The following is a 41,694-nucleotide window of genomic DNA, read 5'->3' as shown; positions in this document are numbered from 1 at the left end:
ACAGGCAGCGTCCGGCGGGCAGCGGTTAAGGCTGATTCGCTTTCTGCTGCTTGGCATTACGCGAGTCGGGAGACTCGCCCCACTCGTCGGCCTGCCGTTGCGCGCTGCGCGCTAAACGGCGGCCAGCTGCCGCTAGCGGCTCACTACCTTACAGCCCCTTCTTGCGCTGAATGGCGGCCTTCACAAAGCGCACGAACAGCGGGTGCGGCGTCTCCACGGTGCTCTTGAGCTCGGGGTGAAACTGCCCGGCCACAAACCACGGGTGCACCTCACGGGGCAGCTCGATTACCTCCACCAGGCCGGTGTCGGGGTTGATGCCCGAGGCCGACATACCGGCCGCCTCGAAGCGCGCCAGGTACTCATTATTAAACTCATAGCGGTGCCGGTGGCGCTCGCTGATTGTGTTGCGGCCGTAGGCTTTGGCGGCGCGCGAGCCGCGCTTGAGCTCGCAGGTGTAGGCCCCGAGGCGCATGGTGCCGCCTTTTTGGGTGATGTCTTTTTGGTCGGCCATCAGGGCGATAACCGGGTCGGGCGTGAGTGGGCTCATCTCGGTCGAGCTGGCCTCGGGCAGGCCGAGTACGTGGCGGGCGTACTCCACCACGGCTACCTGCATGCCCAGGCAAATGCCGAAAAACGGGATGTTGTTTTCGCGCACGTAGCGCACCGCCGCCACCTTGCCCTCGAAGCCGCGCTCGCCAAAACCGGGCGCTACCAGCACGCCATCCACGCCTTCGAGCTGCTGCACGGCGTTTTCGGGCGTCAGGTGCTCGCTCTGGATGGTGCGGACTTTTACCTTGCACTCATTGGTTGCGCCGGCGTGTACAAAGGCCTCAATGATAGACTTGTAGGCGTCGGGAAGCTCCACGTACTTGCCCACCAGCGCAATGGTCACGTCCTCAGTCGGGTTCTTGAGGCGGCCCAAAAACTCCTTCCACTCCTCCAAATCAGGCGTGTGCCCGCCCTGCAAGCGCAGCTTGCTGATAACGCGGGCGTCGAGCTCCTCTTTCAGCATCAGCAGCGGCACCGAGTAGATGCTGTCGGCATCCAGGCTTTCGATTACCGAGTTGATTTTGACGTTGCAAAACAGCGCGATTTTGCGGCGCATGTCGGCCGGAATCGGGTGCTCGGAGCGGCACACCAGGATGTCGGGCTGCAAGCCCGCCTCGCGCAAGTCGCGCACCGAGTGCTGGGTAGGTTTGGTTTTGAGCTCGCCGGCCGCCGCCAGGTAGGGCAGCAGCGTGAGGTGAATCACGAGCGAATCGTGGGGCGGCAGCTCCCAGCGCAGCTGGCGCACGGCCTCCACGAAGGGCAGGCTCTCAATGTCGCCGATGCAGCCCCCGATTTCGGTGATGACTACGTCGAACTGCCCGTCCTGGCCCAGCAGCAGCATCCGGCGCTTTATCTCGTCGGTGATGTGGGGCACTACCTGCACGGTTTTGCCGAGGAACGCGCCTTCGCGCTCGCGCCGAATCACGGTGTCGTAGATGCGGCCGGTGGTCACGTTGTTGGCCTGCGAGGTGGGCGCGTTCAGGAAGCGCTCGTAGTGGCCCAGGTCGAGGTCGGTTTCGGCGCCGTCGTCGGTTACGTAACATTCGCCGTGCTCGTAGGGGTTGAGCGTGCCGGGGTCGATGTTGATGTAGGGGTCGAACTTCTGAATCGTAACCCGGAAGCCTCTGGCCTGCAAGAGCTTGGCCAGCGAGGCGGAAATGATTCCTTTACCGAGTGAAGAAGTAACGCCGCCGGTGACGAAGATATACTTCGCGGCCGACGCTGTGGGGGTAGGGGTGGAGCGTTCAGGCATGACGGGGGACAAAGTTACGGCGTGGCGCGGCCCGCGCGAACACCGGCCCGCCCGGCCCACCCGGCTATTTTCGCCCAAAAGCCGCCCGCCGCCTCTCTTTGTATAAGAAATAATGAAGGAAATATAATGAATAATCTTTGTCTGAAGTATTTTATTGGTTATAAGGGTGTTAAATGGGCAATCGGGGCGCTGCTACTGCTGCTGAGTGGCTTCGCAGCCCTGGCCCAGCCAACCCTGCACAAAGACCTGAAAAAAGATTTTGGTGCCGTGGGCGACGGCCGCACCAACGACCAGGCCGCGTTCCAGAAAGCCGCCGATTTTTTCAACCAGCGGGCCAAAACCCCGGCCGGCACCGGCCGCGCCGTGCTGCACCTGCCGGCTGGCACCTACCTGGTGGGTGAGCCGGGGTTTGGAATTAGGGATGACCTGTTTCAACTTAACGACTGCCGCAACTTACTTATCCTCGGCGACGATAGCGCTACCACCGAAATTCGTTACGCCGACAGCCTGCGCTATGGTGCCTTCGACCCCGACACCAGACTGCCTTACGAAGCACCAACAGCCTGGTTTACAGACCGGGCGTACGATGTTGGGCTTAGTACTTGTATTTCGTTGCAACGCTGTGAAAACGTAGAGATTGCTAGCCTCACGTTAAATGGCAACAGCCCGCGCCTGCTAGTGGGCGGCCACTGGGGCGACACGGGTATTCAACTAGCAGCCGATGGTGTATTTGTGAGTGGCTCGCGCTTCATACGGCTGCGTAAGCTGGCCGTGCATCATTTCGGCCGCGACGGTATTCAAGTACTTAACCATTTGGCTAAGAGCGTAGCCGACCCCGTCCAGGAAGGCATCGTGCTCGAAAACTCGCGCTTCGACTACAACGGCCGGCAGGGTTTGTCCATCACGGGCGTGAATGGGCTGCGGGCCACGAATTGCAGCTTCAGCCACACCGGGCGGGTCGTTATTCCATCTCTGAATAAGCCGCTGTACTCCAACCCCGGCGCGGGCATCGACATCGAGCCCGAAGGCGGCTACGCCGCCAACGTGCGCCTCGAAAGCTGCCGCCTGGTCGATAACGCTGGCCAGGCGCTCGTATCGGACCGCTACGGCAGTGGCCTGCCTACCACCAAGAACATCGTGCTGCGCGACTGCCTGCTGTGGGGCGTCAGCAACTGGTCGGCCTGGGTGCGGCAAACCGATTTTCTGTTTGAAAACTGCCGGATTTACGGAGCATTCGTAACCGGCTGCGCCCTGGCCAAGTACGCTACCCGCTTCGTAGGCTGCATCTTTGAGGACCGGCCCTATCGTGGCGAGCCCGCCTACGGGCAACATTTGGTGTACTCCAACCAGGAGGCGCGGGCCATGAGCTTCACCAACTGCCGCTTCGTAGGCACCCGCAATTATTTGCTGTTGGCCGTGCCCGCCGCGCCCGATTCGGCTAGCCGCTTTCGCTTGCATGACTGCGCTTTTGAAATGGACAATGCCGAACTGCCGCTGGGCGGCACCGACCAACTTACGGGTGTGGTATTCAGCGGTAATACGGTGTTTACCAACGGCCCACACCGGACCGACTCGCTAGCGCGCGAAATCGTGCTGGGCCGCGCCGGCGTGCCGGGCTCGGCCGAAGTGGCGGCGCGGGGCAGCTTGCAACTGCGGGCTCCCGGCTGCCGCTACCGGCTACCCGCCGGGTTGCGGCTGGGCCAGGCGAGCAGCGTGATAGTCGGGGCGAGTAGTGCGCTGGTTTTGAGTGAGCAAACCGGCCAGCAGCCGGCCCTGTACATCGGCCCCAAAGCGCGCCTGACGGTGCGCCAGGGCGGCGCGCTGGAGCTACCGCCCGGCACCCGCCTCACGGTGGCCGGCGAGTTGGTGCTGGAGGCCGGGGCGCGGGTAGACCCCGCCGCCCTGGCCCGCGTGCAAACGGTAGGGCGCGGCCGGCTGCGCGTAGCCGCGCCCTCGAAAGTCAAAAATTAAGACCTGGAAATCAAAATAATACCAATAATAAGCAGCGCGCAGCCGGCCAGGCGGCCGGGGGTGAGGGCGTGGACCTCCGCACCAAACCAGCCGTACTTGTCAATCAGCACCGACATGAGTAGGTTGGCCGAGATGGTGAGGCCGGCGAAGGCACCCGCGCCTACCTTGTTCACGAAAATCAACCCGGCTACTACGGCTACGGCCCCTACCAGCCCGCCCAGCGGGGCCCACCAGGGCATGGACATTACGCCCTGCGTAGTGGGTAGCGGCTTGGGCATGCATAGGAACATGCAGAACAGCAGCGCGATAATGGGCAGAAACGACACCAGACTAGCCAGCCAGGGATTAGTGAGCGACTTTTGCAAAGCCCCATTCATGGGCGGGCCCCAGGCTTGGAGCGCGCCGGCTACGAGGAGCAGCGGGTAGATGTAAGCGGCGTTGAGTTGCATGGGAAAAGGGAGGAGAGGTGGAAAAAATGTCGTTGGTCATGCAGCGCGCAGCGAAGCATCTCGCGTGGCGCAGTATTCTCAAACGTCAGTGATTGCTGCGCCACGCAAGATGCTTCGCTGCGCGCTGCATGACTGAATTAATGACTTAGTAAAAAAAGCGACCCGATGGCCAGTAGCAGCGGCACGGTCATCACCAGCGCGCCGAGCTTGAGAAACTGCCAGGCACTGACCGTAATATTCTCGCGCCGCAGCGCCACCAGCCACAAAATGGTGGCCAGCGAGCCCGTCACCGAGAGGTTGGGGCCGAGGTCGATACCGATAAGCATGGCGCTTTTGATGTGCTCCGACACCTGGGCCGTTTGCAGCACATTGCCGGTGATGAGGCCGGCCGGCAGGTTGTTCATGACGTTGCACAGCAACGCCACGCCCACGCCGCTAGCCCAGGTAGTGCCGGCTTCCGACTGCCCCGCCCCGCGCGTGAGTAGCGCGCTCAGCCACTGCGTAACGCCCGTTTTATTCAGCCCCTCAACCAGCACAAACAGGCCGGCCACCAGCGGCAGCACCGCCCACGACACGCTGCGAATGACTGCCAGCGGGCTTTTGCGCACGATGAGCAGCACGATAGCCGTGGTGAGCACGCCCGTCACGGCCGTGGGCAGGCCCAGCGGCCGGTCGAGGGCCGAGGCCGCCAGCAGCGCTACCGCCGTGCCCGCGATGCCGCCCAACGCTACCTTGCCGCCGCGCTCCAGGGTCGGGATTTCGATGTCTTTTTCAATGCTTTGGCTTAATTCTTCGCGCTGCGTGTGGCGCAAAATGAAGTAAGTAGCCCCGATGGCCACGGCCGCCGGCAGCAGGTAGCGCGGCAGCCACTCGAGCAGCGGCGGCATGTGCGCGCCGTAAATGACGAGGTTGGCCGGGTTGGAAATGGGCAGCACAAACGAGGCCGCGTTGGCAATGAAGGCGCAGATAAAGAGGTAGGGCAGCGGGTTTTTGACCTTCGCCGCCTTTACGGCTGCCGCCACGGCCGGCGTGAGCACCACGGCCGTGGCGTCGTTGGAAAGGAAGGTCGTCACGACTACCCCCACCAGGTAGATAAGTAAAAACAGCCGCTGCGCCGACCCTTTGGCCAGCCGCGTGGCGTGGGCCGCCAGCCAGTCGAAGAGCTTTTCCTCGCGCGCCACCTCGGCCAGCAGCATCATGCCGGTGAGGAACAGATACACGTCGAGGCCCTTGGCCACGCCGGCCAGGCCCTCGGCCGGCGTCAGCAGCCGTAGCAGCAGCAGTAGCCCGGCCCCGCTCACGGCCCACACGTACTCGGGCACTTTGAAGGGGCGCAGGATGACCAGGGCAATGGAAATGGTGGAGATAAGCCAGATTAAGAGGAGGCTAGTTGGCATTTAGAATGAGTATAGTGTTCTAGGTTAACTCTATCATGCTAAGCGCAGCGAAGGGTCTCTACCGCTTCATTCGTGCTACTCAACGAAGCGATAGAGATGCTTCGCTGCGCTCAGCATGACCGCTCTTTCGTAACTGATAACAACGTCCTACGAGCTAGGCTTCAGCGGCCGGGCGTTGCGATTAGGCCCGAGCTGCGTGCCCAGAATACCGTTTTCCTCCCACGCACCGATGCTGGCCGCATCGCTACCCGCGCCCGGCCGGGGCGGCGGCTGGTAGGGTGCCAGGGCCAGTAGCAGCCGGTGGCGGCCGGGGCGGCCAGTGGCATCGCGGGCCTCTACGGTGAGGGGCAGGCGCTGGCCGGCCCCAGCCGGGCAAGTGGCCGTGGCCTGCCATACGCCGTGGGCGTCGCGCTGCATGGGCAGGCGCGGGCCGTCGTCGCCGAGCCAGCAGACTACCTCGGCCACATCATTGGCCCCGAACACTACTGCCCTCACGGTGAACTGCTCGGCCACGGCCTGGCCGGCGTGGCGCAGCAGGCGGTAGTCGGCCGGGGCGGTGATGAGCACGAAGGGAAAACTGCCATCGAGCGGCTTGAAGCGCCAGCTCACTACGCCTTGGTCGAGGCTGATGAGCGAGTAGCCCACCGGGCCTTCCTCAAGCTGGCCCGTCGAGCGGGTGGCGGCGTAGATGGTGGTGCCGTCGTTGGCCAGCTCATTATAATGAGTGTGGCCCATGTCCACGAGCGCCACGCGGTGCCGGGCTAGCAGGGCCGTGAGCTCGGCGCGCTCGGCGGCGTCGCGCAGGTCGGCGGGGTAGGTGTGCATAAAAAGCGCTATCTCGGTGCCTGCCGGCACCTGACTCAGCTGTGCCCGCAGCCAGCCCAGCTGCGCGCTGCCCAGCCGGAAATCGGGCCCGCCCGCGCCGGGGCCGCACACGTCCAGAAATAGACACTGCACGCCTTGTACCACTACGGCCTTGGGCAGGGGCGCGGTGGCGGGCAGCGCGTAAAAATTGGCCAGGCTGCGCGGCTCCATGTCGTGGTCGCCGGTGATGACGTGCACCGGCGCGCTCAGCAGCCGCAGCGCCGCCGCCACCAGGCGGTACTGGGCGGGCAGGCCGTTGTCGGCCACGTCGCCGGGTAAGTACGCAAAATCAAGCAGGCCAGCGCCTTCTACTTCCAATTGCGCCAGCATCGCGAGCAGGTCGCGGTAGTGGCTGGCCCTGGCATCGGTGATGTGCAGGTCGCCGAGGTGGGCGTATACCAGCGGCTTGCCGGGAGCCGGCGAAATAGAGTCAGCCATTGGGGTGAAAAGGAAGCGGTAGTGGCAGAAAACCGCGCCAGGAGCCGGTAGAAAGCCCCGCAACGGTGAGCCGCAATACGACCAGCAAGCCGATAAGTTGGGCGAATAGGGTTATTAAAGGCGCTCGTTAATAGTAATTTATCTAATCTTCATGTTGGGAGGAGGATTAGGGTTGTCAGGTTCACCGTAGAACTTAAAAGAAGGGGCATGCTGAACGCAGTGAAGCATCTCTATCGCTTCATCCGCAACCGTGCAACGAAGCGATAGAGATGCTTCACTGCGTTCAGCATGACCCGTTTTTTCTGCCTGTCATCACCTCCGATTACCGCACCAGCTCCACCCAGCCTTTCACCACGGTGGGGCAGTCGGGCACGCGCAGCAGGTAGTAGTAAGTGCCGGCGGGCAGCGCGCCGCCGTCCCAGTCGTGGGCGTAGCGGTTGGCGGCGTAGACTAGGTTGCCCCAGCGGCTGTAAATCTCCAGCCGGGCCACATCGGCGGGCACGCCGAGCAGACGGAAAGTGTCGTTTTGGCCGTCGTGATTAGGGGTGAAAACGTTAGGAATGAGCAGCTCGCCTACCGTCACGACGGTGCTGGCCGCCACGGGGCAGCCCGCCGCGTTGAAGCCGCTGAGGCGCACCGTGTAGGTGCCAGGCCGGGTGTAGCGGTGGCGCGGCGTGGCGTCGGCCGGGGTGCCATCGCCAAAATCCCAGCGGTAGTCGTGCCCCTCGGCCGAGGCCTCAAAAACCACTTCCTGCCCCGCGAGCGGCGGGCAGCCCCCGGCGCGGATGCTGAGGGCGGTGCGGTCGAGCACCGTCACGCTCACGGCCAGGTAGCGCACCGTGCCGCCGGCGCTAGTGGCCGCCACCGTGTAGTCGGTAGAGCGGGTGGGGCGCGCCCACACCGTGCCGGCGCTGGCGCTGCTGAGGCCGGTGGCGGGCGTCCAGCGGTAGGTTTCGGGGCCGCTGGGGCCGGCCGGCAGCACTACCTGCACCGAGTCGCCCCGGCAAATGACGTAGCGGAGGCTGGCCGCCAGCACGTTGCCCGCAGAGTCGGCAAACACGTTGCAGCGCTGGTAAGTAGTGGCTGGCGTCAGAAAGGCATTGAGGTACTGGCGCTGGCCGTTGAGGTCGTTTTCGGTGGTGCCGCTGTACTGGTGCCCACCCAGGTACGACACCAGCCCGCCGCGCCCGGCGTAGAGGTCGGCCACGCTGGCTTCGATAATTTCGTCGGTAGTGCCGGATAATTGGTCTTGCACGTGCCCGCCGTGCTGGAAAACGCTGCCGCTGGCCCGCCGCCAGTTCGTGACGCTGCCGCCCAGCACCGAGGCCCGAAACTCACCCTCGTACTGCGAGAGCGGCTGGTCGGGGGCCGGGTAGCGGCGGGCGCCGTTGTCGCGCACGTCGGCATCGACCACGCCGGTAGTAGTTTGAAACCGGCCGCCGGTGTAGTTCTCATACGTAACCACGGCCTCGCACTCGGCCAGAAAATTGCCGCCCCGCGCCACAAAGCGCGCGATGGCCTCCACCACGCCGCCCGCCGTGTTGGTCGAGTGTGGCTCCGAGGCGAAGGTGTAGCAATCGGTCTGGCTGTCGAGGTTCACGGCCACCTGCGTCACGTAGTTGTCAGAGGTGCGCAGCGCGCTCCCATTGTCGTTGCCCACTATGCCCGCCCGCCGCAGGTAGCCCTGGTGGATGGCCGCGTTGCCCCCGTCGTTGAGGATAGCTGCCACCGGCCGCTGGTTTAGCACGTAGCGCGCGTCCACGGTGGTAGCGGATTGCAGCTCATAGAGTTGCACCGTGGTGCCCTGGGTGGCGTTGTAGGCGGCGGCCAGCGCCCGCACGCCGGCCGTGTCGCGGGGCAGCACCAGCAGCGGCCCCGCCCGAAAGGCCCGCACGGCCGCCCCGGCCGCGCCGCGGGGCACCACCCGCGCCGCCAGTGCCAAAAAATCGACGTCATCCTTGCCCTTGCCGCTGCGGATAATCCAGCGCAGCGGCACCTTCTTATTGAGCAACTGCACGGCCAGCCCATAGGCTTTCAGGTTGAAAGTGCCGCCCGCGCTTTGGTTGGCGTTGTCCATGGCCAGCACCAGCGTGCCCGCCGGCGCGGTGAGCGGCACGGCGGTAGCGGGCGGCAGGTCGGGGTTGGCGGTCTGGGCGGCACCGGGCCGGGCGCTCAAAACCGCGGTCGCGAAAGCCAGAAAATACCGGGTAGCAAGGTGCATACGCAAGGTGGCAAAGCTGCCGCTTGGTGAGGCCGGCAAATTCCCCCGGTAGCGTTAAGCTCGCCTGAAGTCGGTATTAATTTTTCTTCAGGTAGAGGTAAGTATTTTATAGCTAGTAAATTATTGAGTCATGCTGAACGCAGTGAAGCATCTCGCGTGGCGCAGTAATCAATAACGATTGAATTTACTGCGCCATGCGAGATGCTTCACTGCATTCAGCATGACGAGGCGTGCTTACTTATGCAGCTTGCGTGCCCGCAGATACGCCAGCAGCTCGGCCGGCCGGTCGGTTTGGATGATGGTGGCGCCGTGGGCCAGCAGCCAGCCCCAGCCGTCGGCGGGTTGGTTTTCCTCTACGCTGCGCTCGTCGTCGTGGCCGGCATTCTGGCTGGCCCACAAGCCGTTGAACCACAGCTTGGAGCCCGTTTTGGGAATGGTCTGGTAAATGGAGTGCGTGAGGGCGGTGTCGGTGGCGAAGTTCAGCTCGTAGGCCACGGGCTTGAGTTGCTCTTCATACTCGCGGATGGAGGCATTGGCCCCCGGCTTGCCCAGGCCGATGATGGGCATGTAGAGCAGCTGCCCACCCAGCAGCTTGCCATTGGCGGCCTTGGCGGTGGCGTAGGTTTCATACGACTTGATGAGGGCGTGGTCGACAGTGCCGGTTTTCACCAGCACGTCGTAGGCGTCCTGGTAGTAGTCGTAGCCCTTGTCAATGTTCACCATCACCTTGCCTTTGGCGGCCAGCATGCACTGCTCGAAGGTGGGGATGCGCAGGCGCGTGGGGCCGCCGTGCTCGTTTTTGAGGGTCAGCTTTTGCAGCTCGGCCCAGGTGTAATCAGCGGGCTTGCCGTGGCCGGTGGTGGTGCGGTCCAGCGTTTCGTCGTGCATGAGTAGGAGCACGCCGTCCTTCGATTTCTTGAGGTCGATTTCGACCATATCCACGCCCATTTTAATGGCCGACTCGATGGCGGGAATGGAATTTTCAGGCTCGTGCCGCCAGTCGGCGCGGTGCGCCACTACGATGACTTGCTTGGTATTCGGGTCTTTGAAGGTGCGGATGATGGCCTGCACGGGCTGCTGGGCCAGGGCCGGGGCGGCGAAAAGCAGGGCGGTGGCGAGGGAGAGGAAGGATTTCATAAGGAAGTTAAAAAAGTGTAGATGTGCTCGTCAGACTGTGTGCGCCTCACCCCCTGGCCCCCTCTCCGAAAAGGAGAGGGGGAGCCAATTGTCAATTGCTCATTGTGCGTCCGGCTCCCCCTCTTTTTTGGAGAGGGGGCCGGGGGGTGAGGTTCCCGCGTGAGGGCTAGTACCCCGGGTTCTGCTTTATCGCCGGGTCGGTATTCACCTGCGCCTGCGGCACCGGCATCAGCAAGTGGTGGCTGTCAATGGTAATCAGAATGCCATTGGCTGAGAAATAGCTGTTCATCACCGAGATAGCCGTGCTCGTGCGTAGCAGGTCAAACCAGCGCTGGCCTTCGCCCACCAGCTCCAGGCGGCGCTCCAAGGCGATGGCGGCGCGCAGGGCGGCCTGGGTGGTGGCGGTGGTATTGGCCAGGCCGGCGCGGGTGCGGATGAGGTTAAGATTGGTAGCCGCGTCGGTAGTGTTGGCCAGCTCGTTTTGCACCTCGGCCAGCATCAGCAGCACGTCGGCGTAGCGCAGTACCACCTGGTTGCTGCCGCCGTCGGTGATGACGGTGGTGGGCAGCACAAGCTTCTTGAGGAAGGGCGTGCCCGAACTGGTAACGCCCACGTACACGTCTTTGCGGCGGTCGGTGCTGCCATAGAGGGCATAGAGGCTTTTGGTGGGCAGGTTGTGGCCCTTGGCCCCCGACACCGTGCCCGAGGGGCTAAACTGCTGATAGGCAATACTCCCCTCTGTGTTGCCATTCACGCCGGAGGCAAACTGCACCGCGAAAATGATTTCCGAGTTGTTCTTGTTGGTCAAACTGAAAATGTCGGCCGGGTTGCCTTGCAGCGCGTGGCGGCCGCTGCTCACCACGGTTTGCAGTAGCGGCAGGGCGGCGCTGTAGTTCTGCTGGGTGAGGTACACCTTGGCCAGCAGCGCCTGGGCGGCGGTTTGGCGCACGCGGCCGGCCTGGCTCACGGTGCCGGGTAGCACCTTGATGGCGTCGGTTAGGTCATTGATAATCTGCGTGTATACCTGCGCTGCCGCCGTGCGGCCCTGGCCGAAGTAGGCGTTAGGGTCAGTAGTTTCCTGGGTCACCAGCGGCACGTCGCCGTAGAGGCGCACGAGGTTGAAATAGAGCAGCGCCCGGATGAATTTCATCTCGCCCACGCGGGCGTCGCGGGTTGTAGTCGAGGCGTAGCTGACGTTGCCGATGTGGCTCAGCACCACATTGGCCCGCTGAATGCCCTGGTATGAAGCCTGCCACACGCTGGTAACCACGGCGTTGGACGGGATGGTGGTAAACTGGTCGAGCTGCCCATAGATGCCGTCATCATTGGCCGGCACCTCGTCGTAGGTGTTGTCCGACGGGATTTCGGTGATGGCCGGCAAATACAGGCCGTACAAGCCCTGGGCTTGCAGCGTGCCGTACACGGCGTTCACGTACTCCTCCACCTCCGTCTCGTTGCGCAGGAAAGCGCCGAGCGTTTTCGAGGTTTGCGGGTCCTGGTACAGGTTGTCGTTGCAGGCGCTGGTGCCGAGTAGCAAGCCCAGCGCGGCGCAAAAAAGCAGGGATTTTTTCATGGCTGGGAAAACTTAGAACGTGAGGTTGAAGCCAGCCAGGAATGACTTGGCGATGGGGTAGTTGGCTTGCGAAAAGCCGTTTTGCAGCACGTTGTCGATGCTGGTGGCATCGGGGTTGCGGCCCAGGAATTGAGTAATGGTGAATAGGTTATTGGCCGAGACGTACACCCGCGCCCCGCTCAGGTGCGCCTTGCCGGCCCACGCGGCCGGCAGGTTGTAAGCCAGTTGCAGGGTGCGCAGGCGCAGGTAGTCGGCGTTTTTGTAGAAAATGCTCGACGAGCGCACCTGGCGGCGGGCGCTGGAGAAATTACCCAGGTTGGGCTGGGCCAGCGTACCGTTGGGGTTATCGACGGGGTGGTAGCGATTCTCGAAATAATACTGATTCGGCAGCCCAAAGCCTTCGCCCGATTCTTCCTGGTTGGCCAGCTCCTGGTCGAAGATTTTGCGGCCCTTGATGCCTAGCAAACTAAAGCTCAACTCAAAGTTCTGAAAATTGAAATTGCTCGAAAAACCGTAGGTAAACTTCGGATTGTAAGTACCAAAGCCCTTTCGGTCGTTGAGGTCGATGACGCCGTCGCCGTTGAGGTCTTCCACCTTGTAGTCGCCCACCAGCGTGCCCGACAGGTGGGGCGTGTTGTCGATATCGGCCTGCGATTTGTACACGCCCGTTACATTGTAGCCGTATAATTCGGCGATGGGGCCGCCCACCTGCGTGCGCCAGGTGCCCGCCGAGCCGGTGAGTATCTGCGTCTGGCCGGGAGCCAGGGCCAGCACCTCATTCTGGTTGGTAGCGAGGTTGCCCGAGAAGCCCCATTTCACCGGCCCCAGGTTGATGTCATTGCCGCCCAACTCAAGCTCAAAGCCGCTGTTGCGAATCTTGCCGATGTTCTGAATCGAGGACGTGAAACCCGATTGCTCCGGCACTGGTACGTTGAGCAGCAGGTCTTTAGTAGTCGAGCGGTAGTAGTCGGCGGCTACGGTCAGCTTCTGGCCCAGGCCCAGGTTCAGACCCACGTTGGCCGAGGTTTTGGTTTCCCAGCTCAGGTTGGGGTTAGCCACGGTGGTGGCCGCAAAGCCGGGGGCCAGCGTGCCGCCGTACACGTAGTTGTTGGCGTTCACGAGCGCCTGCGAGCTGTAGTTGCCAATCTGGTTGTTGCCCGAGAGGCCGTAGCTGGCCCGGATTTTGGCAAACGTCAGCGCCTTGGTTTGCGGGAAAAACTTCTCGTTGCTCAGTATCCAGCCGCCCGTGACGGACGGGAAATTGCCCCACTTGCGGTCCGGCCCAAAGCGCGACGAGCCGTCGCGGCGGGCCGTTACCGTAAACAAGTACTTGTTGGCGAACGAGTACTGCACGCGGCCCAGGTACGACACCAAACTCCAGGTGTAGCGCGTGGGCACCGCCACAAAGGCGCTGGCCCCGCCGATGTTGGGCAGGTTATCGTCGGCAATGTTGGAGCCCGTGATGAAGGTGCTCGCGCCGCTTTCCTGCTGGTAGGTGTAGCCGGCCAGCACGTCGAGCGAGTGCTCGCCCCACTGCGCGGCGTAGGTGGCGGTGTTCTCGCTCAGGTAGTTGGCGATGAAATCACGGTTTTCGGTAGCCACGGCGGGCTTGGGCGCGGCCGTGCGGTAGGCCCCGATGGCGCCGGGGTTGTAGAAGTCGAAGTAATTGCTGTTGACGTCGCCGCCCAACAACGTCTTGAGCGTGAGGCCGGGCAGCGGCTGGTAGCTGAGGTAGGCGTTGCCGAAGGTGCGGAAAAACGAGCGGTTGCTGGTGATGCGCGTGGCCAGGGCCACCGCGTTTTCACCCAGCGCCCCGTCCTCCGGCGTGTTGGCCGCGATTTGCTGGCTGATGGCTAGCGACCCATCGGCGTTGCGCGGGCTGAAGAACGGGTACATGATGTACAGGTTCGAAATTGGGTCGGTCGAGAAGTCGGCGTTGTTGTTGAAGTACTGCTGCCGGTTGAACGACGGGTTGAGGCTGGCCCCGAGGGTAAATTTATCCGAAGGCCGCACGTCGAGCTTGAGCGTGCCGCTGTAGCGCTTCAGCCCGTTGTTGAGCACGATGCCCTGCTGGTCGAAGTAGTTGGCCGACAAGTAGTAGTTGGTCTTGGCCGAGCCGCCCGAAAATGCCACGTTGTAGCTGCTGATGAGCCCTTTGCGAAACAGCTCCTTCTGCCAGTCGGTATCCGTGAGGCCGGGCGTGCCGTCGAGGTAGGGCTGCAAATAGTTGAGGCGCAGCTGGCGCAGGCTGGCCCCTTTGGCCAGGCGCGTGGCGCGGTCGTCGTTGATGCTGCGGGTGCTGGGGTTGGCCGACACGTAGCCGTAGTCGCGGGCCTCGGTGAAGAACTGCGCGGCCTGGGCGGCGTTCACGTACTTCACCCGGTCGGCGCGCTCCTGCCAGCCCGTGTACACGTCGAGGGCCACGGTCATCTTGTCGGCGCGGCCCTTTTTGGTGGTGATGAGCACCACGCCATTGGCCGCCCGCGAGCCGTAGATGGCCGCCGATGAGGGGTCTTTCAGAATATCCAGCTTCTCAATGTCCTGCGGGTTTATCGAGTTCAGCGACGAGCCCTCGCTCAGCGGGAAGCCATCGACCACAATGAGCGGGTTGCGCCCCGCCGTGAGCGTGCCGATGCCCCGAATCACGATTTGCGGGTCGGTGCCGGGCTGGCCCGAGGCGTCGTTCACCACCACGCCGGCCGCCTTGCCAGCCAGTTGCTGCCCAAAACTGCTGCCGGCGTAGCGGTTCAGCGCCGCGCCCTTTACCTCCGAAATCACGCCCGTCACCTTGGCCTTCGACTGCGAGCCGTAGCCAATCACCACCACGTCGGTGAGGGCTTTATTTTCGGCTTTCAGCCGCACCATCAGGCTGTTGTTGTCGCCGGCATTTACCAGGAAGTCGTTGATTTTCTGACTTTCGTAGCCCACGTAGCTCACCGTGAGCACGTAGCGCACGCCGGCCCGCAGGTTGTCGAAGGTGAAGACGCCGCTGGCATCGGTGGCCGCGCCGCGCAGGTTGCCAGTGCTGCCGGCCTCATTCAGTAGCACCGTCACGCCGATGAGCGGCTCGCCCTTATCGTCGAGCACGGTGCCCTTCACGCGGGCTGTGGCCTGGGTGGCCGGGCGGGTGCCGGGCTGAGCAGCGGCCGGGCTAGCCAGCAGCAGGCCGCAGGCCACGAGGCCCACCGGCCAGTTCTGCATAAATCGTAGTCGGTTTCTCATAAAGCAACTGATAAAGTGGGGAATGAAAAAGGCAAGGCGGGGCCGCTCGCCCAGAAAAGGGCGTTTAAAAGCAGCTTAAACCGTGATTGGGAGTAGGGGAGACCTAGGGCGACTTGCGAATAGTGACCTGGCTAGGAGTTTGAATAAAAGTCAGATTGTTGGCCGCGCACACGGCGCGCAGTACCACGGGTAGGGCATCGGTAGCGGCAAACTCACCCGTGAACGAGAGCCCGCGCACGGCCGCCGTATCGTAGGCCACGCGCACGTGGTAGCGCGCCCCTACCTGGGCAAACACGGTGGCGAGGTCGTCTTTTTCAAACGTGAGTCCGGTCGGGATTTCGACCGCCAGCGGCCGGGCCGGCCGGGGTGCGGGCCCAAACGTGTGCAGCCGCACCTGCCGGGTGCGGGCGTTCACGGTCAGTTCCTGGCCGGGCGTCAGGAACTGCTCGCGCATGGTGAGGTGGCTGGCCGCCGTGGCCCGCACTACTACCTTACCTTCCAGCAGCCGCACGGCTACCAGCTGGCTATCAGCAGCCTGCACCCGGAACTTAGTACCCAGCGCCGTAGTCGTAATCCCATTAGTCAGTACCGTAAAGGGATGCGCCGCATCCTTAGCTACCGCAAACAGCGCCGTGCCGCGTAGGCTGACCTCGCGCCGTGCCTGGGCGAAGGGCGGGTAGTAGGCCACCGCGCTGCCCGGCTGCAAGGTCACCACCGAGCCATCGGGTAGCGGCAGGCGCAGCAGGGTGCGGCCGGTGTTGGCGCGGCGTATCAGCGCCGGGGCGGGAGTAGCCGGGCGGGTGGCCTGGGCCAGCGGCGCGGGGCTGGCAGGCCGGTAGGCGAGGCGCAATACCGTCAGGCCCACGGCCAGCAGCACGGCCGCCGCTACGGCCCAGCGCGCCCAGTTGCGGCGGGCGCGGGGCGCAGCGGTTTCTTCGGCAGCCAGGTGCCAGCGCAGGCGCGCCCACACCCGCGCCGATTGCTCTTCGCTGAGCAGGCCGGCCGCGTCTGCTGGGTACGTGGCAAACTCACGTTCCAGGCGCTCGTGCCAGGCATCTTCGTCGGGGCCGAAAAGCGCGGCGAGCTGCTGCTTGTCGGCCGCCGTGGCGGTGCCGGCCCAAAACTTCTGAATAAGGTGCTGCGCGTCCGGTGTCATCACCCCTAAATACTCGGGGCCCTACGAAAAGGGGATGCCGGTCGGCGTTGCTAAATCGTTAGGGTAAAGTTTTTTGGGTAATGGTTTGGTAACGCGCCCGGCGAGCCAGGCAAACCGCTACCCTAGCTCCAACAGTACCAGCAGCCCCGCCACAGCCAGCGCCTGCGTGTGCGTGTGCGTGCCGCCCAGCTGTATGTACTCCCGAATAAACCGCGTCGATTGCTTCAAATAATCCCGCACCGAAGCCACCGAAATACCGGTGGCCGCCGCCACTTCCTCGGCCGACTTGCCCTCGAAGCGGCACAGCCGAAACACCGCCTGCTTGCGGGCAGGCAGGTGGGCCACGGCTTCTTCGACCAGGGCCAGCTGGGTGGTGTACAGCTCCTCGTCGCCTAGCTCGTCGGCCACGGCCAGTTCGGCCAGGTCGGTTTCGGGCTGCAGGATGGCGGCTTCGCGTAGCTTCTTTTTGAGGAAAGACGCGGCCTTGTTGTAGCTCACCACAAACAGCCAGCCGCCCGCGCCCTTGGCGGGGTCGATAGCCGTGCGGTTTTCCCAAAGGGCGATGAATACCTCTTGCAGCAAGTCCTCGGCCGCGTCGAGGTCGGGCACCATCTTGCGGATGTTGGCGTACACTGGCTGCTTGTAGCGGTGGTACAGCGCCTCGAAAGCCGCCCGCTCGCCCTGGCTGAGGGCGGTTAGCTGCGCGGCTTCAAAATCGGGGACGGCCATAATCTGCTACGGGGTAACCTGCTAAGGTAGACGGTGCTAAGCCGGTAATGCATTCACCGAAAACAGGTTGCTACCGGCCCCCAAAGGTACGAAACCCGCCTGGGATGGGCGGGTTTCGAAATTGTGAAGCGGTGGGTGGGTTGCTGCTCAATAGATATGTTCGTCATGCTGAGCGGAGTCGAAGCATGACGAACGTTATCTATACCAGCAGACTCAGAAAATCCTGCTGGCCATTCAAATACTCAAAGCCGAAGCCCTCGGCCGCCATGCGGGCCATGATGCCGGCCTCGTCGCCGTGCTGCCGCACCTCCACGCCGATGAAAACGGGGCCTTTCTCCTTGTTATTCTTCTTGATATACTGAAACTGAATGATGTCCTCGCCCTCGGCCAGTACGTTATTCACGAAGCGCCGTAGCGCGCCCGGCGCCTGGTTGAAGCGCACCATGAAGTAGTGCTTGAGGCCTTGGTGGCGCTGGGCGCGCTCCTTGATGTCCTCCATGCGGGTGATGTCGTTGTTGGAGCCGCTCACGATGCACACCACGGTTTTGCCCTTTATCTGGTCGGCGTAGGCGTGCAGGGCCGAGATGGCGAGCGTGCCGGCGGGCTCTAGTACCATACCCTCCTCGTTATACATTTTCAGCAAGTCTTCGCACACTTGGCCTTCGGGCACGAGGTGCACCTCATCAAGCAGCGCTTGGCAAATCTCAAACGTGAGCTCGCCGGGGCACTTCACGGCCGCGCCATCCACGAAGGTGTCGAGGCTGGGCAGGGCTTGCCGCTGCCCGGCGCGTAGGGCGTCGTGCATGCTGGGCGCACCTAGGGGCTGCACCCCGATAAGCTTGGTGTGCGGGCTCAACTGCCGAAACACGCTGGCCAGCCCCGAGGCCAGCCCGCCGCCGCCGATGGGCATGAAGCAAAAGTCAATTTGCGTGTCGTGGGTCGCTTTCAGAATTTCCAGCCCTACCGTGGCTTGCCCTTCCACAATGGCGAGGTCGTCAAACGGGTGCACGAAGGTGCTGCCGCGCTCGTCGCAAAACGCCTGCGCCGCGTGGTAGCAGTCATCAAACGTGCGGCCCGTGAGGTGCACCGTCACCATGTCCTTGCCGAAGAGCCGCACCTTGTCCACCTTCTGCGCGGGCGTTTGGGCGGGCATGAAAATGTCGCATTTCAGGCCCAGCAGCTGGCAGGCGTAGGCCACGCCCTGGGCGTGGTTGCCGGCGCTGGCGCACACTATTTGGCGGGCCGGTACGGTGGTCGGCAGCGTGGCAATCTTGTTATAAGCCCCCCGAATCTTGTACGAGCGCACCACCTGCAAGTCCTCGCGCTTGAGTAGCACGGTGGCGTCGTAGCTGCGCGACAGCCCTAGGTTGTGAATCAGGGGCGTTTTGGTAATGACGCCCTTGAGGCGGCGCGCCGCCTGCTCGACGTTTTCTAGGGTGACGGCAAATTCGGTGCTTAGTACCTCGTGCATAGTGCTTCGAAATGGGTGCTTAGAAGTTGGTGCCTGATACCTAGGAAAGACAGCCGCACGGGCAGTTCCTAAGCACCAGGCACCAAGCCCTAAGCAATACTAAAAATTATGCTTCTACATTCTCGCTGCTGCGCGAGCGCAGCTCGCGTACGGTGGCACCCGTGGCCCACAGCTCCGACTCGCGCACTTCCTGCAACTCGGCTTCCAGCTCTTTGCGGTAGTTCGGCGTCGAGCCGCGCTCGATGGTGCGGCGGGCTTCTTCACCACTGGCTACGCTGTCGTAGAGGTCGTTGAGTACGGGCAGAGTAGCGTCGCGGAATTTACCTTTCCAGTCTAGGGCACCGCGCTGGGCCGTTACCGAGCAGTTGGCAAACATCCAGTCCATGCCATTCTCACCTACCAGCGGTACGAGGCTCTGGGTCAGCTCTTCTACGGTTTCATTGAATGCTTCTGATGGCGAGTGACCACGCTGGCGCAGCACTTGGTACTGAGCCTCGATGATGCCAGCTAGGGCACCCATCAGCACGCCACGCTCGCCGGTGAGGTCGGAGTAAACTTCTTTCTTGAAATCAGTCTCGAACAGGTAGCCCGAACCTACGCCAATACCCATGGCGATGGCTTTTTCCCAAGCCTTGCCGCTGGCATCCTGGTACACTGCAAACGACGAGTTCAAGCCGCCACCGGCCACGAACAAGCGGCGCAGGCTGGTGCCGCTGCCCTTGGGCGCTACCAGAATTACGTCGATGTCTTGCGAGGGTACGATGCCCGTCTGGTCGTTGAAGGTGATGCCGAAGCCGTGCGAGAAGTACAGCGTCTTGCCGGGGGTGAGGTACTGCTTCAGCGTGGGCCACAGCGCAATCTGGCCGGCGTCGCTCAGCAGGTTGCAGATGATGGTGCCCTTGTCGGCCGCCTCCTCGATGCCGAATAGCGACTCGCCCGGCACCCAGCCATCCTTGAGGGCGCGCTCCCACGAAGGCGTGCCCTCGCGCTGACCTACGATTACGCGGAAGCCATTGTCGCGCATGTTCAGCGCTTGGCCGGGGCCCTGCACGCCGTAGCCGATAACGGCGATGGTCTCGTTGGCTAGAAATTCAAGGGCCTTTTGCAGCGGAAATTCGTCGCGAGTGATAACGGTTTCGGGTACGCCGCCAAAGTTGATGGTTGCCATAGTGGGGGTGAATGTTGCGCGGGCGTTGTAGTCCGCGAATGGTTGGAAAAAAGGTGTTTTTTGAAAACGCGGACTGCGAAGCCCGCGCAACTGGTTTACATCGTGAAGACCTGTTCGCGGTCGTTCAAAAACTCATTTTCGGCCACTTCCTCGCTGGGTTCGCGGCGCTCAAACTCTTGCAGCTTGCGGTGGAAGCCTTCGCTGGCCTTAATGATGGCAATGCGCGCCGAGCGCACAAACTCAATCAGGCCGTAAGGCTGCAAAGCCTTGATGAGATTGTCGGTTTCCTCGCGGTGGCCGGTGGTTTCAAACACCGTATAGTCCTTGCGAATCACCACGGCCCTAGCCCCGTTTTCGCGCAGCAGGCGCTCCACGAGTACCTTCTCGGCAATCACGTCGGTGGGCACTTTGTAGAGGGCCATCTCCTGCCAAATCACGTCGGCGTTGGTGTTGTAGTACACTTTCAGCACTTCCACCTGCTTCTCGATTTGCTTGGCTAGCTTCTCCACTACTTCCTCCGTTTCCACAATCACGATGTTGAAGCGGTGAATACCTTCAATCTCGGAAGGCGACACGTTGAGGCTCTCGATGTTGATTTTGCGGCGCGAAAAGATGATGGCAATGCGGTTGAGCAAGCCCACCTGGTTTTCGGTGTACGCGGTGATGTTGTATTCTTGGCGAGCGGCGGGGTCTTGGCTCATAATCAGTAAGTTTTAAGCGTATGAAGCGTATGTCATGCTGAGCGGAGCGCAGCGAAGTCGAAGCATCTCTACCGCTTCGTTGTTGACGTCAGGAGTTAGTTCACCGGTAGAGGTGCTTCGACTCCGCTGCGCTGCGCTCAGCATGGCTACCTTATATTAATTAGCTACTACCGCAGCCGTATCTCGGCCACGCTGCACCCCTGCGGCACCATCGGGAAGATGTTATTCTCCTTAGTCACCATCACTTCCAGCAGGAAGGAGCCAGGGTGCGCCAGCATCTTCTCCAAAGTCGGGCGCAGGTCGGCGCGGGCATCCACGCGCTGACCCGCGATGCGGTAGCCCGCGGCCACAGCCACATAGTCAGGGCTTTGGATGTCCACGAACGAGTAGCGACGCTGGTGAAACAGCTCCTGCCACTGCCGTACCATACCCAAAAACTCGTTGTTCAGGATGATGATTTTCACATCCACGCCCGTCTGCATGATGGTGCCCAACTCCTGAATGGTCATCTGCACGCCGCCGTCGCCAATCACGGCCACTACCGGCCGGTGCGGCGCGCCAAACTTGGCCCCGATAGCCGCCGGCAAAGCAAAGCCCATGGTACCTAGGCCGCCGCTCGTGACGTGGCTGCGCGACTGATTTTGCAGCGCGTAGCGGCAGGCTATCATCTGGTGCTGCCCCACATCAGACACGATAACTGCTTCGCCACCCGTGATTTCGTTGAGCTGCTGCATCACTTCGCCCATCGTCAGCTCTTCCGAGGTCGGGAATAATTCTTCCCGAATCACGGCGTCTACTTCCTGCGCGTTGTAGTCGTTGAAGCGGGCCAGCCACTCGGGGTGCTCGCGGCGCTCAATTAGCGCCGTGAGTAGGGGTAGGGTTTCCTTACAGTCGCCCCACACCGGCACGGTGGTTTTTACGTTCTTATCAATCTCGGTGGGGTCGATGTCGAGGTGCACCACCTGCGCCTGCTTGGCGTACTTGTCGAGGCGGCCGGTCACGCGGTCGTCGAAGCGCATCCCGATGGCAATCAGCACGTCGCACTCGTTGGTGAGCACGTTGGGGCCGTAGTTGCCGTGCATGCCCAGCATGCCCACATTCAGCGGGTGGCCAGTGGCCAGCGCGCCCACCCCTAGGATGGTCCAGGCCGCCGGGATGCCGCTTTTCTCCACAAATTCCTTGAACTCCTGCTCGGCCTTGCCCAGCACCACGCCCTGCCCCCAGAGGATGAACGGCCGCTTGGCACTGTTAATCAAGGCCGCCGCCTGCTCGATGTACTCCTTGCGCACCACTGGCGCGGGCCGATAGCTGCGGATGTGCGTGCAGCGCTCGTAGGCTGGCGCGTCGAAGGTCTGCATCTGCGCGTTCTTGGTGATATCCACCAATACTGGCCCGGGCCGGCCGCTGCGCGCGATGTAGAACGCCTTCGCCAGCGCCTCGGGAATCTCCTCCGCTCTCGTTACCTGGTAGTTCCACTTCGTGACGGGCGTCGTGATGTTGATGATATCCGTCTCCTGAAAGGCATCGGTGCCCAGCAAGTGCGCAAATACCTGCCCCGTAATGCACACCAGCGGCGTGCTGTCAATCATGGCATCGGCCAGCCCGGTTACGAGGTTGGTCGCACCCGGCCCGCTCGTGGCCAGCGCCACACCCACCCGGCCCGAGCTGCGCGCATAGCCCTGCGCGGCATGAATGCCGCCCTGCTCGTGGCGCACCAGCACGTGGTTGAGCTCCGGCTGAAAGTCGTAGAGCGCGTCGTAAATCGGGATGATGGCCCCGCCGGGGTAGCCAAAAATAGTGTCTACGCCCTCGGCCACCAGCGCTTGCAGCGTGGCTACTGCGCCGGTGATGGGCGTAGTCTCGGGGGCAGCGGCCGGGCTAGCGGCGGGCTGGGCTAAGGTCTGCGTTGACATAATTTTCTTCTACTAAATCGGTGATGCAGCCGTGGCTGGCGTCGCTCACGGTGCGGATGTATTTGAGAAGTACGCCCTGCTTGGCGGGCAACGGCGGGCGCTGCCAGGCAGCACGGCGGGCGGCGAGCTCGTCGTCCGAGAGCTGCACGTTGATGGTGTTCGCGGTGGCGTCGAGGATAATCCAGTCACCATCTTCTACCAGCGCCAGGCCGCCCCCGTCAAAGGCCTCGGGGCAAACGTGGCCAATCACGAAGCCGTGGGTACCGCCTGAGAAGCGTCCGTCGGTTATCAGGGCCACTTTGTCACCTAGGCCGGCGCCCATGATGGCCGAGGTCGGCTTCAGCATTTCGGGCATACCTGGCCCACCTTTCGGCCCCACGTAGCGAATCACCACTACCTGCCCGGGCTTGATTTTGTGCTCAGTAATGCCTTGGTTTAGTTCTTCTTCCGAGTTGAAGACAATGGCCGGGCCTTCAAACCGCAGGCCTTCCTTGCCGCTGATTTTGGCCACGCTGCCCTTGGTGGCGAGGTTGCCATACAGCATCTGGATGTGCCCGTCGGCCTTGATGGGCTGGTCGAGGGGGCGCAGCAGGTCTTGCTCGGCACCTAGGGGCTTCACGTCGGCCAGATTTTCGGCCAGCGTGCGGCCGGTCACGGTCATCAGGTCGCCATTCAGCAGGCCATAGTCGAGCAGGGTGCGCTGCACGGCGGGCACACCCCCAATTTTTGACAAGTCCTCCATCAGATACTTGCCGCTGGGCTTGAGGTCGGCGAGCACCGGCACGCGGTTGCTCACGGCCTGGAAGTCCTCCATCGTCAGGTGCACGCCGGCCGCGTGGGCAATGGCGATGAGGTGCAGCACGGCATTAGTCGAGCCGCCGAGCACCGTTATCACCACCATCGCGTTCTCAAATGCCTCGCGGGTTAGGATGTCGCGAGGCTTCAAGTCTAGCTCCAACAGGCGGCGCAGGTAGGCGCCCGTGTCGAGGCATTCCTGCACCTTGGCGCTGCTCTCGGCGGGCAGCGACGACGAGGCGGGCACCGTCATCCCTAGGGTCTCGATGGCGGCGGCCATGGTGTTAGCCGTGTACATGCCGCCGCAGGCGCCGGGGCCGGGGCACGCATTGTGGATGATGCCCTGGTAGTCTTCCTCCGAAATCTGCCCGTTTACCTTCTTGCCGTAGGCCTCAAAGCACGATACAATGTTGAGCTGCTGGCCCTTAAACTCGCCGCCCCGGATAGTGCCGCCGTACACCATTAGCGAAGGCCGATTCAGCCGCGCCATGGCGATGAGGGCGCCCGGCATGTTCTTATCGCAGCCCACCACCGTGGCAATGGCGTCGTAGTAGTGCGCACCGGCCATGGCCTCAATCGAGTCGGCGATAATCTCCCGCGACACCAGCGAAAAGCGCATCCCGGCGTTGCCGTTCGTGATGCCGTCGCTCACGCCGATGGTATTGAAGCGCAGCCCCACCAGCCCCTGGGCGGCCACGCCGCGCTTCACCTCGTCGGCCAGGCCATCGAGGTGCATGTTGCAGGTGTTGCCCTCGAAGCCCGTGGAGCAGATGCCCACAAACGGCTTACGCAAATCCGCATCCGACAGGCCCGCGCCGATGAGCATGGCCTGCGAGGCGGGCAAGCTGTCGTCTTGGGTATAGATGCGGCTGAATTTATTGAGTGACATGGTATTAGTGCTTGGTGCGTGGTGCCCGTTACCGAGGCGTTGGCGGTGGTTTGGCCCTAAAAAAACCTTCCTGGCTGCGGGCTAGGAAGGTTTTCTTTGGCGTAAGAAGTCCTGGCTAGCCCGCGAGGGTAGAAATAATGACCACGGAAATGACGGGTAGCAGGCGCGGGTGCATGAGGCAGATTAGTGAAAAAGCGGGCATAAAAAAAGCCATCCTGGGATGAGGATGGCTGGCAGCAGTCAGGTGGTTACCCTAGCAGCATAGCATCCTCGTTCCCCGTGAAATAATCACGGCGACGACGCTAATAATATGGAACAGCTGGGCTTGCATGATGCAAACGTACAGCTAGTTGCGGGCTTTTTCACTAAAGTGAGCGTTTTTTATTGAAAAATGTTGCGCGGACTTTGTAGTCCGCGACGGTTAAGGGCGCTCGCCACGCGGACTACAAAGTCCGCGCAACAGCTAGATAATCGTGCTTACGCCCACCGCGATGTTGTGAGCGTTCCATTGCTGCTCGTTCGAGTCGGCAATCCAGAAGGCCACGTAGCTGCCCACTTGCTCGGTGGTATAGGGCGCAGTGGGGTTGAGCTCGGGCGTCAGAATCTGGTTGGTAAGCGCCTCATCCACAGCTTCGCGCACTAGCTCGGCTTCTTCGGGCAGGCCCACGTGGTCGAGCAGCATGGCGGCTGAAAGGATGGCCGCCAGCGGGTTGGCAATGCCCTTGCCTTTAGCCTGGGGGTAGGAGCCGTGTATGGGCTCAAACACCGCCACTTCGGCGCCTACTGAGGCCGAAGGGAGCAGGCCCATTGAGCCGGCAATAACCGAGGCTTCGTCCGAAATGATGTCGCCGAACATATTCTCGGTCAACATCACGTCAAACTGCTTGGGGTTGATGATAATTTGCATCGCAGCGTTGTCTACAAATAAGTAGTCAACGGCCACTTCGGGGTAGCTAGGCGCAATTTCTTGCACCACCTCGCGCCACAAGCGCGACGTTTCCAGCACGTTGGCCTTGTCTACCAGCGTCAGGTGCTTGCGGCGGCTATTGGCTGACTGAAACGCGAGGTGCGCGATGCGCTCAATCTCGGCGCGCGAATACGTGCAGTTATCGTAAGCCGAGCCGTCTTCGGCGCGGCCCTTCCCGCCGAAGTAGATGCCGCCCGTCAACTCCCGGAAAATCACGAGGTCGGTGCCTTCGATGCGGTCAGCTTTCAGCGGCGAGTGCTTCAGTAGCGCCTTATAGGCCGTCACGGGGCGGATATTGGCAAACAAGCCCAGCTCTTTGCGCATCTTCAGCAGGCCCTGCTCGGGGCGCACCTTAGCGGTGGGGTCGTTGTCGTACTTGGGGTCGCCGATGGCGCCGAACAGCACCGCGTCGGAGGCGCGGCAGGCGGCCAAGGTTTCGTCGGGCAGCGGGTTGCCGGTAGCGTCGATGGCGCAAGCGCCCACTAGGTGCGAGGTAAACTCAAAGCGGTGGCCGAAGCGCTCGGCTACGGCGTCGAGCACTTTCACGGCCTGCCGACAGACTTCCGGCCCGATGCCATCACCAGGCAGTAAAGCTATTTTCTTGGTTACCATGTCCATGCGCGTTGTTGTTCGTAGGCCTCGATGGCCGATTTTTGATTTACTAAAAAGTCGATGTCGTCGTAGCCATTAATCAGACATTCCTTTTTGTAGGGGTCGATGGCGAAGCTGAACGTTTCGCCCCAGGCTGGCACAGCCAGCGTCTGGGCGGGCAGGTCCACGACGAGCTCTAGGGTAGGGTCGGCCTCAATGGCAGCTAGCAAGCGCGCCAGTACTTCGTCGCTCACTTGCAGCGGCAGTAGACCCGTATTCAGCGCATTACCCCGAAAAATATCGGCGAAGTAGCTCGAAATAACAGTGCGAAAACCAGCGTCGTACAGCGCCCAAGCGGCGTGCTCGCGGCTAGAGCCGCAGCCGAAGTTTTTGCCGGCTACCAGAATCTGGCCGCTGTAGCGCGGGTCGTTCAGCACAAAGTCAGCCTTGGGCGAGCCGTCGGGGTTGTAGCGCCAGTCGCGAAACAGATTTTCGCCAAAGCCCTCGCGGGTAGTTGCCTTCAGAAACCGGGCCGGAATAATCTGGTCGGTATCAATGTTTTCCAGCGGCAGCGGCCGGCCGGTAGTGTGCAGGGTTTGAAATTTTTCCATGCTTGGTGCCTAGTGCTTGGTGCCTAGTGCTTGGTGCTTGGTGCTTGGCAAATTCTAACCACCAAGCACTGTGCACTAAGTACTAATCAGTTCAAATACTGCGTAATGTCAACGATGCGGCCCTGCACGGCCGTAATGGCGGCTACCAGCGGCGAGGCCAGCAGCGTGCGCGAGCCTGGGCCTTGGCGACCCTCGAAATTGCGGTTAGAGGTAGCCACGCAGTACTTGCCGGCCGGGATTTTGTCCTCGTTCATGGCCAGGCAAGCGCTGCAACCAGGCTCGCGTAGCTCAAAGCCCGCTTCGGCCAGAATCTTGTCGATGCCCTCCGCAATGGCTTGCTGTTCTACCTGCTTAGAGCCCGGCACGATGATGGCCTCCACGTGCCCAGCCTTGTGCTTGCCTTGCACGTAGGCAGCTACCGTGCGCAAATCTTCAATGCGCGAGTTGGTGCAGCTGCCGATGAATACGTAGTCGATTTGCTTACCTAGGAGCGACTCGCCGCGCTCGAAGCCCATGTACTTCAATGACTTGTCGAAGCTTTCGGCTTCGGCCTCAGGCACCTGGCTGGGCACGTGGCCGGTGAGCGGAATGCCCATGCCGGGGTTAGTGCCGTAGGTAATCATGGGCGTGATGTCGGCTGCGTCGTACACAAACTCGGCGTCGAATACCGCGTCCTCGTCCGAATACAGCGTTTCCCAGTAGCCCACGGCATCATTCCAGGCTTGGCCCTTCGGTGCAAAAGGCCGACCCTCGACGTAGGCAAACGTGGTAGCATCGGGGGCGATGAGGCCGCCGCGGGCGCCCATCTCGATGCTCATGTTGCAGACCGTCATGCGGCCTTCCATGCTGAGGCCGCGCACCGCACTGCCCGCGTATTCCACGAAATAGCCAGTAGCGCCGCCCGTACCGAGCTGCGCGATGATATAGAGAATCAAGTCCTTGGCCGTAACGCCGGGCCGTAACTCCCCTTCTACCGCTACGCGCATCCGCTTGGGGCGCGTGAGCAGCAGGCACTGCGAGGCCATCACCTGGGCTACTTGGCTGGTGCCGATGCCGAAGGCCACCGCGCCAAACGCGCCGTGGGTGCTGGTGTGGCTGTCGCCGCACACCATCGTGAGGCCCGGCTGGGTTAAACCCAGCTCCGGCCCGATAACGTGCACAATACCCTGACGCTGATGACCTAGGCCGTATAATTCAATGCCATATTTCTGGCAGTTATCGGTCAGCTTATCTACCTGCGAACGCGAAAGCGGCTCCGCGATGGGGAGGTGCTGGTTGAGAGTCGGCACGTTGTGGTCGGCCGTGGCAATAATCTGGTTGGGGCGAAATAGCTCTAGGCCGCGCGCGGCGATTTCATCAAACGCCTGGGGGCTAGTTACTTCGTGAATCAGGTGGCGGTCGATGTACACCACGTCTTGCCCGCTCGCGATGGAGCGAACGACGTGGGCATCCCATATTTTATCAACTAATGTGCGCGGCATGGGTTTAGGTATAATCGTTTTTTACGTTTGTCATGCTGAGCGGAGCGCAGCGGAGTCGAAGCATCTCTGTCGCTTCATCCAAACCGTTCGACGGGGCGGTAGAGATGCTTCGACAAGCTCAGCATGACAAACGTCTTTTAGCAGATAAGTAATAAAAAAAGCCAAGGAAACGAAGCAACAGGGGGAAGTTTTGGTCGTGTCAACGAGTGTGAAAGAATGGCGTTATTGGGTTGTTAACCCGACCCCCTGACTTCCCTGCTCCCACCCACTGGCAGCACCTGCCACCCCGTTTCCTTAGCCCGCTTAGCCGATGGCTACTAGTTTTTCTTGTTCGATAAGGATGTGTAAGTCAGTGTCAACCACTTCGCGCTGGCGGTCAGCGAGCTGCAAGAAGCTGGCGTAGGCCGCGTTCAGGGCCGGGCGCTCTAGGTTGTAGCCGAGCTTTTGGAGGCGGTAGGCCAGCGCAGCGCGGCCCGAGCGGGCCGTGAGTACGATAGTCGAATCGATGGCGCCAACCTCTTTGGGGTCGATAATTTCGTAGGTTTCGCGGCACTTAATGACGCCATCCTGGTGGATGCCGCTGCTGTGCGCGAAGGCGTTGGCGCCCACAATAGCCTTGTTGGCTTGCACGGGCATGCTCATGAGGTGCGACACGAGGGCCGAGGTTTCGGTGAGCAGGCGGGTATTTACGTCGGTGTAGAGGTTCAGCGTGGGGTGCTGGCGCATAATCATCACTACCTCTTCGAGCGAGGTGTTGCCAGCGCGCTCGCCCACGCCGTTGATGGTGCACTCTATTTGCCGGGCCCCGTTGCTCACACCCGCGATGGAATTGGCCGTGGCCAGCCCTAGGTCGTTGTGGCAGTGGGTGGAAAGAATGGCCCGGTCAATACCCTTTACATTCTCGTACAGGTACTTAATCTTGGCACCGTACTCGTGAGGCAGGCAGTAGCCGGTGGTGTCGGGGATGTTGAGCACAGTGGCCCCGGCGGCAATCACGGCCTCGCACACACGAGCCAAAAACTCGTTGTCGGTGCGGCCGGCATCTTCGGCATAAAACTCGACGTCTTCGACGAAGCTCTTGGCGAGTTTCACGGCGGCCACGGCGCGCGCTACTACGTCTTCGCGGGTGGTGCGCAGCTTCTGCTGCACGTGCAGGTCGCTAGTGCCGATGCCGGTGTGGATGCGCGGGCGGCGAGCCGAGCGCAGGGCATCGGCGGCCACGCGAATGTCGTTCTCCACGGCGCGGGTAAGGCCGCACACCGTAGCTTCGGTAGTTTGGGCCGCGATGGCCGCCACGGCGGCGAAGTCGCCAGGGCTCGACACTGGGAAGCCGGCCTCGATGACATCGACCCCCAGCGCTTCGAGCTGCCGGGCAATAACCAGCTTCTCCTGTTGGTTTAGCTTGCAGCCCGGCACCTGTTCGCCGTCGCGGAGGGTAGTGTCGAAAATCTGAATTTTTTGCGTCGCCATAGGAGTAAAAACCCGCCGGGGCGGGTGCAGCTTTGTTATTGCGCTGCAAGTACCAGGATTTTTCGACGGGCAAAAAACATTTTTTAGTGATTTCTATTATTTCCAAGCGGATAGCTTATTTTGATAATAGTATAATAATCAGTAGTTTATACGGTTGTATTTTACAATGCCAAACAGAGCCAGCGACCCGGTTTTTCAGCTGATAAAATCCCTGACGCAGTCCGAAAAGCGCCATTTTCGCCTGTTCACCAACCGCCAGGGCTCGACCGAGGGCCTGAAATTCTTGCAGCTTTTCGACGCCTTCGACGCCCAGGAAACCCTCGACGAGGAGCGCGTACTCGCCCAGGTGCCCACGCTCAAGCGCGCCCAGCTCGCCAACCTCAAGGCCAACCTCTACCGGCAGCTGCTGGCTAGCCTGCGCCTCTACCACGCCGGCCAAAATCTTGATATTCAGCTGCACGAGCAGCTCGACTACGCCCGCGTGCTCTACAACAAGGGCTTCTACCAGCAGGCCCTGCGCATGCTGGCCAAGGTGAAGCTGGCCGCTCAGCAGGCCGAGCTGCCGCACGTGGCGCTGCTGGCCATTGATTTTGAAAAGCTTATCGAGTCGCAGTACATCACGCGCAGCTTGCAGGGCCGGGCCGAGTCGCTGGCGGCCGAGGCCACGGCTACGGCCGCCCACCTGGGCCAGCAGCACGCCTTGTCTAATGCTTCGCTACGGCTCTACGGGCTGTACCTGCAAGCCGGGCACGCCCGAAATCAGGCTGACCACGAGCGATTTACGGCGTACTTCCGGGCGCACGTGCCGGCGACGCTGGGGCGGGCCAGCGGCTTTTGGGAGAAGCTCTATTTCTACCAGGCGCAGGTGTGGTACCACACCATCAACCAGGATTTTCGGGCCTGCTACCGCTACGCGCAGAAGTGGGTCGACTTGTTTGAGTTGCAGCCGGCGCTTCAGGAAAGCCAGACGATGCTCTACATCAAGGGCTTGCACAATCTGCTGGCGGCGCTGTTCAACATGCAGTACTACAGCAAGTTCATGGAGGTGCTGCGCAAGCTGGAAGACTTTTCGGCCAGCCAGACGCGCCGCGCCACGCCTAACACCGAGGCCCTGCTGTTTCAGTACATCTGGACCAACCGCATCAACGCCTGCTTTCTGGAGGCGCGCTTTACCGAGGGCGTGGAGATGGTGCCCGAGCTGCTGGAGCAGCTCGGCGAATACAAGTCGCAGCTCGACCTGCACCGCACGCTGGTCTTCTACTATAAAATTGCCTGCCTCTACTTTGGCAGCGGCCAGTATAAGCAGGCCATCAAGTACTTAAACCGCATCATAGACCAAAAGGAGCAGGGCTTGCGCGAGGACTTGCAGTGTTTCGCGCGCATCCTCAACCTGGTGGCGCACTACGAGGCCGGCCAGGATGCCGAGCTAGAGCATCAGGTGCGCTCGGTGTACCAGTTTTTGGGCAAGATGAACGACCAGCAGCCGATGCAGGTGGCGGTGTTTCGCTTCCTGCGGCGGGTGGGCAGCGTGGCCCCCGGCCAGCTGCGCGACGAGTTTAGCAAGCTGAAAGCCCGGCTCGAAGAGATTGCCGCGCAGCCCTACGAGCGGCGGCCATTTCTGTATTTCGACATCATTTCGTGGCTCGAAAGCAAGCTTTCGGGCCGCTCGGTGCAGGACGTGATGCAGCAGAAATTCTTGACGATGAAGTAGGCTTGATGAGCGGCGTGGGCAGCAACCCCCCTTTTTAGCAGTTGCAAAACCCTTAAGAAACAGCTGGCCCCGCCTGGTAGTGCGGCCGAAGGGCGAACTAACAGGCGGGGCTACCGGGGGCTAAGCTTGTTTTTGCAGAAACCGGACGAGCCGGCAGAAGAGTGAAGCTTGTTTTGCAGCGGCTGGGCAGGCCAGTATAGAGGGGTAGGAAATACCAGGGGCGGAAAGGCTAAGTTTGGGGGTAGCTCAGAAAGTGGACAACAGCGGCACCCGGCACGACCAGGCATTTGCTCTGCAAAGGTGGAGCGGGGCAATAGGCTGGTTTTAGCGTAGAAATACCCGTTTTTCTGACCCCCGTAGAAATACGGGGGTACCCCCTTTCTTCTGTCGTTTAGCCGTCGAGCAGGCCGTGGCGCACGGCGTACACGCCGAGGCTGGCTACGTTGGGCGAGCCCGTTTTTTCGAGCAGGCGCTGGCGGTGCCCGTCCACGGTGCGGCTGCTCAGAAAGAGGTCTTCGGCGATTTCGGCCGTAGTGCGGCCCTCGCAGATGAGGCGCAGCACGTCGAGCTCGCGCTTGGTAAAGTGCACTTCCTCAGTGAGCAGCAGGCTGGTGGCGGGCTGGCGGGTGGGGTGCTGCACGCCGCGCACCAGCGCCCGCGACACGCGCTCGCTGAAGTAGTGGCCGGTCGTGAGCACGGCTTGCAGGGCCTGGGTCAGCTCCGCCTGGTTTACGTCTTTGGGCAGGTAGCTGCGGGCCCCGAGCTTCATCATCTGGGTGATGAACTTGTCGGCCGAGAACATCGAGAGTACGATGATTTTGAGGTCGGGAAACTCGGCCAGCAGGCGCTCGGCCACCTCGGGGCCGTCCATGCCGGGCATTTGCAGGTCGAGGAGCAGCACGTCGGGCAGGCGCTGGCGGCACAGCGCCAGCAGCTCGGCATACGCGCCGGCTTCCACTACCGACTCTACGAAGGGTAGCGATTGTAAAATGTAGCGCATGCCCTGCCTGAACAACGGGTGGTCGTCGAGCAAGGCTATCTGAACCGGAAAATCAACTGTAGCCATGTTGCAAAGGTCGCCTGCCCGTGTCTCAAACGGCCCGGCAGGGGCCGTGGGGTAATGCAGACTTAACAGTACGGGAACGCAGCGGCGCGGGTAGAGGAGCTACGCGCCAGCCCGCGCTGCTACGCGGCGGCCAGCGCCGGCACTTCTACCAGCGTGCGCAACCCCTGGCCGGGCTCCGACTCCTGGCGCAGGCGGGCGTGCAGCATCTGCACGCGCACATCGATGCTGCGCAGGCCCGCGCCCTTGATGAGCGCCGGGCCCTCGGGGCCCGAGGTGGGGGCCAGGCCGCAGCCGTCGTCTTCGACCACCAGCGTGAGCAAGGGGCCGCGCTGGCGCAGCAGTACATCGAGGCGGGTGGCGCCCTTGGCGTGCTTCAGGGCGTTGTGTATCAGCTCCTGGCAAATGCGGTAGAGGGCCAGCTCCTGGGCCAGGGGCAGCGGCTGTGGGTAGTCTACCTCCAGCTCCACGTCGAGGGCCCCGGTTTCGTTGCTCACGTCTACCAGGTGCTGGAGGGCTTCGGCGAGGCCGTAGCGCGAGAGCACGGCCGGAAACAAGCTGTGCGAAATGCTGCGCACGTCGTGCACGGCGGTGCCCATCAGCTCGTTGACCATGCCAAACAGGCCGGCGTCTTCGGCATCGGCGGTGGGCTGGCTGTTGGTTTCGAGGCGGCCCATGAGCAGGCGGGTCGTGGCCAGCGTGGCCCCGATACCATCGTGCAGGTCGCGCCCGATGCGCTCGCGCTCGTGCTCCTGGGCTTCAATCACGGCGGCCAGCAGCTGGCGCTGGTACTCGGCCTCGGCCTCGCGCAGGCGCAATTGCTGCTGGAGCAGGCGCTTTTGGTACGTGACCACAAACAGCACCAGCGCGCCGCCCACCAGCAGCAGCAGCCCGATGCCGATAATCAGGAGCTTAAAGAATTCGTTTTCGGCGGGCGCATCCATAAAGCCAGGCTGTAGCAGCCGTAAAGAAAAAGAAGAAAGCAAGGCCGCACCACCGCCAGCACCAGCCGCTGCAGCTCCACCGAGTAGTGCGCCAGCAGGTAGTTGCTGAACAGCATAATCAGCAAATCGCCCAGCACGAACACCAGCAGCCCCACCGACACCCAAAAGAACGGGTCGCGCTGCGGGTGCGCGACGTGCAGCTCGCGCAGCAGCTTCCAAAAATACAGCGCGGCCAGGGCGAATTGCAGCAAATCGGCCGTAATCTGGAAGGTGGTGGGGTAGTGCACGCGGTGAAACTCCACCCAGCTCGTCCACAGCGCATACCCGCTGAACACGGCCACCACCCACGGCATCACCCGCCCGAAGGTGGCCGACTTGAGCGCCGCCCGGTAGGCCAGCGCCAGCAGCCCAACCTCCCCAATCGCGATGAGGGGAAACAGAAACAGGTTGGAGGGCAGGTGCAGGATGCGATGCAGGGTCATGACGGTGAGCTCCATCACCACGTCGAAGGCGGCCAGCAGCGCTAGGTAGCGCTGCGCCTGGGGCAGCCGCCGGTAGCGGGCCAGGCCAATAGTGGCCGCCACCAGCACTAGCCCTACTGCCAGGTAGCCGGCAATGGACGCAAGCAGGTTGATGCTCATTAGGAAGAAGTAGGCAGCGGGCAGGTTCGCCGCTACCCCTACGTACCTGGCATACTGCTTTCTGGCCCCGCCCGTTTAGGTTAGCTGGGCCGGGCCCGCATTGGCGGGTGCCGGGCGCGCCCACAGCACTAGCATGTAGGCGAGGTAGAGGATTAGATTGGTACCACCACGAACGCCCCAAAAAACTATTTTTTGTAGCTGTGCAGTGCAGTAGGTCAGTAGGTAATGGCTGAATAGATTAATCATCATATTTGCTAAACTATACGTCATTAAAGCTACAGACAACCAGAAGAAGGGGTCGCGGTATAAATGTTGCACACGCAGCTCATTGAGCAGCTTCTGGAAATAAAGGCCTGCCAAGCCTATCTGTGCTAAGGCAACAAGTATTTCCAGGCTGATAACGTAGGTCGTAACCGTAGAAAAGAGTGGGCTATTAAGCAAGGCGTACAGGCAAAAGAAACCCAGTAGCCACGGCACTATCCGGTTGAAAACTGCCGACTGAAGTACCTGCCGGTACAGCAGGATTTGAAGCACTATCTCCCCCGCCGCGATAAACGGGAACATGAACAGGTTGTTCTTAAAGCCAAATACATTCACTAATAGCCAAAGAGTTATCTCCATCGTGGCGTCGAAGCATACCAGCAGCGCCAGCCAGCGTAGGCTGGGCGGCAGCCGGCGATAGCGTACTAGCCCCAGCAGGCCGGCCGCTATTTCTAGCCCGGTAATAAACGAAACCAGATAATTCAGATAAGCATCGAGCATACTATAAAGGCAGGCTGGTTGAAGAGGCTGGCGGCAAAATGCAGCCTAGTGATTGGGCGGGCACGCCTGCATTCCATCATAGTAGTCGTCGCCAGTCGGCAGCCCCTCGATGCTGCCCTGCGTGCGGCTGCCGAGCGCGCCGATGTACACGACCAGGTCTGCGGTCGGCTCGGGGTCTTGGATGAGGCTGAGGTTGAGAAACAGCGTTTTATTGGTATAGGGCGGGGCCATTGCCAATGGGTCCTGGAAGGTGCTTACCTCAAAATTACCGCCTTGCAGCGGGCCGCTGTCGGTGGTGAAGATGCCGGTGGTAAAGTCCTGGGGCATCGTGTTTGCCCAGTCGCTGAGCCAGCGCACGGCCTCGGCCCGCGGTAGCTGGGTGCTGGGGCCCGGCGCGGGCTCCACGGTTTGGGTGGTGGTGGCCGGGGCCGGCGTCGGGATGTAGTAGGGCGTCAGCGGCTCGCTGGTGTCTTTGGCCGGCGTGTCGGCGGCAAACAGCGCCACGCTGAAGCGCGACCCGCTCGCCGGGCTGGGCATCAGCAGAAAGCGCGCCTTGATGCTGCGTACCCCCGGGGCCGTGACCAGCGCCACTACCTGGTCGAGCGAGAAATTCAGAAAATTCAGGCGCGCGCCGCCCGGCGCCTCAAAGGCCTGCTCCAAGGCTGTGGCGTCGCCACTGTCGATGAGCGCGGCCCAAGCGGCCGTGTACTGGTCGTACTGCTCGGGCGTAATAAAATCAGGGTATTCAGACATATAAAAAATTAATTGCTTGTAGCCGCCAAATGTACTAGGCTATCCTGCTATTTTTATAGCCCGAGCGGCAGTAAATCGATGGGCCGATGCGCCTGGGTCTAAAGCGCGCAGAAGCTGCGCTGCCCCACCGGCACCCAGGCCAGTGGCTACTGCTTGGCGGCCACCGGCTTGAAGCTGACGGCCGCGCCGCCGCCCGGCGCCAGCCGCAGCGTGAGCTTCGACTTATTGGTCACGACCTGCCGAGTAATCTGGTAGCTGGCCGGGTTGCGCTGCCAGTCGGCATCCGGGCCATCGGCGTAGATGATGGCCTCGTAGCGGCGGCCGGGCGTGAGGAAATCGAGCTTCACGGGCTGCTGGCGGGCGCTTTCGTTGGTGATGCTGCCCAGGTACCACTCATCACGGCCCTTGGCTTGTCGCACGGTGGTGAGGTAGTCGCCCGGCTCGGCAGCGAGGATGTGCGTGTCGTCCCAGTCCGTCGGCACGTCCTTGATAAACTGAAAGGCGTCGAGGTGCGCCTCGTAGTTTTCGGGCAAGTCGGCGGCCATTTGCAGCGGCGAGTACAGCGTCACGTACAAGGCCAGCTGCTTGGCCAGCGTGGTGTGTACCTGGCGCTTGGGGTCGCTGGCGCTGTAGCCTTGCAGCCGGAAGATGCCGGGCGTGTAGTCCATCGGCCCGCCCATGAGGCGGGTGAAGGGCAGGATGGTTTCGTGGGCGGGCGGACTGCCGGTGCTGAAGGCGTTGTACTCGTTGCCGCGGCCGGCCTCGCTGGCCAGCCAGTTGGGGTAGGTGCGCGAAAGGCCGGTGGGGCGCACGGCCTCGTGCATATCCACGGTTACGTGGTGCTTGGCCGCCATTTCGGCCACCCGCACGTAGTGGTTGCTCATCCACTGCCCGTCGTGGTGCTCGCCGCGCGGGATGATGCGGCCCACGTAGCCGGTTTTCACCGAGGAGTAGCCGTAGTGGTTCATGAAGGCGTAGGCCGTGTCGAGGTGCTGCTCGTAGTTGGTGGCCGCGCCGCTGGTTTCGTGGTGCATGATGAGGCTCACGTTCTTGCTTTTAGCATAAGCACTAAGGCCGGCCACGTCGAAGTCGGGGTAGGGCGTCACGAAGTCAAACACCCGCTCTTTCCAGTTGCCAAACCAGTCTTCCCAGCCCACGTTCCAGCCTTCTACCAGCACGCCGCCCAGGCCGTGTTGCGCCGCAAAATCGATGTAGCGCTTCACATTCTGCGTATTGGCCCCGTGCCGGCCGGTGGGGAGGAGGCGCCCCCGCGCGTCGAGCGTGTCGAGGCTTTCGGCGTATTTCCAGTCGCTGCGGCCGACCTGCATTTCCCACCACACGCCCACGAATTTCATGGGCTTTATCCAGCCCGTATCGACAATTTTGCTGGGCTCATTTAAATTGAGAATGAGCTTGGACGCCAGAATGTCGGTCGCCTTATCACTCACGATTATCGTGCGCCAGGGCGTGCTGGCCGGCGCGTGCCAGAAGGCTTTGCTACCCACCGCGTCGGGCACCAGCCGGGCGGTGAGGCGGTGGCTGGCCCGGTCCACGTGCAGCTGCATGGCCGGGTAGTCGACCTGCGCCGCCTCGTGGATGTTGACGTACAGGCCGTTATCAGCCTTGAGCATGAGCGGCGTGGCCACGCCCTGCGCGTCGGGCGCGACGCGCACGGCTATCTCGGTCGAGTTTTTCACCTGCGCCGAATTGTCGACCGCGCTCAGGCGCGACTTCGTGTAGAGGTACTCGTTGGTGTCGTAGTCGGCGGGCAGCCAGAAGGCCTGGTGGTCGGCGGGCAGCGCAAACTCGGTGAGCTCGTCCGTCACCACGCAGTTGCCGAGCGCCAGCTGGCGCGGCAGCTCGTAGCGAAAGCCCACGCCATCGGCAAACACCCGAAACACGACATCGACGCGGCGGCCGGGCGCGGCGGGCTGCCGCAGGTGCACCGTCAGCTGCTGGTAGTGGTTGCGGATGGTCTTGACTTCGCCCAGCACCGGCTGCCAGGTTTCATCCACGTCTTTCACCTCGCTGCCCGTCAGCGTCAGCGGCCCGTCGAAGCCCTGCTTATCCTGAAAAACCAAGCCCAGGCGCGAGGTATTTACCACGGGCTTGGTGCCGTAGGTGACGGCGTAGGTGGGCCGCCCGTCGGCGCTTAGGGCAAAGGTCAGCTTTACTTTATCGAGGTGCGCGGTGAGGGGCGCTGGGGTTTGCGCAGCGGCCTGGTGGCCAGCCAGCAGCAGTAGCAATAGGTATTTTTTCATGTGGAAAACGGAAAGCCGGCCCCGCGCGCGGCGGCCGAAAGGAAGGGTAGAGTAAGCGCAAAGGTACCGGCCGCCCGGCGCGCCCGCCCGTAAAAAGCCCTGCCCGGCCGCCTGCGCCGGGGTTTCTGCTTAAGTTGCGCCCGTGCCTGCTTTTTCGCTTTCCGCTCTTTCCCAGCGCCGGCCGCGGCGCTTTGCCGCGCTGCTGCCGCTGGCGCTGCTCTCGCTCACCACCGCCTGCGGCCAAAACCCGCCCGCTACCGCGCCCGCGCCGCCCGGCCTCGTGCGCGACTCGGCCACCGGCCGCGCCGACTTGCCCTGGCTGCGCCAGCAGCTCGATAGCTCGGCCACGCTGCGCCGCCAGATGGTAGGCGTGGCCCTGGCCGATGCCGCCACCGGCGAGGCGCTGTTTGGCTACAACGAGGCGCGCTACTTCACGCCGGCCAGCACCATGAAGCTGCTCAGCCTCTACGCCGGCCTCACGCTGCTGCCCGACTCGCTGCCCAGTTTGCGCTACTTCTCGCGGGGCGATACGCTGTTTTTCCAGGGCACCGGCGACCCCACCCTGCTGCACGGCGACGTGCCCTCGCGCCGGGCCTACACCTTCCTGGCCCAGCGGCCCGAGAAGCTGCTGGCTTACTGCGACATCGCTACCGTGCCCGCCTACGGGCCGGGCTGGACCTGGGACGATTTCAACTACTACTTTCAGCCCGAGCGCACGGCGTTTCCGCTGTATGGCAACACGGTGCGCTTCTACGCGGCGGCCCCGGCGCTAGTGCGGCCCCGGCCGGGCGCACCGGCCCAGGCGCTGCCGCAGCGGGTGCGGGTGTACCCGCGGGCGTTTGCGCCGCTCACCGAGCGGGCGGGGGTTGATTTTCGCCTCTCGCCCGACCAGGACGACGACATGCACGTGTTTCGGGCGCAGCTCGAAAACCGCTTTACCTACCGCCCAGGGGTTAAAAAGTGGATAGACGAGGTGCCCTACCGCACCAGCCGGCAGCTGTTTTTGCGGCTGCTCGGCGACACGCTGCGCCGCGCCATCGTGGGCACGGCGTGGCGCCCGCGCCCCGGCCGCGACAGCATCCGCACCTTGCGCGGGCTGCGCGCCGACTCGCTCTACCGCCGTATGCTGCGCGTGAGCGACAATTTCCTGGCCGAGCAATTACTACTGATGACCAGCACGCAGGTGGGCTACCGCGACTCCTTGAGCGGGGCGCGGGCCATTCGCTACCTGCTCCGAAACCAGCTGCGCGACCTGCCCGACCGCCCCGACTGGGTCGATGGCTCGGGGCTGTCGCGGCTGAATTTGCTGACGCCGCGCGCCCTCACGGCGCTGCTGGTGCGCCTGCACCGGCAGGTGCCCGAGCCGCGCCTGCTGGGCTTGCTGGCGGCCGGCGGTGGCCAGGGCACCCTGCGCAAGCGCTACTTCGAGGCCGGCCCGCCCAGGCTGCCGTGGCTGTGGGGCAAAACCGGCACCCTCACCCACACCTGCAACCTGGCGGGCTACGTGCGCTGCCGCAGCGGCCGGCTGGTGGCCGTCACGTTCTTCAACAACGGCATTCCGGGTAGCGACCAGGCCACCCGCAACGCCATGGAGCGCCTGCTGCGCGAGGTGCGTGAGCGGCTGTGAGGCCGCGCGCGCTTTCACTTGGGTTGCAAAAGAAGCGCCGCTCGGGCTACCCGATGTCCTTCAGGTTGGCGGCTACCTCGTAGGCTACGCCCAGCGGCTCCAGCACGGCAAAGTGCTCGGTGCCGCAGGCTATTTTCAGCTCTTCCTTGCCGCGCAGTGTCTGTGGGTCGATGGGCTCGGCCTGACCGGCGCTGCCCTTGGTTTCGACCACGAAGTAAATGCGCTGGTCGCCGCGCAGCACCAGGGCCCAGTCGGGGCGGTAGCTGCCCAGCGGCGTCGGGATGAGGAAATTGCGCGGCAGCTTCACGTAGAACTCGACGCGCTCGGCCGCGTCGCAGCTGGCGGCAAAGTGGCGCTCGGTGGCGCTGTCGACGGGCACGTAGTTGTAAAGCGTGCGCTCGGGGCGCTGCACTTCGTAGAGGTTGCGGGCGTACTGCGCTAGTTCTTCGTCCTCGAAAAGGCGCATCTCGTATTCCTGCCCACCCAGCTGCTCGTACTTGATGCCCGCTACTTGCAGGCGTTGCAGCGTGCGCCGGATGGCCCGCACCACGTTGTCGAGAAACAGCTGCGGGTTGATGAGCAGCTCCTCGGCCCGGCCCGACTGCCGGAGAATCTGGTAGATGGTGGGCCGGGTAATATCGACGCGGCTTTGCAGGTAGCCGTACACGTCGGGCACGGCGTAAGCCGCCGTATTGAGTGTGATTTGCGCCTCGGCCGCCAGCATACCCGCAATGCCCTCATCGGTGTAGCTCAGGCGGGCCTTGCGGGCTTGCAGCTGCGGGGCGTGGGTGGGCGGCGTACGGTGCCGGTCGCGCAGCTCGGCCACGGCCCCGGCTATCAGCTCCTCGGTTTTGAACTCGACGCGGTAGCGCGTGCGGTGCTTGATGCGCTCCCAGAGCGCGAAAAACGCCGGGTGATTTTCGGGCGTCAGCTCCTTCGTCAGGCGCAGCTGGCGGCGCTCGGCCGCGTCGCGGGTGCGGCCGGCGAAGGCCACGCCGGTTTCGTCCTGGATTTCGCGCTGCAAAGCCGCCGAAAAGTCTTCGTAGCTTTCATTGGCAATGACGGTCAGGATGTTGAGCGCCTTATCCTGCACGCGTTGGCCGCTGGCATCGACGGGCAGGCGCAGTCCCCGGCCGATTTCCTGGCGCTTCTTCACGTCGCTCTGCGTCTCGTTGAGGGTGCAGATTTGGAAGACGTTCGGGTTGTCCCAGCCTTCGCGCAGCGCCGAGTGCGAAAAGATAAATTGCAGCGGTTCGTCCTGGCTTAGCAGGCGCTCTTTATCGCGCATTATCAGGGCGTAGGTGTCGCGGTCGAGGGCCGTGTCGCCGCGCGTGTCCTTGCCGGCCGGGCTGGCCTTGTCTTGCGAAAAGTAGCCGTCGTGCACCTGCGCGGCGGGGTAGGGGATGAGGCCGGCGTATTCTTTTTTAGCGGCGTACTGCGCAAAAATCTCCTCAAACCACTCGGCAAACCGGCCGGGCCGACGCTCTTTGCTCGCGGGGTCGTAGAGCCGGTAGCTGGCCACGCGGTCCACAAAAAACAGCGACAGCACCTTGAGGCCTTTGGGCTTGAGGCGCTTGAGCTTTTCGAAGTGCCACTTGATGGTGCGCTCGAGCTGGTAGCGCAGCACGGCCTCGGTGAGGCCGCCCACGTCCTGGCCCGCCACTACGCGCAGGCCGTTTGAAAACGTAACGCTGCCTTCCTCGGGGTCTAGCTCATTCACAATGAAGCCCTCGCGGTAGATGTCGCGCTGCTTGCTCAGGGCGTAGAGGTCGCTGCCCAGGCCGGCGCTCACTTCCTTCTGTTTCACGCCGCCTTTCTCATTGGCGTAGAGGAGCAGCCGGGCCTTGTGCGCCGTTTTGCCCTGCTCGATGCGGCGCACCCGCACAAAGGCCGCGTTGTAGTTGCCATCGGCCGTAATGCCGTCTACCTCAATCTGTTTTACCAGCCCCAGGTCGTAGGCCTGCACCGGGTTCAGCGAGTACACGAGGTTGTAAAACGCCTTGTGCGTGGCCGAATAGCGCAGCGTGGCCAGTGGGCGCAGCTCGGCCAGGGCGGCCTTGCGGGCGTCGGTTTCCAGGTTCTGGGGCTCGTCGACCACCACGATGGGGCGCGTGGCTTGCAGGTACTCGATGGGCCGCACGCCCGTTTCACGGGTTTTGTTGATGAGGTTGCTGTCTTTGGCAAACGAGTCGATGTTGATGACCAGAATCTGCAAGGCGTCGCTCACCGCAAAGCTGCGCAGCGCGGCCGGGTTGCCGCTGTCGTACACCGCGTACTGCACCGGCGGGTAGCCAAAATGCGCCTGAAAGTGCTCGTGCGTGATAGCCAGCGACTTCCACACGCCCTCCCGGATGGCTACGCTCGGCACCACAATCACAAACTTGCGGAAGCCATACGTGCGGTGCAGCTCGTAGATGGTGCGCAAATACACGTAGGTTTTGCCGGTGCCGGTTTCCATCTCCACCGTCAGGTTGAGGGGCAGGCTGTCGGCGTCGGTTTCGCCCGCCGCGTTCTTAAACACGCAGGGCACCAGCTCGGTAGCCAGCGGCAGCCCCCGCGCCGCCTGCCCGGCCCGGATGTTGTCGAGCAGTTGCGCCTCGGCCAGCACCAGCCGGTTAGCAATGCCTTTCTCAGTAAACGCCAGCGAGCCGGCCGCCGCGCCGGCGCTCACGGCCACTTCGAGCGGCCCCTGGCTCAGGGGCTGGCCTTCAAAGGCATCGACCACGGCCTGCACGGCCGCTTTCTGGTAGTCCTGCTCGGCGTCAAATTGGAGTTTCATAATTAGGATATCCAGCTATCGTTTAACCCCACCCCCGGCCCCTCCCCTCCGGGAGAGGGGAGCCGACCGTAAACTGACGTTAGCAAACATCTTTCGGTCGTCGGGCTCCCCTCTCCCGGAGGGGAGGGGCCGGGGTAA

Annotated in this window: 29 protein-coding genes; 3 read left to right on the top strand and 26 right to left on the bottom strand. The window is 62.5% G+C overall.

What is annotated here, in order from left to right; all coding sequences use genetic code 11:
* Window positions 1-148: 148 nt before the first annotated feature.
* On the bottom strand, window positions 149-1,801 hold the full coding sequence (locus tag VFO93_RS08260) for a CTP synthase (RefSeq protein ID WP_325133884.1): 1,653 nt from the start codon (window positions 1,799-1,801) through the stop codon (window positions 149-151).
* A gap of 126 nt (window positions 1,802-1,927) precedes the next feature.
* Here VFO93_RS08260 and VFO93_RS08255 point away from each other — a divergent pair, with 126 nt between their 5' ends.
* Complete coding sequence (locus VFO93_RS08255) at window positions 1,928-3,772, top strand: right-handed parallel beta-helix repeat-containing protein (RefSeq protein ID WP_325133883.1); 1,845 nt, start codon at window positions 1,928-1,930, stop codon at window positions 3,770-3,772.
* Here the strand turns inward: VFO93_RS08255 and VFO93_RS08250 are convergent.
* From VFO93_RS08250 to VFO93_RS08165, 18 genes are all read right to left on the bottom strand, one after another.
* Window positions 3,769-4,221, bottom strand: a complete 453-nt coding sequence (locus tag VFO93_RS08250) for a DMT family transporter (protein WP_325133882.1) — start codon at window positions 4,219-4,221, stop codon at window positions 3,769-3,771. The two genes, VFO93_RS08255 and VFO93_RS08250, sit on opposite strands and share 4 nt — an antisense overlap.
* A gap of 137 nt (window positions 4,222-4,358) precedes the next feature.
* A complete protein-coding gene (locus tag VFO93_RS08245) occupies window positions 4,359-5,618 on the bottom strand; it encodes an arsenic transporter (protein WP_325133881.1) in 1,260 nt (419 codons plus the stop codon).
* Between the two features lie 147 nt (window positions 5,619-5,765).
* Window positions 5,766-6,920, bottom strand: coding sequence for a metallophosphoesterase (locus VFO93_RS08240; RefSeq protein WP_325133880.1), 1,155 nt, complete (start codon window positions 6,918-6,920; stop codon window positions 5,766-5,768).
* Between the two features lie 322 nt (window positions 6,921-7,242).
* Complete coding sequence (locus VFO93_RS08235; protein WP_325133879.1) at window positions 7,243-9,141, bottom strand: gliding motility-associated C-terminal domain-containing protein; 1,899 nt, start codon at window positions 9,139-9,141, stop codon at window positions 7,243-7,245.
* 234 nt (window positions 9,142-9,375) lie between these two features.
* A complete protein-coding gene (locus VFO93_RS08230) occupies window positions 9,376-10,278 on the bottom strand; it encodes a glycerophosphodiester phosphodiesterase family protein (RefSeq protein WP_325133878.1) in 903 nt (300 codons plus the stop codon).
* 166 nt (window positions 10,279-10,444) lie between these two features.
* Window positions 10,445-11,851, bottom strand: coding sequence for a RagB/SusD family nutrient uptake outer membrane protein (locus tag VFO93_RS08225; protein WP_325133877.1), 1,407 nt, complete (start codon window positions 11,849-11,851; stop codon window positions 10,445-10,447).
* Window positions 11,852-11,863: 12 nt separating this feature from the next.
* Complete coding sequence (locus VFO93_RS08220) at window positions 11,864-15,073, bottom strand: TonB-dependent receptor (RefSeq protein ID WP_325133876.1); 3,210 nt, start codon at window positions 15,071-15,073, stop codon at window positions 11,864-11,866.
* A 103-nt stretch (window positions 15,074-15,176) separates the two neighbouring features.
* Window positions 15,177-16,229 carry a FecR family protein gene (locus tag VFO93_RS08215; protein ID WP_325133875.1) on the bottom strand — a complete coding sequence of 351 codons (1,053 nt, stop codon included), beginning with the start codon at window positions 16,227-16,229 and terminating at the stop codon, window positions 15,177-15,179.
* Between the two features lie 117 nt (window positions 16,230-16,346).
* Complete coding sequence (locus tag VFO93_RS08210; RefSeq protein WP_325133874.1) at window positions 16,347-16,958, bottom strand: sigma-70 family RNA polymerase sigma factor; 612 nt, start codon at window positions 16,956-16,958, stop codon at window positions 16,347-16,349.
* A gap of 199 nt (window positions 16,959-17,157) precedes the next feature.
* Entirely contained in the window at window positions 17,158-18,429 is a 1,272-nt protein-coding gene (gene ilvA / locus VFO93_RS08205; RefSeq protein ID WP_325133873.1) for a threonine ammonia-lyase IlvA, read from the bottom strand.
* Window positions 18,430-18,535: 106 nt separating this feature from the next.
* On the bottom strand, window positions 18,536-19,597 hold the full coding sequence (gene ilvC / locus VFO93_RS08200; protein ID WP_325133872.1) for a ketol-acid reductoisomerase: 1,062 nt from the start codon (window positions 19,595-19,597) through the stop codon (window positions 18,536-18,538).
* Window positions 19,598-19,692: 95 nt separating this feature from the next.
* On the bottom strand, window positions 19,693-20,298 hold the full coding sequence (gene ilvN, locus VFO93_RS08195) for an acetolactate synthase small subunit (protein WP_325133871.1): 606 nt from the start codon (window positions 20,296-20,298) through the stop codon (window positions 19,693-19,695).
* Window positions 20,299-20,465: 167 nt separating this feature from the next.
* Entirely contained in the window at window positions 20,466-22,211 is a 1,746-nt protein-coding gene (ilvB, locus tag VFO93_RS08190) for a biosynthetic-type acetolactate synthase large subunit (protein ID WP_325133870.1), read from the bottom strand.
* Window positions 22,177-23,895, bottom strand: a complete 1,719-nt coding sequence (ilvD, locus tag VFO93_RS08185; RefSeq protein ID WP_325133869.1) for a dihydroxy-acid dehydratase — start codon at window positions 23,893-23,895, stop codon at window positions 22,177-22,179. The genes ilvB and ilvD overlap by 35 nt, the downstream gene beginning before the upstream one ends.
* Before the next feature lie 463 nt (window positions 23,896-24,358).
* Window positions 24,359-25,480: a 3-isopropylmalate dehydrogenase gene (leuB, locus tag VFO93_RS08180; RefSeq protein ID WP_325133868.1), complete on the bottom strand. Its 1,122-nt coding sequence runs from the start codon at window positions 25,478-25,480 to the stop codon at window positions 24,359-24,361.
* Window positions 25,468-26,064, bottom strand: a complete 597-nt coding sequence (gene leuD / locus VFO93_RS08175; RefSeq protein WP_325133867.1) for a 3-isopropylmalate dehydratase small subunit — start codon at window positions 26,062-26,064, stop codon at window positions 25,468-25,470. The genes leuB and leuD overlap by 13 nt, the downstream gene beginning before the upstream one ends.
* Before the next feature lie 86 nt (window positions 26,065-26,150).
* Entirely contained in the window at window positions 26,151-27,545 is a 1,395-nt protein-coding gene (gene leuC / locus VFO93_RS08170; protein WP_325133866.1) for a 3-isopropylmalate dehydratase large subunit, read from the bottom strand.
* Window positions 27,546-27,848: 303 nt separating this feature from the next.
* Window positions 27,849-29,015 carry a 2-isopropylmalate synthase gene (locus VFO93_RS08165; RefSeq protein ID WP_325133865.1) on the bottom strand — a complete coding sequence of 389 codons (1,167 nt, stop codon included), beginning with the start codon at window positions 29,013-29,015 and terminating at the stop codon, window positions 27,849-27,851.
* Between the two features lie 166 nt (window positions 29,016-29,181).
* On the opposite strand from VFO93_RS08165, the gene VFO93_RS08160 reads away from it, so the two are divergent.
* Window positions 29,182-30,726: a hypothetical protein gene (locus tag VFO93_RS08160; protein ID WP_325133864.1), complete on the top strand. Its 1,545-nt coding sequence runs from the start codon at window positions 29,182-29,184 to the stop codon at window positions 30,724-30,726.
* A gap of 391 nt (window positions 30,727-31,117) precedes the next feature.
* Here the strand turns inward: VFO93_RS08160 and VFO93_RS08155 are convergent, their stop codons facing one another.
* The 6 genes from VFO93_RS08155 to VFO93_RS08130 all read right to left on the bottom strand — a co-directional run bounded on the left by VFO93_RS08155 (window position 31,118) and on the right by VFO93_RS08130 (window position 37,150).
* Window positions 31,118-31,792: a response regulator transcription factor gene (locus VFO93_RS08155; RefSeq protein ID WP_325133863.1), complete on the bottom strand. Its 675-nt coding sequence runs from the start codon at window positions 31,790-31,792 to the stop codon at window positions 31,118-31,120.
* Between the two features lie 119 nt (window positions 31,793-31,911).
* Window positions 31,912-32,733: a sensor histidine kinase gene (locus VFO93_RS08150; protein WP_325133862.1), complete on the bottom strand. Its 822-nt coding sequence runs from the start codon at window positions 32,731-32,733 to the stop codon at window positions 31,912-31,914.
* On the bottom strand, window positions 32,694-33,374 hold the full coding sequence (locus VFO93_RS08145; protein WP_325133861.1) for a hypothetical protein: 681 nt from the start codon (window positions 33,372-33,374) through the stop codon (window positions 32,694-32,696). Before VFO93_RS08145 ends, VFO93_RS08150 begins: the two co-directional genes overlap by 40 nt.
* 75 nt (window positions 33,375-33,449) lie before the next feature.
* The gene (locus VFO93_RS08140; protein WP_325133860.1) at window positions 33,450-34,136 is read right to left on the bottom strand and encodes a hypothetical protein; all 687 of its coding nucleotides are present in this window, start codon (window positions 34,134-34,136) and stop codon (window positions 33,450-33,452) included.
* A 45-nt stretch (window positions 34,137-34,181) separates the two neighbouring features.
* Window positions 34,182-34,889, bottom strand: a complete 708-nt coding sequence (locus VFO93_RS08135; RefSeq protein ID WP_325133859.1) for a hypothetical protein — start codon at window positions 34,887-34,889, stop codon at window positions 34,182-34,184.
* A gap of 146 nt (window positions 34,890-35,035) precedes the next feature.
* Window positions 35,036-37,150 carry a glycoside hydrolase family 97 protein gene (locus tag VFO93_RS08130; RefSeq protein WP_325133858.1) on the bottom strand — a complete coding sequence of 705 codons (2,115 nt, stop codon included), beginning with the start codon at window positions 37,148-37,150 and terminating at the stop codon, window positions 35,036-35,038.
* Window positions 37,151-37,292: 142 nt separating this feature from the next.
* On the opposite strand from VFO93_RS08130, the gene VFO93_RS08125 reads away from it, so the two are divergent.
* Window positions 37,293-38,777, top strand: coding sequence for a D-alanyl-D-alanine carboxypeptidase (locus VFO93_RS08125; RefSeq protein ID WP_325133857.1), 1,485 nt, complete (start codon window positions 37,293-37,295; stop codon window positions 38,775-38,777).
* A gap of 46 nt (window positions 38,778-38,823) precedes the next feature.
* Here VFO93_RS08125 and VFO93_RS08120 read toward each other — a convergent pair whose 3' ends face one another.
* Entirely contained in the window at window positions 38,824-41,556 is a 2,733-nt protein-coding gene (locus VFO93_RS08120) for a DEAD/DEAH box helicase family protein (protein WP_325133856.1), read from the bottom strand.
* Between the last annotated feature and the right edge of the window lie 138 nt (window positions 41,557-41,694).

The organism is Hymenobacter sp., assembly GCF_035709525.1.
Classification (GTDB): Bacteria; Bacteroidota; Bacteroidia; order Cytophagales; family Hymenobacteraceae; genus Hymenobacter.
The sequence above is the reverse complement of the archived record's forward strand: the minus strand, read 5'-3'. Positions and strand labels throughout refer to the sequence as shown.

What these genes read in the sequence shown, in the direction of transcription:
- leuB (WP_325133868.1), bottom strand. Translation starts at nt 25,480, where the DNA reads ATGGACATGGTAACCAAGAAAATAGCTTTACTGCCTGGTGATGGCATC.
- ilvC (WP_325133872.1), bottom strand. Translation starts at nt 19,597, where the DNA reads ATGGCAACCATCAACTTTGGCGGCGTACCCGAAACCGTTATCACTCGC.
- VFO93_RS08135 (WP_325133859.1), bottom strand. Translation starts at nt 34,889, where the DNA reads ATGTCTGAATACCCTGATTTTATTACGCCCGAGCAGTACGACCAGTAC.
- VFO93_RS08160 (WP_325133864.1), top strand. Translation starts at nt 29,182, where the DNA reads ATGCCAAACAGAGCCAGCGACCCGGTTTTTCAGCTGATAAAATCCCTG.
- leuC (WP_325133866.1), bottom strand. Translation starts at nt 27,545, where the DNA reads ATGCCGCGCACATTAGTTGATAAAATATGGGATGCCCACGTCGTTCGC.
- VFO93_RS08150 (WP_325133862.1), bottom strand. Translation starts at nt 32,733, where the DNA reads ATGGATGCGCCCGCCGAAAACGAATTCTTTAAGCTCCTGATTATCGGC.
- VFO93_RS08220 (WP_325133876.1), bottom strand. Translation starts at nt 15,073, where the DNA reads ATGAGAAACCGACTACGATTTATGCAGAACTGGCCGGTGGGCCTCGTG.
- ilvD (WP_325133869.1), bottom strand. Translation starts at nt 23,895, where the DNA reads ATGTCACTCAATAAATTCAGCCGCATCTATACCCAAGACGACAGCTTG.
- VFO93_RS08120 (WP_325133856.1), bottom strand. Translation starts at nt 41,556, where the DNA reads ATGAAACTCCAATTTGACGCCGAGCAGGACTACCAGAAAGCGGCCGTG.
- ilvA (WP_325133873.1), bottom strand. Translation starts at nt 18,429, where the DNA reads ATGCACGAGGTACTAAGCACCGAATTTGCCGTCACCCTAGAAAACGTC.
- VFO93_RS08230 (WP_325133878.1), bottom strand. Translation starts at nt 10,278, where the DNA reads ATGAAATCCTTCCTCTCCCTCGCCACCGCCCTGCTTTTCGCCGCCCCG.
- VFO93_RS08240 (WP_325133880.1), bottom strand. Translation starts at nt 6,920, where the DNA reads ATGGCTGACTCTATTTCGCCGGCTCCCGGCAAGCCGCTGGTATACGCC.
- VFO93_RS08140 (WP_325133860.1), bottom strand. Translation starts at nt 34,136, where the DNA reads ATGCTCGATGCTTATCTGAATTATCTGGTTTCGTTTATTACCGGGCTA.
- ilvB (WP_325133870.1), bottom strand. Translation starts at nt 22,211, where the DNA reads ATGTCAACGCAGACCTTAGCCCAGCCCGCCGCTAGCCCGGCCGCTGCC.
- VFO93_RS08210 (WP_325133874.1), bottom strand. Translation starts at nt 16,958, where the DNA reads ATGGCCGTCCCCGATTTTGAAGCCGCGCAGCTAACCGCCCTCAGCCAG.
- VFO93_RS08155 (WP_325133863.1), bottom strand. Translation starts at nt 31,792, where the DNA reads ATGGCTACAGTTGATTTTCCGGTTCAGATAGCCTTGCTCGACGACCAC.
- VFO93_RS08130 (WP_325133858.1), bottom strand. Translation starts at nt 37,150, where the DNA reads ATGAAAAAATACCTATTGCTACTGCTGCTGGCTGGCCACCAGGCCGCT.
- VFO93_RS08165 (WP_325133865.1), bottom strand. Translation starts at nt 29,015, where the DNA reads ATGGCGACGCAAAAAATTCAGATTTTCGACACTACCCTCCGCGACGGC.
- VFO93_RS08260 (WP_325133884.1), bottom strand. Translation starts at nt 1,801, where the DNA reads ATGCCTGAACGCTCCACCCCTACCCCCACAGCGTCGGCCGCGAAGTAT.
- VFO93_RS08145 (WP_325133861.1), bottom strand. Translation starts at nt 33,374, where the DNA reads ATGAGCATCAACCTGCTTGCGTCCATTGCCGGCTACCTGGCAGTAGGG.
- VFO93_RS08225 (WP_325133877.1), bottom strand. Translation starts at nt 11,851, where the DNA reads ATGAAAAAATCCCTGCTTTTTTGCGCCGCGCTGGGCTTGCTACTCGGC.
- VFO93_RS08255 (WP_325133883.1), top strand. Translation starts at nt 1,928, where the DNA reads ATGAATAATCTTTGTCTGAAGTATTTTATTGGTTATAAGGGTGTTAAA.
- VFO93_RS08235 (WP_325133879.1), bottom strand. Translation starts at nt 9,141, where the DNA reads ATGCACCTTGCTACCCGGTATTTTCTGGCTTTCGCGACCGCGGTTTTG.
- VFO93_RS08250 (WP_325133882.1), bottom strand. Translation starts at nt 4,221, where the DNA reads ATGCAACTCAACGCCGCTTACATCTACCCGCTGCTCCTCGTAGCCGGC.
- VFO93_RS08215 (WP_325133875.1), bottom strand. Translation starts at nt 16,229, where the DNA reads ATGACACCGGACGCGCAGCACCTTATTCAGAAGTTTTGGGCCGGCACC.
- ilvN (WP_325133871.1), bottom strand. Translation starts at nt 20,298, where the DNA reads ATGAGCCAAGACCCCGCCGCTCGCCAAGAATACAACATCACCGCGTAC.
- leuD (WP_325133867.1), bottom strand. Translation starts at nt 26,064, where the DNA reads ATGGAAAAATTTCAAACCCTGCACACTACCGGCCGGCCGCTGCCGCTG.
- VFO93_RS08245 (WP_325133881.1), bottom strand. Translation starts at nt 5,618, where the DNA reads ATGCCAACTAGCCTCCTCTTAATCTGGCTTATCTCCACCATTTCCATT.